Here is a 57,286-nt window from a genome sequence, read left to right on the forward strand (position 1 = left end):
ATTCCTTAAGAACCGCATTAATTTTGCTCTTGACGGGTATACTCGTAATAACTATGACCTTATTGGGCGTGTACCTACACAGGGATTAAATGGAACGGTAGTACGTGTAGGGAATGTAGCTCAGATGCATTCCTACGGAGTGGATCTCAGTCTCGAGACACAGAATATTAAGCTTAAGGATTTCTCTTGGACAACCACTTTTATTTACGCGAAGAATGAGAATAAAATCACCAAACTTTATGTAGATGCTTCTATTACTGATATGGTACGTGGTAGTGGTTTCTCTAAAGAAGGGTATCCTGTGAGTTCTATCTTCTCCATTCCCTTCAGGGGGCTTAATAGCGATGGTTTACCTACTTTTTCTGATTCTAATGGGAATACTACCATTGATGGTATTCGTTTTGACCAACGAGATCATCTAGATTTTTTGCAATATTCAGGAACTACCAAGCCTACCGATGTAGGGAGTTTCGGCAATCTCTTTAGGTACAAAGGACTATCCCTTAATATATTAGTTACCTATTCCTTTGGAAATGTATTGCGCTTGCCCACTGCTTTCAAGTCCAATTATGATAATGATGCTTTGGCGATGCCTAAGGAGTTTACCAATCGCTGGATGCAACCTGGCGATGAAAACCGTACCAATGTGCCTGTGATAGCTTCCTCCTATCAGCGTGATATGATGCCTAACCTACAATATGCCTATACTGCTTATAATTACTCGGATGTGCGTATCGCCAAAGGAGATTTTATTCGCCTGAAGGAAGTTTCTGTTGGGTATGATTTTGATAGAGATACTGTTAAAGCAATGAAAGTGAAACGATTGGGTATGAAATTACAAGCGACCAACCTCTTTCTACTTTATGCAGATAAAAAACTCAATGGAGCTGATCCTGAATTCTCAGGGGGGAGTACTTTTATTCCGAATCCTAAACAAATTACCTTTAGCTTACGTGTAGGTTTATAATCATTTTAAAATGACAGATATGAAAAAAAATAAAATATACTTCATTACTTTACTCCTCTTTTCTTTGGTGGGGTGTAATAAGTTTTTAGATAAAAATCCTGATAACCGAGTGGAACTTGATTCTGCTGATAAGATACAAAAATTCTTAGTAAGTGCTTATCCTAACCGTACTACAGCTTTGGTTACTGAATTTTCCTCTGATAACATTGATGATATAGGAGAGGGTAATAGGCGCACTCTACCTTTCATTAGTGAACTGGTGTACTGGGATAAGAATTTTCATGAATATGGAGCTCGTGATGGGCTTCGTAATATATGGAGTGATAACTATTCTATGATTTATCATGCCAATGTGGCTCTGGAAGCTATTGAGAACTTGGGAGAAAATACTCCTGAACTTAGAGCCTCTAAAGGCGAAGCTTTGGTCATACGTGCGTATGCTCATTTTGTTCTGGTGAATCTTTTTGGGAAGCACTATAATACACAAACTAGTAATACAGACTTAGGAGTTCCTTATTTGGAAGAAAGTATCAATGAATTCAAGGCTGAACGCTCCCGTAATACGGTGGCTGATGTATACCAACGTATTGAGAGAGACCTTATTCAGGGACTTGAACTTATCAATGATAGTTACTATAAGGTACCTAAACTACATTTTAATAAGCGAGCAGCACAAGCTTTTGCGGCACGCTTCTATCTCTATTATGAAAAATGGAATCAAGCAGAGGCAATGGCTACTCAAGCCTTAGGGGGTGTGGAGACTCCCACTACCTTACGTAATTGGGGAACTTTTCAGGCGCTATCCAGTGAGGATCCTCATGCTAAAGAATATACTCGAGATGACCTTGATGCCAATATCTTCTTAGCAACCGTGCATACCAACGCTACTTCCTATATAGACGGGACTGCCGTTGCTCGCTTTACTCATGGAGCTGCTATTTCTGTACGTGAGACATTCCGTGCAGAAAATAACCTTTGGCAGAATAACTACAAGGATAAAGCCTTTGAACGCTACCGCACAGAGATAAGTAAGTATACTTATACAAAATATCCTACTTATGTGAATAATCGCTCTCAGATTGTCCTCTTCTCCACTGATGAAACTCTTCTGGTACGTGCAGAGGCTCGTATATTACAGAAAAATTATGCGGGGGCTATAAGTGACCTTAATCTCTTTACCAAAGGATACCTTACAGCAGGTACTCAGTTTACTCAGAATGAGATTAATACAGGGTACCAACATATAGAGTATTCCAGCTATGACACCACTACCATGCTCAGCCATGCCACTCAAAAGAAACATCTCTATCCTGCTTTCTCAATTGATAGTGAGCAGGAGAATCTATTACATTTCCTCCTACAATGTCGCAGGTTATTAACTCTTGGAGAGGGATTACGATGGTATGATATTCGCCGTTATGGGATAGAGATATACCGCCATCAGTTGGATAATGAAGGCACTGCCTATGTAAAGGCTATTCTTTCCAAAGATGATAAGAGGCGTACCCTCCCCCTACCTGTAGATGTAGTAGCTGCAGGTATGCAACAGAATGAAAGATAAATTAAAATATAAGAAAATGAAAAAATTATATATACCTCTTATCATAGCCCTTTTCACATTGGCTTGTAGTAAGGACAAGCCTCAAAGTGATGAGAGTGTGGTACAACTTACCACTAAAGAAGAACTACAGAACCGTACAGAATTGGATAGGTATATCATTGAAAAATTTACCCAACCCTATAATGTACGTATTGTATACCGATTTTCAGAGAATGATGTCAGCCGAAATATGTTCCGTTATGTGGCACCTCCTTCTGCTCAGAAAGCCTTAGAAATGGCTAATTTCCTCAAATACATGTATTATGAGCCTTATACCATGCTTACTCCTAAGGGATTCTTACAGAATTATTCTCCTAAGGAATTAGTATTCATAGGTTCTCGTGCTTTCTCAGACGTAGGTACTGCTTATAATGGGCTGGCTACCAATGCTGTAAAAATAGAAATGCTGGGTGTTAATAATATTGACCCTACAACCTCCGATCCTACAGAAATTATGAATATTGATAACCGTGTACTACGGCTTATCTATCATGAATCCTCTCACTTATTGGAACAGGTTAAAATAGTCCCTAAAGAATTTGAAAAGTTATCCATTGCCGATTATAAAGGAGGCGCTTGGCAACGCTCTTGGGCAGGAAATACTTATCTTAAATCAGGATTTATCAGTGCGTATGCCAGTGATAATATCCATGAGGATTTTGTGGAGACTATAGCTCGCTATATCATCTACTATCAGAAAAATCAATGTGGGTGTGAAACCACGGATACTACTAAGGATACTGATGGAGATGGGTTGGATGATACTGCTTATAATACTTGGAGGACAGGAATACTTCGCAAAGGATATATCTGGGAAGAAGAACTTGCCAAAGCCGATGGGAAGAATAATACTTCTGCTCAGTATACAGGAAAGGAAATACTTCTGAAGAAGATAGGAATGGTTAGAGGCTATCTCAAGGGAGAATGGAGTATTGATATTGATGCCTTACGAGAGGAAATCCATAGGCGACATGCTAATTTGCAAAATAAAGATTTTACTCAATTTGAATGGTAATTTATGAAAAAATATGTATATATATTGGTCTCATGTGCTTTTTTTGCTGCTTGTGATCAAAAAGAAGAAGCCGTATATGGCAAAGGGAATAGTTATGTGAAGCGAACAGGAGAGACTATTACCAAATATACAAAGGCTTTAGAAGAAGCTCCTAATGGATGGTTGCTTACAGTATATGCTGGTGATAATCAGCAATATGGAGGGTATAATTTTCTTGTCTCTTTTGCCGGAGGAAAAGTAAAGGCTTCCTCTGAAGTGAATACAACAGAAACCACTTCCGATTATTCATTGAGCTTTAATGAAAAGGCTATTCTTTCCTTTGATACTTATAATGAAGTGCTACACTACTTTGTAGAGCCTTCATTTTTGAATCCTCATGGGAAGGTAGGGGATAATCAATATGAGATACAGTCTTACGAAAAAGAGGTATTTACCCTTAAGGGAAAACGCTCCAATAACCTAATGACACTTGTACGCTTTCAGGGAGATAAATCCTCTTATCTGAATAAAATACGTTCTCGAGCCTCCCAAATGAAAACAGTGGGAATTGCTCCTATTACCCTCAATGGAAAACAAGTGAACCTTGTCCTTCACCCTACTAATCATCAGTTTGTAATAAGTGAGGGAACTACTATCTATCAGAAGGCATTTGTATATACCGATAAGGGATTAAAGTTATATGAACCTATTGAGATTGGAGGGAAAACCTTTACAGAGTTCTATATCTCCGATGATAATCAGGAACTCTCTTCCTCTGACGGAAGTGTAAAAACAACCTTAGTATATACTTTACCATACAATTTCCAAACGAAGTCCTTAATTCTTAGTTTAGTGGATGATGGATGCAGTAGTAATACCGTTTTCAGTAAGCTCTATGAACGGTATAGGAACTTTACCTATAGTAGTGCCTCTTATAGTACTTCTCCTCAGATACGTTTGGGATCTGAGGCAAGAGAGGCAGGTATTACCTTTCGTTTTTATCAAGATGCAACTACCCGTTATACTTTGGATTTTCTTCCTGTAGCAGGCAAAGAAAACCAAGTGAATATAGTAGAGGGAATACGTAGCCTTAACTGGAATGTATTCAATAATCTCTATCCTATTGTAGAAGCACTTATACAGAATGCTCCTTATGAAATGACTGATATTAAAGGTGATGGTTCTCAGTATCGCTTAACAAGTACTAAGAATGCCCAGATCACTTTCGTAACTACCCCAGCCATCGCAATACTTCCTTATGACTTTACAAGGAATCGTACTATGATACAGTTCGCTACAGGATATGTATCAAATAGTGTTCTGACAGCTTATAATAGTGTAAGAAGTCGTACTCGAATAGTAAATGGTGCCAGAGTAAGGGATATATTAGGAAATACCATTTATTTTGGAAAGAATGGGAATAACATAGGCTTTCATTTCTATTTTACCCGAACACCAACCTTAGGAGGAAGTAGCAGTAATGTAAGTTCGGTATATAATATAGATTTCTTGCCTGTTCCTTGTAATATTGCACAAATGAACATGATAGATAAGGGGAAGCTTCCTCAGAATACCAATTGGACGGCATTTAGCTATTTGTCTTCATTGATAGATACCTTTACAAGGAATGCTCCTTATACGATGTATGATGATGGTTCAGGATATGTGCTCTGGACAAGTGTGAAAGATAGTAATATATGGTTCTATACTTACCAATAGATTTAGATATATAAAAAGGAAATAGCTCTCTTAAAGAAAAGGAGAGCTATTTTTCTATATATGATAAAGAATTTTTTAGAAGGAGAGTGCGAGAGGGCGGTCAGTGGAGAATACTTGAATACCTTTTTTGGCCCATTCATTATACAGATGATCTCCTTTGGCAGCTGCACGCTTATCTAAGTTACCTAATGTACCAAGTATGGCAGGTATTCTTAGCTCATTGAGGCGCTTATAAAGGCTATCCTCAGGCAGATGTATCCCTGTGAAAGCAAGTAGCTTCTCCTTAGGAATCCCTGTGGCAAGAATACGATTGAGCTCATCATCATTACGTACAGTTACAGAAAGGAGCATTTCAGGAGCTACCTTATAAAGTTCTTCTGCTTGAGCTACATTATAGCTGATGAGTACTACTTGTCCTTGCATTTGTTCAGCACGTACAAGATTGGCTACCTTCTGGTAAGAGATCCCCTTTTTGAAGTCCAACATAAGGTAAGCGCCATGTTTCTTACACCAAGCGAGTACTTCCTTAAGCATGGGAATTTGGTAAGAAGTGACTTTGCCAAAATCATCTTTGAGCCTTTCTTTGAGGAGTTCCTGGGTACTAAGTTGGGAGACAATTCCTTCCCCTGTGGCAGTACGTCCAAGTTTATCATCGTGCATGAGGAATAAGTCACCATCTGTGCTCTCAAAAATATCAATTTCAAAACTATGAATGCCTTTTTTGGATAGATATTCAATAGTTTGCAAGCAATTCTCAGGATAACCTGCTATGCCTTTACCTGCACGATGAGCGGAGACTATAGGCTTCTGTGCAAAATAAATTTCATTGGTGATTTCTTTTTGAGGGATGATCCTCCCAGTAGAGGAATTTTTACAAGAGACTACTCCTATAAGGAGCAGCAGTAATAGCAAAGCAATTTTTTTCATTTAATAGTTATTTAATTAGTTTCTGATTTTATTTATTGAAAAAAGCTCCCCCTTAAAGCCAAGAGAAGAGCTTTTAGAAAACTATGAAAACTTTTAAGATTATGCACTTAACAGATGTTCCGTAAAGCCAGACTTATTGAGCTTGTCCTCAGCGTAAGAGCGAGTAACTACCAGTGTTTTCTCATTGGTACTAGGAAGATTGAACATAGCATCTGTAAGGATACTCTCACATAAGGAGCGTAATCCACGAGCACCGAGCTTATACTCTAAGGCTTTTTCCACTATAAAATTCAGAGCATCTTCTTCAAAGGAAAGGGTTATGCCATCCATGGCAAAAAGCTTTATATATTGTTTTACAAGGGCATTCTTAGGCTGAGTGAGGATCATGCGTAGGGTCTCCTTATCCAAAGGATCCATATAAGTAAGTACAGGTAAGCGTCCAATAATTTCAGGAATAAGCCCATAATCTTTTAAATCCTTATGGGTAATATACTGCAAGAGATTCTTATCATCTACTTTTGTTTCCTTGGAGGAGTTATAGCCTACTGCTTGTCGGTTCATACGGCGGGCAATGATGCGTTCTATTCCATCAAAGGCTCCTCCTGCTATAAAGAGGATATGTTCGGTATTGACCTCAATATACTTTTGGTCAGGGTGCTTACGTCCTCCTTTTGGAGGGACATTCACTATGGAACCTTCTAAGAGTTTAAGGAGTGCATGCTGTACCCCTTCTCCTGAGACATCACGGGTAATAGAAGGATTATCACTTTTGCGGGAGATTTTATCTATTTCATCAATGAATACAATTCCTCGTTCGGCTTTCTCCACATTATAATCAGCGGCTTGGAGTAGGCGAGAGAGGATGCTTTCCACATCTTCTCCTACATAACCTGCTTCAGTGAATACAGTGGCATCTACAATGGCTAAGGGGACATTGAGCATTTGGGCTATGGTACGAGCCATAAGGGTTTTTCCAGTCCCAGTTTGACCGACCATGACAATGTTACTCTTCTGGATTTCTACCTCTTCTTGGTCTTTCTCCTGGAGCAAGCGCTTGTAATGGTTATATACAGCAACAGAGAGGACTTTCTTGGTCGCCTCTTGACCGATAACATATTGATCAAGGAAAGTCTTTATTTCGGTAGGCTTCTTTAGAAGAAGGTCTTGACTGAGTTCTGTAGTTGTTCTTTGTTTGTTATTTTCCTGCTCGGACATCCAAATGTTATATGCCTGTTCTACACAATAGTTACATATAAATACATTGGGCTCCACACCACTGGCGATAAGGAATATATCAGCACTAGCATGCCTTCCACAGAAGGAACAACTTTCACCTGTTTTACTCATATTATTAAAAAGGGAATTAAAGTAAGTTATTTTTGTCGTTCGAGGACTTCATCAATCATACCGAAGTCCTTAGCCTCGCTGGCAATCATCCAATAATCACGATCGGAGCTATGAATAACCTCCTGAAGAGTCTTTCCTGAATGTTTAGCGATAATAAGAGAGAGTTCTTCCTTTATTTTGAGAATCTCACGAGCATTAATTTCAATATCACTGGCTTGTCCTTGGGCGCCACCTAAGGGTTGGTGAATCATGATACGGGAGTGAGGAAGAGCAGAACGCTTGCCTTTAGCACCAGCACAGAGGAGCACGGCTGCCATAGAAGCTGCCAATCCTGTACAAATGGTTGCTACCTGAGGTTTAATGAACTGCATAGTATCATAAATACCTAGCCCAGAATATACTTCACCTCCAGGAGAATTGATATATATTTGGATATCTTTCTGGGCATCAAGACTCTCTAAGAAAAGGAGCTGTGCTTGTATGATATTGGCTACTTGGGAGTTAACATCTGTTCCTAAGAAAATAATCCTGTCCATCATAAGGCGAGAGAACACATCCATTTGAGTTACATTCAATTGTCTCTCTTCCATAATATAAGGGGTCATGCTATTGACAATGGCATCATAATAAGTACTACTGACCCCCTGATGCTCAATAGCAAATTTCTTAAATTCTTTTGAATAATTCATTTCTTTTTAATTAGTGTTGATGCTGATGGGTATAGAATTTTTCTATGAAAGAATCCACATCAATATCTATTTTATTAAGTTTTGCTTTTTCTTTGTAGAACTGAATGAGTTTACCTCCCACCAATTCCCTATGGATGCGATTCACTTCTGCTTCATTCTTAAGGGTATTATTTACAAAGGTATCTATCTGAGGTTGCTCTACATCAGTGAGTCCATAACGAGCGATTTGAGCACGAATAGCTCTCTCAGCAAAGGCACGGATTTCTGGATAAGAAACCTGCAAATGATTGTCTTTAAGTATTTTATCTTCAATAAGCTGGTAGCGTAATCCTCTTTCAGAGCGATTGTATTCTTTAGCAGCTTCTTCAGCAGTGATTTTCTTTTCACTGGTTACTTGAATCCATTTTTTAAGGAATTCTGCAGGTAGGTCAAAGGAAGTCTTCTCCAAAAGAACCTCTGTAGCATCATCTAATAGGCGTGAATCTGCATTTGTGGTGAATTCCTCTCGAATACCTTCTTCTACTTTTTTACGGAACTCCTCTTCGGTAGTAATGTTTTGATTGGGATAAAGTTGATTAAAGAAAGCTTCATCTAAGGTGGCTAATACTACTTCCTGAATATTTTCTATAGTGAGGGTAAGTTCCACATCCAGAGTATGTACTACGTCATGAGGTACCCCTAAGGCTTGCATGAGTACATGAGCATCCTTGAAAAGTTCCTTAGAGGAAAGCGTAATCTGATCACCTACTTTTTTGTCCTTCAATTTTTCAAATGCTTTATCTGTGAGGGATTCAGTAGTGAAAGTATATTCCTTATCTATATTTGCAGCCTCATTGAAGAAAGTACCACTTATTTCGGTGTTTTTAGCTACCTTTTCAGCAGGCACAAGTGTTCCGAAGCGAGTACGAAGGTGTTCTACTTGGGTATCTATTTCTTTATCAGTTACTTTTATTTCATAATAATTAATAGGAGTAGAAAGGTCAATAGAGAACTCAGGAGCTAAGCCTATTTCAAAAACAAAGGTGTGTGAATCACCATCCCAATCCACCTGTGGCGCATCCTCTTTAGGGATAGGTTGTCCTAACAATTGTAATTTTTCATCTTGGATAAACTTGTTAAGGGAATCACTAATGAGCTTATTGACTTCATCTACTTGGATGGCTCTTCCGTATTGTTTTTTAACTATTCCCATAGGGAGATGTCCCTTACGGAATCCTGGTACAGAAGCGTTTTTACGATAGTTATTAAGGGCATCGTCTACATTTTTTTGATAATCATTCTTATCAATGACTAAGGTAATTACGCCATTAAGAGCGTCTATTTGTTCTTTACTAATATTCATTAGGGTTGGTTTTAATTTATGAAAAATTCAGTTGGCAAAAGTACTACAAATTATCGGTTGTACAAAATTTTTTAGCTGTTTTCCTGTAAAATTCTTTTCCTAAGGAAGACAAACAAGGATACTTACGGCATTTCCACCAAAACCTGTAGCATTGATCAATATATTACGAAGAGGTTTTGTGGGTGTTTTAGGCAGATAAGGAATTTCTAAAAATGTTTGATGAATGAGCATGAGTATCGCCATTTCCAAGGCTAAAGCGCCGCTGGAGGCAAAGGTATGTCCTATCATCCATTTGTTGGAGGTGAGTAAGGGGAGATGTTCTCTGAATACTTGTTTTAGGGCATGATACTCGGCTTGATCTCCTTTAATTGTTCCTGTACAGTGAGGGATGACCACGTCCACCTGAGAAGGGGAGAATCCCTGTAAGGCTTGTTTCATACTCTTTTGCAAGGCTTGTGCATCGGGAGAGATTGCTACCGGATGGGTAATGGTTTCAGTAGCATAACCAATTCCTTTGATTATCGCTAAAGCATTTTGTTTATAGCCTTTTTCCACAGCAAAAACAGCACTTCCTTCTCCCAGCACCATTGTATTTTTTGGTTTATCTAAAAGCAATGGCTGGGACGGATAGGTATCGCCGAGGTTCCCATATATTTTAAGAGCCTTCATTTGGGAGAGGGTAAAGGGAGTTAGGGGAGCTTCACTACCTCCTACAAGAAACCCTTCTGCCATCTGGGCATGGAGCCACGCTACTGCATTGAGCAAAGCGTGTAGAGCGGTAGAGCAGGTGATAGAGTGGGAGAGAGCCACTCCCTGTCCTTGAGCGTCCTGCATTACCCAAGAGGAAATATTGCCTAAAGAAGTAGTAGGGGAGGCTAAAGGAGCACATTTACCTTGTTCCAAATAGTCTCGGTAGTATTGTTCAAAAAGGGTTGTAGCTCCCCGAGAGGAGCCTATGTTCACTCCGAAGGATTTTCCTTTGCTCCATCCTGCTTCCTTTAGGGCTTGTCGTGAAGCATAGAGGGCATAAAGTACGGTAGGGTCTAAGTTTTTGTATTTGGGATTCTCCTGTTGTAGTTGGGTGATATGGCTACGACTCTCCTTATTGAGTGCTCCTACAGGAAGAGCTTCTTTTCCCACTATTTGACCACTTAATAGGGGTTTGCCCCGGAGATAGTTCTCCCAAATAGCAGTTCTTTGAGCCCCTAATGGAGAAATGCTTCCCATTCCTGTAATAGAGATATTGGTTTGCATAGTTTGCTTTAAGAATTTCCTAAATACTTTTCATTTTTTACTAATTTATCCGCTATTTGTCGGTCATTAGATAAGTGTTGCACCTTGTTTTGTCCTCCTAATTTTCCTTGTGCTTTCATATATTCTGAAAAGCTTCCCTTAGGGATACAGGTAATCTTGAGTCGTTGGAGGATTTTTCCTTCTATGAGGTCTTTGTAATAGCTATTCTGTGCTTGTAGGGCAGTATCAAGGGTATGAGCAAAGGTTTCCATGTCCTTAGGGAGAACGGAAAACTCAATAAACCATTCATGGTAAGGCAATTCCCCCGCTGGTGGATTTACCTGGGGAGCTACGGTAAATTCACTGACCTCACCTCCTGCTGTAGTAAGTGTTTTGGTAAGAGCCTCTTCCACTTCCTTTCCGATAACATGCTCGCCAAAGGCAGAAATAAAGTGCTTGATACGTCCTGTTACTACAATGCGATAAGGCGTAAGAGAGGTGAACATCACAGTATCTCCCATATTATAAGCCCAAAGTCCAGCATTGGTGGATACAATTAACACATAATTCACTCCTAATTGTACATCTTTCAAGGGGATACGCTTAGGGGTTTCAGCAAAGAAAGTGTCTGCCTGTATAAATTCATAGAAAATTCCTGAATTGAGGAGCAAAAGCATGCCTTTTTCTGTTTGGGAATCCTCATAGGCAAAGAAGCCTTCACTGGCAGGGTAGAGTTCTATTGTATCTACTTTACGTCCAATAAGATGCTCAAATTTTTGTCGGTAAGGCTCATAGTTCACCCCTCCATAGATAAATAATTGGAAGTGAGGGAAGAGTTCTCCAATTGTTTTATGAGATTTCTCTTGCAAGCGCTCAAAATACATTTGTACCCAAGGAGGAATGCCACTGATAACAGTCATATCCTCCTTTATAGTTTCGGTAACAATGGCGTCTATCTTGGTCTCCCAATCCTCTATACAGTTAGTTTTCCATGAAGGCATACGGTTGGTTTGTAGGTATTTAGGTACATAGTGAGCAGAGATACCAGAAAGCCTTCCCTGTCGGATCCCATTTTTCTTTTCTAAAAGGGGACTTCCTTGTAGAAAAATCATTTTCCCATCTACAAATTCTGCATTACCTGTCTGTGCGATATAGCACATAATAGCATCACGAGCCGCTTGGATGTGATAAGGCATAGAGTCCCTCGTTATAGGAATATATTTTGCCCCACTGGTAGTACCTGAAGTCTTGGCAAAATAGAGGGGCTTCCCTTTCCAAAGGATATTGGATTCTCCATTTTTGACTCGCTCTATATAAGGAGTGAGAGCTTCATAGTCACGGATAGGTACTCGCGCTACAAAATCCTTGTAGGAATGTATCTCCTCAAAATGATGATCCTTTCCAAAGGCGGTATTTTTTGCTTTTCGGATAAGAGAAAGGAATACTTTCTCTTGGGTGGTTATAGGTTGTCCCGCCCATAAATCTATGTTTTTGCGTATGCGATAAGCCCATAATCGGGCGAGGAAACTTTTTAAACTCATGATGGATTGGAAATTAATAGTTTGAGGTGTCTATTTAGCTACATACTAATTGACTTTGGGAAACGGGAGGGCGCTCTACAATTCTTTTCATTAATTTGTTAAAGATAGTATCTTTATTTTGTGAGCGATTAATTCTAAAACTGTATTCCGCTAAATATCGGTCTATGTTAAATTCTGATACCCAAGAATATATACCTCGTATCCAAGACTTTACTTGATGTATTACCTTATGTAATGTAGGAAAATTCTTCCCATCATTACTAGAAATTTGAGTTATATTAAAGTCTTTTATAGGTTTATATCCTTTCCATTCGTCAGTAGTAACTTGTGCTGTTTTACTAATATGTTTGTCAAATATTGTTCGTAATGATTTTGAGGAAAAATCAGGTATTTTTAGTGCGTAAAAGCGCTTTACTTTGCCTTGGGTCAGTAAGTTCCATTGCACAAAGAACTTTCTTTTTCTTTGTGTCATAGCTTCAACTTTGTTTTCCTTCCTCTTTCCCCCCTATGGTAAATTCATCAACCTAAACGCTATCATTCATTTTGTGCGATTCACTGGATTTCATAGCTTCACGGACTTTTTGCATAAAATAATGTGCAGTCTGACGACTAATTTCATAACGACGAGCAACTTGTGAGGCTGATAACCCTTTAGTTGTAGTTGTCATTTCAAAACATATAAAAAATGCTTTACGTAACCCAAATTTTAGTCTATGAAATAGTGTTCCAGCAGTAGGACTTTCCGTATCTCCACAGATATTACAAGTGCGTGAAAAATCTTTGCGAACTTGGTATTTTTTATGACCACATTTGCGACAGCAATATCCATCTTCCCACTTTAAAGAAGCTAGCTATTCTTTGCAATCTAAGTCTGTTTTAAAGCGTTCAGTAAACTCTAAGAGGCTTTGTCCTTTGAATAATTCCATAATACATTAATTTTCAGAATGCAAATATATGAAATTATTTTGACATCTCAAAAATAAAATAAAAATGGCAAAAGGATACAAAGACTTAACTTTGGAGCAAAGGTACATAATAAAAGCACATCTTGACACAAATCAGTCAAATAAATTTATAGCTGAAAGTTTAGGAGTCTCAGAATCAACTATTAGCAGAGAGACTAAAAGATGTGGAGAACGTAAAAAATACACTCCTCTAAGAGCTCAAGAAATAGCTGATATGAAGAAAGAACAACTTTCTAAGAAGCGCAAATTTACTTCTGAAATAGAGAAAATAGTCAAAGATAAAATTTGTAATGAGCAGTGGTCGCCCAAACAAATTGTAGGTTATTACAAAAAACTAAAGGAAGAAGGTAAAACCGATGTAGAGATGGTTTCTCACGAACGTATCTATCAATTTGTACGTGAGGATAAGAAAAAAGGAGGTAAAATATACCTAAATACACGACATAAACTTAAGAATAGAGCTTCTACCTTCACTAATATCAAAATTTCTATCTTTAAAATATACAATATGATATTTTCTAATACCTATTTTAACTAAACTACAGTATAAATAACTAATACTTAATCCAAAATCTCTTTTCTTTCATACATTATCTCTTTTTTATTATATACAATAATTTTCTTAATATAATTTTTATTCTCATCTAATATGAACTCAACTAATGCGATTAAATCTCTATCGTAAATTAAACCATTATCGCTAATTTCTTCGGTATCATTCAAGTTAATTCTCCTATACCACCATCTTTTAGTATAAAAAAAGCAATATATCTCTGCTCTTTTATTTTTCGCAATAGATGAAATATAACTATTATCAACAAAATCTTCTATTTCATATGCTACCTTGCTATAATCCTTATGAGTATAGTTTTTTATTTCATAGTAGAAATAATTAAACTTGTAAGATGAGTTTTCATTCATAATCTGTAAAATTCTAGCATTGTAAGATTTATCCATTTCGGATATTTTGATATTTTTACTACAAGAAAAAAACAGAAAAGAAATAATAAAATATACAAGATAATTCATAGCAATATTTTTTCAGAGTTTTCAACTTTAGTAATAAAAGGTACATAACCTCTAAAATGTTGCAATACAAACCATTCCCAAAAAATATTGTGGTCCCAAGCAATCCAAGGACTTGGAGCTCTTTTTTTCTCTAAATCAGGGTAGTCTAAGCCAAAATGATCAAAGTAAATAAAATTTAAAGTTAAATAAGTGAACTTATGGTTTGGACTCCAAGGATAAATCACTTCTTTAATTTCTTTTATCCATATTTCATACGCCCAAATATCATTTAGCATAATTCCTAATCCACTCATTTTGTCTGGGAATCTAGGACTATCAATTTCTTTGTCAACCAGTTTTTTATATAATATTCCTTCGCCATCATTTGTTATTTTCATATTTGAAACAGCATAGTCAATTGTTAAAAACTTTTTTATTTCTTCTTTGACCTCATTTATTACAACATTTTTGAAATTAATATGATTTGAGTGTTTATTTACTTCTATATCTAATCGCTTATCTGAAAACTCATATGTGTTACTTTTGTTAGTTTTCATTGTATCAACCATTTTTTTGCAACATCTTCTAAAACTCCTTTAGAATAATATTCTATATCACTTTTAAAGTCCTCAAATAATTTTTTACTCGTTTTTTTACAAAATTCGCTTATTTTCCGAACTACTTTATTAGCTCTAGCCAAGGCAAAAGCCATATTTTGGGTATGATTAAAGTTTTCTATATAAATCTGTCTCCATAGTTTTTCAAACCCTTTTTCATCTTCAGTATAATCACCATACATCAAATCCAAGTGAGGCTTCCCCTCCATATTTTTTCCCTTTCTTCTTTTACCTCTAAGAATCAAAATATCTTTATACAGAACTTTTTCATTTATTTTTCCTCCTTCATAAGCCCCTACAATGGTTTGAGGGCTTGTTCATTCATTTTTACCACCTGCACTGAAAGTTAAATCACCTCCAAAGGTATGAAATTCTATATCTCCATCACTTGAGATGTTCATTGTTCCTTTTACAATTCTTGTTCTCATAGTATTATCTTTTAGCCTTGATTATTATATTCTCCACTCTTCTTTTTAAGAGAGGTAGCAGAATTTACTTTCATATTGTTAGAGCTATCTACAATAGTCTCTTTCGCTGTATATTGGCTTCCTCCTTTTGAATGGCTATGTAAATCCCCCTCAATCACCTCTGTTAAAGCACCATTTACATATACAAACATATCTCCACCAATATCACTTCTCTTAGCCTTTCCTGCTGTTTCAGCGATATTTACATTAGCATCAAAATCAATACTATCACTTGTCTTTAAATTGATGTTCTTAGCTGTGATATTAATAGTCTCAGGCGCAGAAATTTCTATATTCTTACCCTGAGTATCCAACTTAATTACATTGCCATTCTTATCAGTAAGCAAGATGCTCTCATCTTCAGTAAAGATGAGCTTATGTCCACTTGAAGCCTTGGGCTGAGGCATTTGGTGGAGAAGAAGTAATTACCACTTCTCAAGGATAAATACCCTATAGCTAAAACTGAATGAAACTTTTTCATCAATTTTCCTCCTTATCTTTCTCAATTCTTCTCGTATAAGATATATGACTATTATATTCTAGTAAGATCTTAATATTCTTATTTGTTTTAACTTCCTTTATTTCCCCAGTGTTACCATTAATCCAAATGCCAGATAAGTTATAGTTTCCTGTTTTCAAGCTATATGGTTCCCCCTTTGGCTTAAAAATATAATAATCTCCATATATAATATCCAATTCAAAAAAACCATCATTAGCTATTTCTTCTTTTAAAATATATTTTATACATTTTTGCCCTGCTTCATCCAATGAAAGTTTAAATGTTTTTCCTTTTTTTTGAATTCCTCTGTTCTATATAGAGATGTCTTTTTCTACTTTACAAGAAAAAATACTACTTAATATACCCATAATAATAACTATTTTAATAACTTTATACATATTTTTATTTCTAATTACTCAACTGTTGGTTATAACTTGATCTGAAATCACGAATTTCTATGTAAGGAATCTCTCTATACTCTTTATTTATGGTTAATTTATTCCCTTTTTTAGAACCATAAGTATGTTCACCTTCCTCTGTTAAAAGTTCCAAAAAACCTTGTGGTGATTGAGTTGTTGATGTTTTGCCTGCCCCTACCTCGTGGTCGCAGATAGCCCCACCATTTAGCTTTATCATCCAAATAGCATCTTTCTGACTTGGGTAGAGGTCTTTAATACCCAGAGCCTCGCGATGAAGTCCAGGGAAGTCCTGATGTGCGCCGTTGTACTGTGGACGGACAAAACAGTTAAAGGTTTCGTTATACCGCTTGGCAAGTCGCTCTTTAAACTCAGGGACTGCTCTAAGAGCCAACGGCTGAACTCCGTACGTATCTCGTCTATTTTGGTATTGGCGAGTTGGGTAGCTTCCATATCGCGCATTTTTACCTCTTTGCCATCTACAAGGATGGTTTTGGTGATGTCAGGGGTGGTATTAACCAGCACGTGGCGAAAGAGGGCAATACCATCATAAAGGCGGCTTTGAGACTTGACTATAAGTTTTATTTGTGTTAGGATATACGGACTTATTCATTGAAAAAAATGTCAATAATTTTATCATCTATTTGTATTTCTATAGGATATAATTCTTTTGTCTTTCCGCCCTGTTTGTATAAAATCAATGTCCAAGGATTGTCTTTGGATACCTGAATTATTTTTTTCCCTATTTTTAGGATTTCGCCTATTTTTATGTTTATTGTATCTATTCTTTTTTCTAATGCAAGATCGCTTGCCATTGTCATATAAAAAGTAGCATCGTCTACCGTTGTATAGAAATCATCATCTTTTGACACATTCTTTAGGCTATCAAGGTAAAATAAGGTTGGTTCCACAAAGATAACATAATTCTTATCCTTTATTTCCCTTGTAATCCTCTCATCGGTTATTTCTTGTACATAATCTGCTTCCTCAATGGTATCTATATCATTTTCAATATAGTTATTTTCTTGGGTATTGTTATTATTGCAAGAAAACAACAATAAACACGCTGAAATAAAATAATAAATCTTTACCATCTGAATATTTTAAAATATAATATCATCAATGATGTACCTGTCTTTCTTTTTAGCTACTTTTAATTGTATGCTATCATATCTGTTATCATAAAAGTCAAAAAGATACACATTATATCTTTTTGAATTTATCTTCTTTACCTTAATAGAGTCCAACCATTCTATGAAGATATCTTGGGCTTTTACAATAGGATCTGCACTTAATTCATCTGAATTTACTTTCCGTATTAATTTACTTGATAGAAACTCCCTTTCTATTTCCCTTAATTCTTCTTCGCAAAACTCCCTGTTATCAAGACAAGGCATTTTATCTTGCTGCCTGATATACTTGTCATAAAATTCTAAAATCATTTTTGTAGCTTCATCAGTTTCTTCTTTAGGCACTTGAATTGGTGCAATTGTATCTTTTTCTACTATGGTATCTCTTTTGATAGAGGAAATAGTAGCTGTACTATCATCGAAAGATGACACTTGGGTGTTGCTATTGTTACAAGAAAACAACAATAAACACGCTGAAATAAAATAATAAATCTTTACCATCTGAATATTTTAAAATATAATATCATCAATGATGTACCTGTCTTTCTTTTTAGCAACTTTTAATTGTATGCTATCATATCTGTTATCATAAAAGTCAAAAAGATACACATTATATCTTTTTGAATTTATTTTCTTTACTTTAAGAGAATCTAGCCATTTTATTGTATAGTCCTGTGCATTTACAATAAAATCCATATCTCTATCTTCAGTGGGCTGTATTTTTTTTATTAATTTATTTGATAAATATCTTTTCTTAATTCTTCTCAATTCATCTTCACAAAACTCCCCTTTACCATGACAAGGCATTTTATCTTGTTGCCTGATGTACTTATCATAAAATTCCAAAATCATTTTTGTAGCTTCATCAGTTTCTTCTTTAGGCACTTGAATTGGTGCAATTGTATCTTTTTCTACTATGGTATCTCTTTTGATAGAGGAAATAGTATCTCTAATATCATCAGAAGATGATACTTGGGTATTGTTATTGTTACAAGCAAACAACAATAAATACACTGAAATAAAATAATAAATCTTTACCATCTGAATATTTTAAAATATAATATCATCAATGATGTACCTGTCTTTCTTTTTAGCTACTTTTAATTGTATGCTATCATATCTGTTATCATAAAAGTTAAAAAGATACACATTATATCTTTTTGAATTTATCTTCTTTACCTTAATAGAGTCCAACCATTCTATGAAAATATCTTGGGCATCTACAATAAAATCCATATCTCTATCTTCAGTAGGCTCTATTTTTTTTATTAATTTATTTGATAAATATTTTTTCTTAATTCTTATCAATTCATCTTCACATTTTTTCTCTTCTTCATATAAATCAGAGCACGGTATTTTATCTTGTTGCCTGATGTACTTATCATAAAATTCCAAAATCATTTTTGTAGCTTCATCAGTTTCTTCTTTAGGCACTTGAATTGGTGCAATTGTATCTTTTTCTACTATGGTATCTCTTTTGATAGAGGAAATAGTAGCTGTACTATCATCGAAAGATGACACTTGGGTGTTGTTATTGTTACAAGAAAATAACAATAAACACGCTGAAATAAAATAATAAATCTTTACCATCTGAATATTTTAAAATTGAGGTTTCTATTTAGCTACATACTAATTGACTTTAGGATAATTCCTTTCATATTTTTTAATACATCTCCCCATTGCTCGCTTGATAACAATGTTGCTTGAACATTTCCAATCTATTATTCAGTTTGAACTTTAATAAAATAATAATCTAAATAATCTCTCATATAATCCTCTATCCATTCTTTTTGTAATCTATCATTAGATAGTAGGTTGTAATAGGCTTTCTTTAAATTTTTATTTGACACATTATATAATTTATAACATTTAGACACTATCAAATAACCATTATAATAACTATTCTGAACACCTTCAAATCTCTTTTTGTATTTGTTGTGATAAGTCTCTAACACCTTCTTTATTTCTTCTTTTTCGAAAAATCGGGGTAATGGTTCTAGATGATTAAATGTGGTTGTGTAGTTATCTTCAAATGTTTCTGTGTATAAATAAGTATCATTACAATTACAAAAACCATAAAAAACGAATTGTTCAAAAGATTTACTATCGTTTTGTAATTTTAAGTACGTCTTACTAATCAGTTCTTTGTTTTGAGCATTACAAAAAATGCTAAAAAAGACTATTATAATGTTTAACAATTTCATATTCAATTATTTTAATTGAGGTGTCTATTTAGCTACACACTAATTGACTTTGGGAAACGGGAGAACGCTCTACAATTCTTTTCATTAATTTGTTAAAGATAGTCTCTTTGCTTTGTGAGCGATTGATTCTAAAACTATACTCAGCTAAATAGCGGTCTATGTTAAATTCTGATACCCAAGAATATATACCTCGTAATTTGCGACAGCAATATCCATCTTCCCACTTTAAAGAAGCTAGATATTCTTCGCAATCTAAGTCTGTTTTAAAGCGTTCAGTAAACTCTAAGAGGCTTTGTCCCTTAAATAATTCCATAATACATTAATTTTCAGAGTGCAAATATATGAAATTATTTTAACACCTCAATTAAATAATTAACAAATTAATAAATTCCCCAGTGTTTACTTTGCAAAAGGCTTTTTACAACATCTGTTTGTTGGGCTGGGCTTAGTTTAATATTAGCCACAGCACCAACTTTATTTGTGGGTAAGGCTTTAATAAAGTCGAGAAGGGCAGTACCCATAAGCCCTTTACCATCTTTTGCAAGCTCAAGTAATACCCAATATAACTTAGTATTTTCTTGTATGTTTATGCTCGTAAGGGGAGCTTCTGAAGCGTGTAATATTGCAAGATTAGGTTGCTTAGAAAGGTCTAAAGTAGTGATATTGGTGTTGTTAATTTCTAAACGGACAAGTTGCGGGTTTTGGCTAAGGTCTAAGCTATGGATACTTTTACATCTGTTTATAAGTAATTCTTTAAGATTTGTAAATGCTTTAACATCGAAGACAGGAATAGCAGTGGTTTCGGTTATATCCAAAAAAGAAAGATTAGTAGGGAGAGTGCTATTGAGCATAGTATGACTATCCAAAGATAACGCTGTTATATGCTCTAAGTTTTTAATAGATGGAAGTTTATTATTTTCAACCAATAACTTCCTCAAAAAAGGGTTATGACTAATATTCAAGTCTGTAAGCTCTAGGTATTCGCAAAATAACTCAATAACTTTACCATATATTCTAAAAGTTTGAGATTTTAGGGTATAATTAAGATAACCTTCGAACTTTGGTAGAACATCTATCCCTTCGTCCCATTTACCATTGTTGTTGAAGTCAATCCAAAACCCTTTTTTGTCTATTTTATCACCATCAATAAAAAAGCTTATTATTTCTCCTACTTTTTTCTCGGTAGTAAGCTGTATATAGTTTGTTGTATCAAGTCCAGTAGGATTGATAGGCTTAGCAGGGGTAGTGAACTCCTGTGCGGGATACTCAGTAGTGTTACCTGCTTTGTCCCATACCTTTACCCATACGCGGTAAGTAGTTTTCTCGGTAAGCCCTGTAAGCTTATAAGTGCTGAAAAGAGCTTTTGGGGTACCGCTATTTTTCACCTCACTACTACCCCTCATCTGCCATAACAGCTGATAAGTGAGCTCTTCAGCATCAGTTTGCCCATCAGTAGTTAGATCCCACGTAATAGTAGTGGTATCAAAAGCAGTAGTTTCAATTTTGGTAATAGTAGCCAGTATAGGAGATTCAGTATCAATTGAGTTGTTATCATTTTTTGAGCAACTGATAACAACTAAGGCTACTATCATCAATAACAGATAAGTACCTTTTTGAAGGTCTTTTATTAGTTTCATATTATTTCATTTATTATAGCAAATACGATAGGTATCGTATTCATTTTTAGGCGACAAAGATAATAAATAATTACGAATTACGAATTACGAGTTACGAATTACGAAATTATTACGAATTATGAATTATGAAGAGAGGTATTAGCCCAAAGACGTTTGTTCTACTTAGAGAGGAGGATTTGTAAAAACGGTTTTTTATAAAATAAAATGTTTTTCTATGGAATTTAAGGATAAAAATATAAAAAAGGTTGCTCAGCGTTTGCTAAACAACCTTTGTAACTCATAACTCATTATTTGTAACTTGTTATTATTTTTTCTTTTTATTCTTCACTTAAGGATTGATAACCCGGACCACAACTGCCTTCATATTCACATTCTGATAAATAATATTCGGCATAAGCGGCTTTATCCCACCATTCTTTAAACTTTGGCAGACCGAAATACTGTTTTTCCTTTAACCAACGGTCATTTCCATTTAAAAAATAACGCAATCGCCCCATCGGAAAATAAATGAATAGAGGTGTCTATTTAGCTACATACTAATTGACTTTGGGAAACGGGAGAACCCTCTACAATTCTTTTCATTAATTTGTTAAAGATAGTATCTTTATTTTGTAAACGATTAATTCTAAAACTGTATTCCGCTAAATATAGGTCTATGTTAAATTCTGATACCCAAGAATATATACCTCGTAATTTGCGACAGCAATATCCATCTTCCCACTTTAAAGAAGCTAGATATTCTTCGCAATCTAAGTCTGTTTTAAAGCGTTCAGTAAACTCTAAGAGGCTTTGTCCCTTAAATAATTCCATAATACATTAATTTTCAGAGTGCAAATATATGAGATTATTTTGACGCCTCAAAAAATATTTTTCAAGGTATTTGGTAATGATTTAGAAACCTAATTTTGAAAAAGCCTGTCCAAATCATCTAAGACTCTGTCTTCTCTTATCTTCCTGTCAAAAAAATAATCCTCTTTGTATGAGCTAATTATATTATTTTTTGTAGTTTTGCATTTTAAATTCAACTTTGTCTCAAAGGATCCGCCTCACAAGGCACTTCGGTTGTTTTCTTGTAGGAAAAACCAATTCTGTTAAGTAAATCAGCCATTCCTTGTGGAGTATAGGTAACTTCAAAAGTGTCTTTAACCCATTGAGATACTTGTTTTGCATCTGTATAAAGATGTGTGCGTAACTCTTGTTTTAAGGATTCTATTTGAAAAATATTAAGCAGACCTTGATAACCTCTATAACGATTCTCAAGGAGTTTATCTAGTCCTCCTTCAAGATATAAGGAACGATAACAATAAATAGTAGAAATATCTATACCTAAGCAATCAGCAACAAAAATAGGAGTATTGCCCATAGAAAGCATCAAAATACAGGTAACTCGGGCATAATCCGAGCGACCTTGCAAGTTGCGTTGGAGCTTTCTAAGTTCCTCTATTTCTGTTGGTGACAGTGTTAGTTCCATAGACAGTGCAAAGATAATAAATCTTTTATTTATTCGCAATCTAAATTTGTTTGACTATAATAGATAATAGACACTAAAATGTACCATATAATGAAATACGTATTATATATAATAAGTGTATTTTTCCTAATCACGGCGTGTAAAATGGAAAAAACAGAGGTAAATCCTTCACAAGAGGAAGAAAAAAAAGAAATTATAAGTGAAGATTCTCTTATAGCGGCTGATCGTATTTTTTATAGAGATAGCTTAAAATTTGTAAATATATATCCTAATTCAGAAGAAGGGTATGGTTATTTAAATAGGAAACCAGCTAACTTGAAGGTTTATAAAGTAAATGAAGTTAGTGTTTTTCCAAAATTTGGATATTACGTAAATCTCTCTATACCTTATAGGCTTAGTCAAAAAGAACCACTCCTTACAAAGAAAGAGATAAATAAGCAAAAATATTATTTCTCCCTAACAGGAAAACGCAAAGAGCAAATATTAGAACAATTACACCTAAAACAAACTGATACAGTGTATGCTTATAGTATAAAAAAGGACAAACTGGATACGTATTTAATAAAAGATTTAGAAATGATCGCTTACAATCCTATTGAGATAATAGAAGGAAAAATAGAAGAGAAGTATTTTGATGTTGGTTTATTATTAAGTTATAGCGAAGAAGTAGATACCTCATATAAAGGAAAAGAATATGATTACGCATCTATTGAGGATGGAAATATATTCCAAACGGGAAAAATAAAAAGAATAGAAAGCGTGAAGATAAAAAATATAGATATTCCTTTTCCTATCAATTACAGTTTATTGGACAAATATGCTTACTATGAATATCCTATCTCTCTTCATATAGATAATACATATAAAGGAAAAATAAATAATGCTGACTTTTATATGCAAGCCTTTTCCAATTGGGATAAGCTCAATGAAAGATGGGATGAAAGAATGATTTACTTAATGATTGTTAAAGATAATAAGAAAGTAATAGAGCGTGTTTTTGGTGGAAATGGTATCGCAACCGTATGGATGTATAAAAATTTTTATATTGGTAATTTCATTAAGGGAAAACCAGATATTATAGAAAATATTGTATTTTACTCCTATGATCATTGGCTAACTTTCCTTTCAGAAAATGAGCCTCCCATATTTGTATTGAGTAGTTATGAGGAAGAATATAAAGATTTCTATCAGGGGTTAGAGTTTTTAAAATAAAATTATTGAGATGTCTATTTAGCTACATACTAATTGACTTTGGGAAACGGGAGAACGCTCAACAATTCTTTTCATTAATTTGTTAAAGATAGTATCTTTATTTTGTGAACGATTAATTCTAAAACTGTATTCCGCTAAATATCGGTCTATGTTAAATTCTGATACCCAAGAATATATACCTCGTAATTTGCGACAGCAATATCCATCTTCCCACTTTAAAGAAGCTAGATATTCTTCGCAATCTAAGTCTGTTTTAAAGCGTTCAGTAAACTCTAAGAGGCTTTGTCCCTTAAATAATTCCATAATACATTAATTTTCAGAGTGCAAATATATGAAATTATTTTGACACCTCAATTAATAGTTAATTAAAGTTCATATAGTTAAGGGGATCTACAGGATAGCCCTCATGCCAGAGTTCAAAATGTAGGTGGCTCCCAGTGGAGAATTCGCCGGTATTTCCTACTTTAGCAATTACCTCTCCAGAGCTTACCCTATCTCCTTGTTTCTTAGTAATGGAAGCGTTATGCTTATATATGGAAACGAAATTATTAGGATGTTCAATGATAATCACAAAGCCTGTTTGTGCAGACCATTCTGCAAAAACCACCGTACCATTACTTACCGCTTTGACAGGGGTTCCTTCAGAGGTGGCGATATCAATCCCATAATGGTGCTTATCGGTCTTGAATTTACTAGAGATAGTTCCCTGAGTGGGAGGGAAGAAGGTTTTGTTCTTAGAGGAAGAAGAGGCGGCGTCAAACACACTATAACGTTCTTCTTCTGCTACTTCTGCACGTAATTTCATTTCCTCTTCACTGGCTTGTAGGTCTGTCTCCACGGGAATCTGCTGTACGGAGTTCAGAACGGAGTCCTTGTTAATCTTATCAGGATGAATATCTCCTGTAAGAACTTTCTGTAAGGAAGCAAAATAAGCTTCATTGCTATTGATACGCTGTTGTAAGGAATCCGTATGAAAGGTAAGATCTACGATACGTTTCTTAAGGTCAGCCTCTGAGAACCCCAAGATATATTGTCTTAGAGGAGAGTAGATAATGACCAATGAAGTTAGTGTAATGAGTAATATAGCAAAAAGGCTACTATATACGAATACGTTCAACCGATTGAGACGAAAGGTAGCCACATCTTCTAAAGTGTTTTCGTTCATAATGGCTACTCTGTACTTGAAAAGCCACTTACCACGTAGGCTCTTACGTTTTTTCTTAACTTCCATTGAATGATATTTTTACTAAAAAATCTAATTTATTTGATTTAAGTTGGGGAGGATAATTCCCCCCTAATAAGTAAGCTGCCAAACAGCTCGGGAGTATCCCACTACACTATGTCAGGAGTAACTCTACTCCTAAAAACTATGAAAATACATTGTGTAGTTTTCTCCATAAGCAATCCTAAGCACTCATTAGGGTATTGAAATATTTTTTTGCAAAGGTACATCAAAAATATGAGTTTTTATTACAGATATAAAAAAAATCTCGTATCTTTGCCCTCAAAAAAAGTTATGTTAGCAAGCCATATTTTCTTAGGGATGATAGGTGCTCCCCAAGTAATCATTATTATAGCAATAGCCCTTTTGTTCTTTGGAGGTAAGAAGATTCCTGAGCTTATGCGTGGCTTAGGAGGGGGAATACGTGAGTTCAAGGATGCAATGAAAGATGAAGAGAAGCCTGCAGAAAACTCCTCAAAAAAAGAAGAACAAAAAAAATTGGAAGAGAAAAATAATTAATTCTAACCATTAAAAATTGACACTCAACATTACATCATGTTAGAAACTTTCGTTCACTCTTGTATAGGGCTGAAGGGAAGTTTTTGCAATTAATAGATTGATAATTAACTATTATTCATTATGACAATATTAAAATCTCAAGTTATAGAAGCTCTACGTAAGATTACTTCTCCTGGAGAGGGAGGAAACCTCATTGATACAGGAGTGGTTAAGAATATTGTTATCTTTGGTGATGAGGTCGTAGTGGATGTAACGATTTCTAATCCTACCCTACAGGCTAAGAAGAAGATAGAGGTTGAGATTATGAAGGCTATCCATGCAGAAGTACATGAAAAGGCGAAGGTAAAGGTAAATATTACTGTAGAAGCTGCTCCTACAGTAGAGAAGAATGAGATAAAGGGCAAGCCTATTGAGGGAATCAGGAATATTATTGCTGTTGCCTCTGGTAAGGGAGGCGTGGGAAAATCAACGATTACAGCCAACTTAGCCATTGCCTTGCGTAAAATGGGATTTAAAGTAGGACTTTTGGATGCGGATATCTATGGACCTTCTATTCCCATGATGTTTGATGTACAAGAACAACGTCCAGTTTCTGTGGATATAGAGGGACGTTCTAAGATGGAGCCGGTAGAGAATTGTGGGGTCAAAATCCTTTCTATAGGTTTTTTCACACATCCTGACCAGGCAGTGATTTGGAGAGGTCCTATGGCAAGTAAGGCGCTAAATCAAATGATCTTTGATGCCCACTGGGGCGAATTGGACTTCTTACTCATTGACCTACCTCCAGGTACAGGAGATATCCACCTTAGTATCATGCAAGCCTTGCCTATTACAGGAGCGATAGTAGTGAGCACTCCTCAGAATGTGGCTCTCGCAGATGCTCGTAAGGGGATTGCTATGTTCCGTCAGGAAACGATTAATGTACCCGTATTAGGGCTGGTAGAGAATATGGCTTATTTTACTCCTGCAGAATTACCTGAAAACAAATATTATATCTTTGGTAAGGAAGGAGTGAAATCCTTAGCAGAGCGTACGGATACCCCACTCCTTGGTGAAATTCCTTTGGTGCAGAGCCTTCGTGAGTCCGGTGATGTAGGACGTCCTGCTGCTTTGCAAGAGGGAACACCACTAGCGAAAGCCTTTGAAGAACTTGCCCGAAATACAGTGGCTGAAGTGGTAACTCGTAATCAATATCTTGCCCCTACAGAAGCGATTAAGATTACTACTATGGCTGGTTGTAGTCCTAAGAAAAAGTAATTTATCTAAATTTTTAAATATAAATGCACGAAGTAACCGCCTACTGGGAAGGAGATATGCAATTCACCTCCACCAATCCTAGTGGAAATTCTTTTTTTATTGATACTACTCCTGAAAATGGAGGTGGAAACAATGGAATGCACCCAAAAGCTCTTATGCTTTCCGCTCTTGCTGGATGTACAGGCTTGGATGTCCTCTCTTTGCTTAAGAAAAAACACATAGAGTTGGATAATTTCACCCTTGATGTGAAGGGGAAGCTCGCTAAAAATCATCCTCGAACGTATGAGGAAGTAACTGTATGTTACTTTTTTGAAGGAAAGGATTTGGATATAGAACAAATCACTCATGTAGTGGGCCTTTCTGTTGAGAAATATTGTGGGGTAATTGCTATGTTCCGCCAGTTTGCTACAGTTCATATTCAATTATTCTTTAACGGAGAAGAATATCCTTATAATGCCGAATAAGCTGGTTTGGGATTTCTTACCTATCCCCATGCAAGAGGAGATAGAAACTCTTTCCCAGACCCTTTTCTCAAGCACCCTCCCTTGGCAGAAAACCATTGCTTGCCTGCTCCTACAACGAGGTATTCATTCTTTTAAACAGGCAAAAGAATTCTTTAATCCTTCTTTAGAACAACTTCATAATCCTTTTGTAATGAAGGATATGGATAGGGCAGTGGAGCGCATTCTTCTGGCTATAAAGCATAAGGAGAATATTCTCATTTATGGTGATTATGATGTGGATGGTACTTGCTCAGTGTCTATATTATATCTATTTCTTTCTAAAGTTTATCCAAATGTAAGCACTTATGTTCCTGATAGATATAAGGAAGGATATGGCATATCCTTTCAAGGGATAGATTATGCAGTGGATAATGATGTAAGCCTTATTATCACCTTGGACTGTGGTATTAAGGGACATGAGAAAGTCCAATATGCTAAGGGAAAGGGGATAGAGATGATCATTACTGATCACCATACTCCCGCCGAAACTTTGCCTGAGGCAGTAGCTGTGCTCAATCCTAAGCGAGCGGATTGTACTTATCCCTATAAAGAACTTTGTGGTTGTGGGATAGGATTTAAGCTTATACAGGCACTCTGTAAGTCCTTACAACTTCCTTCCCATACTCCTTATGAATTTTTGGATTTGGTGGCCTTGGCTACCTGTGCAGATATAGTACCCATCACAGGGGAGAATCGTGTACTGGTTTATTTTGGCTTGCGCCAAATCAATGAGCAACCTTCCCAAGTGATGACATTGCTTTTGGCTTCCGTACCTCCTCCTATACAGGTAAGGGATTTGGTATTTGTAGCAGCTCCGCGTATTAATGCAGCAGGGCGTATGGCACACGCACAGAAGGCAGTGGATTTCCTTACCCAGAATGCTTTGGAGGAAGCCTCCTGCTTGGAATTCTTAAACCATAAGCGTAAGGGAGCTGATGAGCAAATTACTCAAGAAGCTCTTGAGCAAATTGTGAGCAATCATGAAGAAGAGGCTTCTGCTACAGTGGTCTTTTCCAAAGATTGGCATAAGGGCGTTATTGGTATTGTTGCTTCTCGACTTACTGAAACTTATTATCGCCCTACGATTGTCTTTACTCAAAGTGGAGATGTACTGACTGCTTCAGCTCGTTCAGTGAAGGGGTATAACTTATATGAGGCACTCTGCCAATGTAGAGATTATCTGCTCCAATTTGGTGGACATACGGCAGCAGCAGGGATGACTCTCTTGCCAGAGAACTACCTTCCTTTTAAAAAAAGGTTTCAAGAAATAGTCGCCCAAACGCTCCCTGAAGCACTTCGTAAGCCTGCAATTACCCTTAGTGTTGAGATGCCTTTGAAGGAAATAACTTTACCTTTCTATCGTTGTCTGCAGCGCTTTGCTCCCTTTGGACCTAAGAATATGACCCCCATCTTCTTGGCTTATGAGGTAATTGCTAAGAATGTTTTCCTTATGGGGAATGAAGGGAGTCACTTGCGCATGACTCTTACAGACTCCTCTCTAAGGCAGGAGTTTGAGGCTGTTGGCTTTGGGTTGGGGCATAAAAAATCTATTGTGGAAAAAGGACAGCCCTTTACCATCGCTTATGAACTTTCTCAAAATACGTGGAAGGGTACTACTTCCTTGCAATTGGTTATAAAGGATATAATGCCAATGATAAATATGGGTAATAATTAGAGTCTTAATCATTATAATACTAAAATAACAGAAAATTACACAAGGAGAGCTTCATGGTAGGTATTTGCACTATTTTTCTTGGGCTGAATAAGATTCCTACAAGAAGGAAAGAATCGTAAAAAAATGAAGTATAGATTTTTTCTATACTTTTATAGATTTTCTTTAAAAAATAGAATGGTTATAAATTTCTGTTTCATGGAAAAAAACACAGGAATAAAGCAAAAAATTCCAAAGAGAATAAGTATTTTTGCAAAAGTTTTTAACCTTTGTAGTCATGGAACAAGAAACTTTCCGCAATTCCATAGGAACCGTAGATGATAAAGGGAAACGCGTGTGGGTGTATCCTAAGAAGCCAAAAGGGCGCTATTATCGTTATCGCAAATATGTAAGCTATGTATTACTCACCATCTTTTTTGTATCTCCTTTTTTAAAAATAGATGGGAATCAGTTTCTTCTTTTTAATGTTTTGGAAAGGAGGTTTAATATCTTTGGATTTCCTTTCTGGCCTCAGGATTTCTACCTCTTTGTGCTTTCCATGATTATAGGCTTGGTTTTTGTGCTCCTTTTTACCGTAGCTTTTGGGCGAATTTTTTGTGGTTGGATCTGTCCACAGACGATTTTCTTAGAAATGGTTTTTCGCCGAATAGAATATGCTATTGAGGGAGATCGCAATGCGCAAATAAAGCTTGATAAGCAGGCTTGGAATGCTGAAAAAATACGTAAGAAGGGACTTAAATGGCTCATATTCTTCTTTATATCCTTTGTGTTTGCCAATGTTTTCTTAGCTTATCTCATTGGTAGTGATCAACTTTTGGTAGAGGTCAAGGAAGGACCGCTGAAACATTTTAATACCTTTATTGCATTATTAATATTCACAAGCGTCTTTTACTTTGTTTTTGCTTGGTTTCGTGAACAGGTATGTATTATTGCCTGTCCTTACGGACGCTTGCAAGGGGTGTTATTGGATAATAAGTCTATTGTAGTAGCATACGACTACAAGCGAGGAGAAGGTGAAAAAGGACGTAAAAAATTCCGTAAAGGAGAGGATAGAAAGGTACTTGGGAATGGAGATTGTATAGATTGTTTTCAGTGTGTACATGTGTGCCCTACCAATATAGATATCCGTAACGGAACGCAATTGGAATGTGTGAACTGTACTGCCTGTATAGATGCCTGTGATGAGGTTATGGAAAAGTCGGGGATGCCTAAGGGTCTCATACGCTTTGCCAGTGAAGAGGAGATTACTAAGAAAGAAAAATTTAAGTTCACTGCCCGTATGAAGGGGTATGCCTCAGTGCTAACGATCCTTGTAGGAATCCTAATAGGTTTATTATTCTTGCGTAGCGATGTGCAAGCTAATATATTACGTTTACCAGGACAGCTCTATCAGAAGGATGGAGATATGATCTCCAATGTATATACTTATAAGATTATCAATAAAACTACTCAAGATTTTGATCATATTTCGTTCAAGATAGTAGCCCCTAAAGAAGCTACTATAGAAGTGGTAGGTAATCAGGATATAGCCTTAAAAAAGCAGGGAATGGCAAGCGGTACTCTTTTTGTCAAGATACACCAAGCTTTTATTACAGAGAAGAAACTTAAACTTAAGATAGAAGTTTATAGCGGGGAGAATCGTATAGAAAGTACAACTACTACCTTTTCAGGACCTATTGTATTCTAAGGGGAGGAAGGGTTTGTAGGTAATATGTTTATTATGAGTAACTTAAAATTAACAATTCTGAAGAAATGGGAATTTGATAATGAATTCTTCTTTGTTTGTGCTTCAATTTTGCTACCCGATGGCACTGCGGTAATCCTAACTTCGGATCATACCAATTGGCATAAATATTACGCCCTTGTCCTTTCAACCGAAGGCGTCAAAAAGATTCCCATTGAATATACCCCGATGTCAAACAGAGATTATCCTGTCCTTTTCAGATATAAAGAAGGGTTCGGCATCATCATCTCGGCAAAAGAGGTGCGGTATTATTCAGATATGCATTCGTCACCGGAAATAATTCCGATAAAAAATAAATCATTGCTAAGATATAACATTGTACCGGAGAAGGCTCAGCAGAGGTATTTTCAAAATATATCCGATAGCCAAACGATTCCTGTTTGTTTTGAAAATGAAGTTTATTACGGCAATGCAAGAAGTTTCGCCCTTTTAGAATTCGATGATACAGCCAAAACTGCCAAATGGAAAACCTTTTCTTGCATAGATAAAAAAGCATTTACATATCGTGACAACAGAACCACCGACACTCCAAAAATAGACAGTCTTAAAATATTGGATAAAAGAATTTACGCCTTCATTCCGGGTGAGAGTTCATCATCGGTCAATAAATGGGGAATGGATTATTATGCTCTCGCACAAATTTCTGCCGAAGGGAAGGTAATCGAGAAAATTATCGAATCGGACAATCTGCATACCGATCATAAAAAACACGGTGTTAATGGGTGTTTTACAGACTCAGAGTATGTGATACTAACACCTCTCTTTAAAACAGATGATTGGAAGGGCAAACAAAAAGTCTTTTCGCTCACCACACGCGAATATTGCGATATTACTCTACCCAAAGGAATGGCAAAACACAAACTCGAAAATATCACTGGCGAACTTTGCTTGACCTCTCTTTTCGACAGCGGTTTAAAAGAAGTATCTTTGTGTAATTATATTAACATATAAGTTGCAGGAGGTGTTACGGTTTTGAAGGACAGAACTCTAAACATGGAACTCAATGAGTAAAATATGGAGAAACATCGTTGCTTGTACACAAGAAGAGGTAAAGGCAATCTTTAGAGAACTTTATGCTTCTGTAGATTTTGGAGCTTATATAGCCCCACAAGATTACTTTGTGTCTTACATCTTCAAGACAGAGGAAGAACTCAGCAAAGCAAAGGAAACGGGATTACTGCAAAAGATAAACGATTGTCATAAAAAACTGTTGCATGAGAAAGAATACCCAGGGGAAGGTATAAAGGACTGTACTTTTGCCTCTCAGGAGGATTGTGATAAGGAATGGAACGGAAATTGGTATCATTATTACAAGTAAAGAAACAGCACCACAACAAGCTATCAAAGGAATTTTCTATTGGAACCACACCAAAGTAGCAGATAGATACGATCTTTTTAATAGATTACAGAAATAATTATTATTTTTGTACTCGAATTAATTAAAAAGGAATGCTTAAAAAAATTCTTAAACGTATGTTATACACTATCCTTGTCTTCGTTGTTGTGATAGGTATAGGAGCGACTTCTGTACTGAACTTGCCCAGTTTTGGCAGAACTCCTTCAGGCGAACGCTTAGTGCGTATCCAGCAATCGCTTAACTACCGAGAGGGTAAATTTCAAAATTTAGAGCCTACTCCACATCTTACTCCTAACGGTAATATATTGAAGAACTTTTATCGCTACTTTTTTCCCGATGCACAAGACCTAAAGCCCAATACCGTACTTCCTGCCGTACAAACCAATTTGTACACCTTACCCAACAAACCAATGGTATGGTTTGGGCATTCTTCTTATTTGCTGAACGTAAACAATACCAGAGTTCTTATAGATCCTATATTTCACTCAGCCTCCCCTTTCTCTTTTATGGTGGAACCTTTTGAAGCAACTTACAACTATTTGTCTGCCGATATACCCGATACCATTGAGGTGCTTGTACTTACGCACGACCATTGGGATCACCTGGATTATACAGTGATGAAAGAACTAAAAGACCGTATTCAACATGTTGTTTGTCCGCTGGGGGTAGGGGCTCATTTAGAGTATTGGGGCTTCGCTCCTACTAAGATTACTGAATTGGATTGGCAAGATGAAACTGCTATTGAAAATCTCAAATTCTTCTGTTTACCTGCACGTCATTTCTCAGGACGTGGACTTAATAGAGATCAGTCATTGTGGGGTTCGTTTATACTCGAAACAGGTACTTACACTATCTATATAGGAGGAGATGGGGGATATGGCAAGCATATTGCTGAAATAGGTAAGCACTTTCCTCACATTGATTTAGCCCTAATGGAAAATGGACAGTATAACCAAAGTTGGCGCTATATACACCTTTTGCCCAAGGACTTGCGCAGAGCAATGAACGAAATAGGAGCAAAGCGTTATTTCACAGGGCATAACTCCAAATTTGCATTAGCAAAACACTCTTGGTACGAACCAATGCGCAACGTACAAGTTTACGCTAAAGAAGACGGGTTGAATGTCATCACTCCTAAAATAGGTGAAGTAGTACATATTGATCAACCTAATGAACAGTTTGAAGTGTGGTTTAATTAATAAAAACAGACCAATGAACAGACGAGAACTTTTAGAAAAAGCCCCTATTCCTATTGCATTTTTAAAATACGCCTTGCCAAGTATCATTACCATGTGTTTCTTTGGCTTACAAAACTTAGTAGATGGTTATGTGGTGGGCAATTACGTAAGTGAAAAAGCCTTAGGAGGAGTGAATATCATCACCCCTCTTTTCAGTTTTGTAATGGTGGTTGCGACGATTGTGAGTATTGGTTGCCAGACCTTAGTAAGCCAAGGGTTAGGGGCAGGTGATATTAAGAAAGCACAAACGGCTATGAGCACAGGCTTTTGGGGCTTGCTCATCAATAGTCTTGTGGTGATGTCTGTACTGCTGGTAGGGATGCAGTGGTTTATTAGTCTTTTGGGGGCTGATGAGGCGCTTTTCCCCTACGCATACAACTACTTGCGAGGAATGGTATGGTTTATCCCCACTATTTCTCTTTGCTTCTACTTTGATATGATGCTCAAGAGTCTTGGCAGGCCGATCACTTCTACGGTGATTATGAGTTTGTTAGTCTTGCTCAATATCGCTCTGAGTTTGTTGTTTGTATTGCAATTCAGATGGGGTGTTATGGGTACCAGTATTGCCACAGGTATTGCCTTTACGATAGCTGCTCTTATCTCGGGGACGATATTGCTTAAAGGGCGATATTCGGTACGCTTGCTCAAAGGACACTTTTCATTCTCCTTGCTGTGGCGTGCCAGTTACAATGGTTCTTCCGAAGGCGCTTCGGAACTCTCTTCGGCACTTAGCATTCTCATTATTAACAATGTAATTATACGGCTTATAGGAGCTGAAGGGGTATCGGCTTTTACAGTAATGAACCTCACCAATTTTATGGGTGTATTGCTTTTTTTGGGTATTTCGGATGGGATGATTCCTGTGATGGGCTATCTGTTTGGAGCGCAACAATTCGGTAGGCTCAAAGCTTTCTTTCACTTTATCGCCAGAACTAATTTTGTGATAGGAATTATCGTATTTGCTATCTTACAATGCTTTGGAGAGTCCATTATTGTACTATTCGTAAAAGATCCGCATTCACATGTAGCTGAAATTGCTCATCAGGGGCTGCATATCTTTTCGTATGCTTTTTTAATAAATGGATTTAACATCTTAGTTACCAGCTTCTTTACCTCTATAGGCAATGCCTTAGGATCTATCGTGATTGCTGTTTTGCGAGGGGTGGTATTCATCGGAATTGGGATGCTTATCTTGCCTGCCTTTTTAGGCGAACAAGGCATCTGGCTTACTCTTGTGCTTTCGGAAGTGCTCACTTTGGCAGTAAGTGTGTTCCTTGCCCGAAGGTCGGTAGTGTTTAACGAATGAGTTTTACTTGGTGAGCTATGAGTGTTTTCATTTGAGTAATAGCGGTTTTGTTGAGTTCTACTAAGCGTTCAGCTTGTGGGATACCTTGCCTAATAAGAAGGGCATTGATACTCTCTAAATTGCTCAATACTACCAACTGTTCTAAGGAGGCTTCATCACGAATATTACCTTCCTTATCAGGGTGTGCTTCCCGCCATTCTTTGGCAGTGATGCCGAATAGGGCAGTATTTAGTAAATCGGCTTCGTCTGCATAGATAAGTTGCATTTGCTTTTTGGTAACTTCTTTAGGAATAAGGTTTTCTTTGATCGCATCGGTATGGATATGATAATTGACCTTGGCAAGGGTACGTTGTAGGTTCCATTGGAGCTTTAAGCGGCTGTTTTCTTCTTCTTTAAGCCGCTGGAATTCTTTGATGACATACAGTTTGAATTCTATTGAAATCCAAGAGGCAAATTCCATAGCAATATCCCTATGAGCAAAAGTTCCTCCATAACGTCCTACCTTAGATACTATACCTATGGCATTAGTAGCTTCAATCCATCGTTTGGGGGTTAAGACAAAACTATTGAGTCCTGTTTGTCTTCTAAACCCCTCGAATTCGAGGGGGTTAAAATTAGGGTTATTGAGAATCTCCTAGAAACCTAGTAATTCAACTGTATTTCGGTTTCTTAGCCAATTCTGTATAACAGTATCAGTATGTTCAGTTTCTTTGTATCGTGCAATATCTGTTAGTGATATATAATGGATTTTCCCTAACTTTGTACTTTCAAAAACTTTTCTAATATGTCAAAAAGCAAAAAGCTCAATGTACAAGGTGTAGCTATTACCTTTTATGAAAATGAAAAAAATGATCAATTATCCTTATCTTTGCCACAAAAAAGAACATTATGAGTTTAGAATCGATCATTACCCATTACAGAAATTGCTTAGCTGCATTGCCTTACGCCATACTTATAGGCGAAATACCCGAAGGAGCTGAAAGTATTCCTCAAGAAGTATCGGATTGGGGAGTTCCTGCTTATAGTGCTTTTCTGAAGCTTTGTAATGGTGGGTCTTTTGGAGATGTCATTCTCTGGAGTACGAAGGAGTTGTTAGATAACCAATATCGCATTCCTTCTGACCAACCTTCATGGTGTGAGATCGGGCAGCTGCTGTATGCGCCTCTTTTCCTTGATAAGCATACCCAACACTTAATTTTTCCTGCCGATAGCTATGAAGGTATTGAGGAGATTGATGTTGATTTTGATACTTTTGTAAAGGAATACATCTTTGGTAGTAAGTACAAGGAAAAAATTATAGGTTATGACGAAGCCAATGATGATTGGTCAGATTTTTTAAATTAGAACATCTAACAACCCTTAATATTTGGGAGCAAACCAAAATTATTGATGGAAAGATTTCATTTTTAAATCAAATGCAAAATCTAAAGAAGATAGATATAAGAAAATATACACACTACCACTGAAGCTAATTGGCTAATTTTTACTATCTTTGCGAACAAATACTTTAGGACGATATGTTTAAAAACTTCACCCTTATCATTGCTTTGTTACTTACTTCTTTAGCGCAAGCACAAAAAGAAACTTCAATCCGTCATATCGATATCCTCGCTTATGACTCTGATGGGGAACTTTATTTTTATGCTCAAAAACAGAAAGACAAGTTTTTAGAGTTGGAATTTGATGCTCAAGAAGATGAAAATGTAGATAGAAATACCGAAGTCTATGACCTCAAATTGGTTCATTATAATGAGGAGAATTTAGAGACACTGGGCGAGATAAAAGAGGACGACAAGAAAATTATCTACCTCAAAGATATCCAACGCACTACCCCCAGCGATTTTGTAGGCAAAACCTTTAAAACACTTCCTCCTATCTATGACAAGGATACTCAAACAATTGTCAAGATACTTAACCCTCACTTGGCTCTGTTATGTGATATCGACACAGAAGAAGAAAATCCTTATCAAAGAAAAGATTATTATGCACTACACACTATCCATCTAAAAAAGGGGCGAAACATTTACCTCTTAAGTTATGGACGAAATATCGAGGATTTTATTGTACCCTTAAAAGATAAAACCTTGTTTTTAACTGGCAGAGAGACAACGGTACTTGCGCCAACTCAATACCCTTCGTCCTATAAAGATGACTTTATAAGCTATGAGCCAGAAGAGCATCTCATAGTTAGCCCCAAAGGCAAGCGTTATGAGCTTATTAATACCTATAAAGAAAAAGTGCTTTCTGGCAGATATGATACAATATATTATAGCAAATTTGGCATTATAGCCAGAAGAGGGAGCAAATTTGTACTCTATGATAGTTACTTACAAAAGAAAACATTTAAGCAGATGCGCAGTGCTTATTTCTACCGCAATGGTATTGAGATGCTTAACAACCAAGGAGCAGCATATTACACAATAGATGGCGAACGTATAGAGAAATTCCCAAAAATCAGTTACTCACTCTGCGGAACAGTATATGAAAGTCGTTATTCATTGAAAAAAGACCTTAATAAACCAGAATCTCCACATTATATGCTTTATGGTTTTGGAGGCTTTGCTTCAGATTTTGAAGCTGAAAAACGAAACTATCTTTCCGATAGAAGTGCCGACGAAACACTTTCTTTCATTGATGGTAGTAGGTATTTTGTATGGGATGATAATGACTTTTTTGTCGATAACATTTACCATCATCCCGAACTCATTCGCGTACAACGAGGGAACAAATACGGATTGTTCAAATATAATTATCAAAAGATTTCAAAAAAAGAATTATATATTGAAGGAATAGAGGAAGATAAAGAAAATGAAGAAGGAAATAGTTATAAACGCAATGTACGCAAATATGCTTCAGCTCATCTCACAGGAGAAGAACAGCTCCCTATCATCTACGATAATATTGAGCAACATAAGGATAGGCTTATCTACTTCTACAAAGATAATAAAATAGGAATTTACCCCCAACATAAAAAGGTTTTATACGAGAAAATAGAACCCCAAACCCGCTCTTTCTATCATATTGTAAAGAAAGGAAAAAAAGGTTATTTAGACATCAGAACAATGAAAGAGTATTTCTAAACCTTCACTACTTCTATACTTTTGAAATCACAAATTCCTCACTGTATTAGCAAATGAAAAAGAAAATGATTTATACCCTTATAGCCATAGTATTGTTCTTGCTTGGGAGAGGGGCTTACTATATATTCCGCCCAACGCTTTTTGCAAAGCCTATGGGTAAGTATGCTATTGGTACGGTGAGCTACTGGGTAACTGACCCCGATAGGGAAGAGATTTTTATCACAGATAAACACCAAGCCAGACAAATCCCCATACAAGTGTGGTACCCCGCCGAAAAAACCTCTCAGAGTGATTACGCTCCTTATATCCCTGAAGCTACAAAGGTGAGCGAGGCTATTTCGGAACTTTTGCATATTCCGAAGGCTTTGCTTTATCCCTTGCAATTCAAGCATTCTAATGCCTTAGAAAAAGTCCCTATAAGCGATGATAAAGCGCAATATCCTGTTCTCTTGTATCTTACAGGACTTTACGGCCACCGATGTATAAGCACTTTTCAGATACAAGAGTTAGTCTCTCAAGGGTATATAGTGGTAGGTATTGATTGCCCAATGGCGGTAGCCTTGGCAACGTTCTCTGATGGCAGCACACTCCAGAGCCAGCCGCGAAGTGTAATGGATCCCATGCTTAATGATAGCTTAACAGAAGAAAACCCTCTTTTGAGTTATAACGGAAAGACCTTTGAAGGGGGACTGATAGCCTACTTTGCCAAAGATGTATCGCGAGTAATAGATTTTCTCACCACACTCCATACAGATGACCCACATCACCTTCTTACCAATAGGCTCAATATGGATAAACTGGGAGCTTTTGGAGTCTCTCTCGGAGGAGTTATCGTATCGGAAGCCTCGTGGAAGGATAGACGTATTAAGGCAAGTTTGATTATGGAATCACCCATTCCTAAGAAGATAGCACAAACAGGTTTGCCTGTTCCTACCATGGTTATTACACGTCCGGCAGAAAGTATGCGTACTGAGCGAAAGAAATCGGGAGGATGGACAGAAAGTGACATAGAGCAGCATCTCAGTACAATGAGGGCTTTATTTGAGAATACAGCGGAGAGTGAATTTGTACAACTTCCTGATATGTTCCATGTGGATTTTACCGATGTACCTTTATGGATTCCTTTTGCTCAGCTATTAGGATTGAGTGGTAGCACCCCTATTGAGGAAACACATGATAAACTGAATAGCCTCACACTTAAATTTTTTGAAGAATACTTGCAATAATTATTAGCACATTATATGAAACTTCTTTTTACTTTTTTATTATTCCCACTCGGAGCGGCAGCACAACCTATTATAAGTTGTTGAGGCAGTAGGCGAAAGTATGTAGCCCCGCAACCGTGCTTATAGTAGGCAACCCTAAAGTAGGAACTGCCCTAATGCAGGAAAACCCTCGGTTGGCTATTGAACTCCCTTTGAAAATTCTCATCTGTCAAATTATTTGAAGAACGCAAGGTGCGTACCATTTGGGACGACTCAAAAAAGAGGGAAATGAAACAGTGTCAAATTGTCACCAGTTGAAATTAGAATCTGCTGATGGGAAAATACGCCTAACTGAAGTGGCTGAAAGAAGTGGATTTAATGATTACTCCAACTTTGTACGCGCTTTCAAAAATATAGGGGGAGTTACCCCAACCCAATACATAAAAATAGAATAGTCAGTGGCGCTTACTGTCTACTTTTGATAGAATCTGCCCCTAATTCATCTCCCCGCTTAGCGTATCTCGTCTTGGGGGAGCAGACAATCCATTAAATAACTCTCTGTAAGTCTTGGAGAATACAGTCACAACCTATCTTTTTTCGGCGCACGAAAATAAAATTATCTAAACAAATAATCAATGATCAATTAAAAAAGAATTCGTAAATTTGTCATCTGATTATACCTGTGATCTGTAATCTGAAAAATAATGTAATATGGTAAAAAGAATCCTCTTGATCTTTCTTTTAGTGCTTTCCGTAGGGGCAAATATAGTACTTATCAGAAAGATGTTTGTCGGCAACACCCAGCCTCTTCCCAATGATACCCGCGAGAGTATTCTCGTGAGTCAATCTAATAGGGACTTTGTCATGCATGAAATGCGCACTTTTGTAGAGGCGCTTCACCAAATCAATATAGGTATAGAACAGAATGACCCTGTGCTTATTGCCAAAGTGGCACGTGCTTCGGGTGGCTCTGTGAAGGATCATGCCCCTGCGGGGTTACTTGCCTCTATTCCTATAGGGTTTAAGAAGATAGGTTTTGATACCCATGATAGGTTTGATGCCATTGCCCAAGAAGCGGAAAAGAACTTTGACCCTAAGGTAACTCAACAACAGGTAACCGAACTTCTGGGGAATTGTGTAGCTTGCCATAAAATGTTTCGTATGGACGTAAGTTCAAGTAAAAAGTAAAGTTGCATTTAATTATCTTAAGTTAATTTCCTTTTACGAAAAAAATTCTATTTTTGTACCAGAATTTAATTTAATATTTTTATGAATTGTAAAATAATAAAAATTGTAAGTTACCTCTTGTCAGGATTAGTAACCCTCATTTTTGTTGGAACAGGGTGTATGAAATTCACAGGAGGAGAGCAAAGTGCCCAAATGGCAGCTTTGGTAGGGGGAGAGACCACCCTATATATTTTAGGAGGCTTGCAACTGCTCTTCGCCTTGCTTTTCTGGATTCCCCGCACGGCTATAGTAGGTTTTCTCCTAATGGCTTGTTATATGGCAGGGGCTATGGCAACACACTTGGTGATCAAGGAATCCTTTGTGCCACAAACCGCTATTGAGACCCTTATCTGGATCGCCGGTTTCGTTCGTTTCCCTGAGCTAAGCCAGCGATTCTGTAGCTGTAGTTGTAAGAAGTAAATGGTAACAACAAATAATTATAAATTCCTCATTGAAAAGTGAGGGATTTTTTTGTACATTTGCCTACGTATTTGTTTTGTATGGATTTTGATCGTATTAAAAAGAAACTCGCTATCTTGGCTGATGCGGCTAAGTATGATGTCTCCTGTTCCAGTAGTGGGAGTCATCGCAGGGGCAAGAAGGGCGAATTAGGTAATGCTGCCCCATGGGGGATCTGTCATTTCTTTACGGAGGACGGGCGGTGTATCTCCCTACTCAAAATCCTACTGACCAATTACTGCATCTACGACTGTGTGTATTGTGTCTCTCGTCGCAGTAATGAGATACCTCGTGCCGCTTTTAGCGTACAGGAGGTAGTGGACTTGACCCTTAACTTCTACCGAAGAAACTATATAGAAGGTCTCTTTCTAAGTTCTGGGGTATTCAAAGATGCGGATACAACTATGGAACGCCTTGTAAGAGTTGCCAAAAAACTACGAGAGGAGGAGCACTTCAACGGATACATCCACTTGAAGACCATTCCTGGGGCAAGTGAACTGCTTATCCATCAGGCGGGACTCTATGCCGATCGCCTCTCTATCAACTTGGAGATTCCTACCAAAGAGGGGCTCAAGTTATTGGCACCTGAGAAAGACCACAAGCAAATGGTTGCCCCTATGCAACAGGTGAAAAATGAGCTGGCAATCACTACTTTGGAACGAAAGAAATTCAAACATACCCCCAAGTTCGCCCCTGCAGGACAAACCACCCAGATGATTATCGGGGCTACCGAAGAGACCGACCAGAAAATCATTAAGGTAGCCAGCTATATGTATGATAAATTTCAACTTAAACGAGTGTATTACTCTGGTTATGTACCTGTATTACAGGATAGTCGCTTACCTTCTATCTATACCCAAGTACCCATCGTACGGGAGAATCGCCTCTATCAAGCCGACTGGCTGATACGCTACTATGGCTTTGCTCCTGAAGAAATCCTTGAAGGACAACCCTTTTTGGACTTAGAGATAGACCCTAAACTCGCTTGGGCATTGCGCAACCCGAACCTCTTCCCTGTGGATGTGAATACCGCTCCCCGCGAGATTCTCTTACGAATTCCTGGAGTGGGAGTACGCTCGGTGGAGAAGATACTCTCGGCACGTACTTTCCAAACGCTCACCTATTACTCCCTTAAACAAATAGGAGTTATCCTGAGCCGAGCGAAGTATTTTATCACTTGTAGTGGTGCAACCCCTTTGGCAGGAACGATGGAGAGTGCAAGGCTGCGCCGCCTTATCATCGCTAACAGCCAGAGCAAACAGAAAAATATTTATGACCCTATAATACCCTTCCCTAATTAAAAAATTGTTCTTATTTTTGCGCTCAAAATAGAACCTATTATAGAACACTTACACTGAAAATAAAACGTAAGATACTTTATATACCTCAAGCAGAGGTGATAGAAGATGAAAATCAAAACCTATAAAAAAATCAGCAAATTAGCTCATTACCTTGATATATTTACTCTATGATAGTTCCTTTGAGGGTTTCCTTACGGCAATCTTTACCACCTTTGAATATCGTTACTCTCAGGTATATATTGTAGCACAACATCACTATAGTCCCACACTCTTTGATGAGGAGCAAATTATATATACCAATAGTACTAAGGCTCAACGTGTGCTTACTAAGATAGAAAACTGTTGGGGAAAAGAAGGTGTATCGGTGGTGCTGAAGGCTTTCCTCTCGCAGGAGGAAAGAATAGAGAATGACCTTTTAGAGGCTATTTGTATGATGATTAGGCACCCTAAAGAGAAAGTATTAGATAATTTTGCTCATGGGGCTATTGTTCATATTCGAAAAGCCGCCAAGAGTGTAGGTCGTGAAGTGCATCGTCTTAAGGAGTTTGTTCGTTTTGAGAAGGTAGGAGAACTCTATTTTGCTAAGATTGCCCCTAAATATGATGTATTACCCTTAGTAGTACCTCACTTCAAGGTACGTTTTTCAGACCAGAAGTGGGTACTCTTTGATCCCGATCGGGCTTATGGTTTCTACTATGACCTCAAGGAAGTAATCTCCTTTACTCCATCTGACAAGGATTTTGGCAAACCCTCTCAACTCTCCGATGACTATCAGCGGCTTTGGAAAACCTATTTCCAGCATATTAACATTACAGAACGCAAAAATTCCCGTTATCAACTCAGTAGTATGCCTAAACGTTATTGGCAGTACTTACCAGAGGTAGAAGGATAGCCCTCTTTGCTATATCATATATGCTTTGGAGACTAAAACCTATAGGCAAACCCCATATTCATATAAAGAGGATACATGCTAAAGGTAATTGTTTTAAAATCCTTCTCAAAAAGATTATTAAGCCCATAAGAAAGATCCGCATATACACTTAGATGTTTGAAAGCGCGCCATGAAGCTCCTACCTGTTCACCCCAAAGCCAATATTGTAAGTGAGAGGAGAAATCATAGGAGGCACATTGTTCACCACTAAAACTTACTCGTTCTCCTATGGGGGAACCTTCCCGCAAACTACCATGACTCACAAAGCCTGAGAACTCTCCATCCATGCGATAGGAGAGATATATTCCTCCACGAATATCCCAACGTGAACTTAGCCGATAATTCACTCCTATAGGAAGTGTTATAAAAGCACTTTTGTAGTGAGTGCTTACCTCTCCTGTCCAATATCCTGCTACTCGACTTCCTTCATAGATGATTTCCGTACTGTAGTTCTTGACCATGGCTCCCGTATCCATCCCTTTTTCTTCAAGGCGCAGACCTAACCAGATACCTACATTAGGGTTACACGCAAGCCGCTTGGTTACAACCCCTTCTATGGATCCATTCAGCTTAGGGTTGTAGCTCAGTATCTTACGTATTTCTTTGGGCATAGGAAAAGGAGTTGCGCCTCCTATATTCACCCCTGCTCTTATCTGGTATTCCCAGCCTCTCTTCAGGGATTGTTTTAAGAACTTATTCTGTTCTTCTTGACCTGATAAGTTATAGAAGGTAAAAAGCAATAAAATAAAGAAGATATACTTTCTCATTTTTTCTATCTATTGGTAAAACAACTGCATTTCGTCCACGTAAAGAGTACTTCCTACAGCTCCGAGGAACTGAGCTCCCCCCTTACTGGAGGTCATCACAATAGCAAGATTATACTTGCCGGCTTGGAGCTTGGCAGGTTCTATCTTGCGTCCTTCTACAACAGAGAAAGGAAGGGAGAATCGCTTCCATTGTTCTGTTTGCTTGCCCTGGGGTAACTGTGCTATCATCACAATATTAGGATGAGTCTTTATATTAGTACCATCCAAGTAAGGTACTTCATGGGTAACTTCATATAACACAGCGTAAATATCACATTCATCCTTTTGATCAGGCACTTTTTGGCTGTTTTTATCGGTGAGCGTTTCTCCTGCAATGTATTTGTAATATCCTGTAAGAGCCAGGGGAGTCTTTCTAAAAGGAGTACCGAAGCGGGTGGATTTTGCCATATTTGCCATATTTATCTCAAAAGTACCGGTGAAGAGGTTGCCTGCTGCGAGAGGGGCTTTAAACATTTTCCCCAAGAAGCCGGTACTACGGGTAGTAAGTTTGGCACACTTCCCTTGATAGCCATTCTCACTTTGGCAAGTAGGATAATCCTCAGCGGGGGCTGTGCTATTGGTGATCAAAAAACCTGTGTTACCACTGCCCCAAGTCATTTCCTCTCCATCCACGGTATGATCATAGAAGATATGAAAGTATTGTCTCCCTCCATATTCATGAAAGCGGATATGCTCGAAATGATATTCTGTAGCTATATCACTGGTAATAAACTTTACGGTATAAGTTTTCTTCCATTGCCTATCCTCAGAGGTAACCGTATAGGTCTGTGGGGAGGAAAAGTCCCTTATGGTACCACTTTCAGGGACTATGGTTGCTCCTTGGGTAAGGGTGAAGCGAGGAGCAATAGCGGAGAGGTCATTCCAACTATTGGCATATAGCTTAACCTCATGGTTGGAGATGACAGGCTCGCGGATAAGTAAGTTACTTTCCACCTCACAGCTAAGGATATCTGCCTCAGCATTGGGAGCCTCTTCTTTGATACAGGAAGAGAGACCAAGCAGGATTCCCATAAAGGTAATAATATTCTTTAAGCTAAAGAATCTCATATTCATTCATTTTATTTTTTTGCTGTACTACCCAGTCATACTTATTCTTCATGATAAATAAATAGTCCCTTACAGGGAAAAACTATAAGGGACCATTTCTAAGTAAGGAGCTAACTAAAATTCAGGTTTTACGAGAATTTGATCTTTATAGTAGCTCCAGTTTTCAGCTGTCTTATAACTATTCTCAGTTCCTTTAGGAACGAAAATATTAGTTTTTATCTTAGAACCTGTATCAAGGGCATTAGCACTAACCAAAGTAGGTACCTCAGTAGCTTTCATGGTAAGTTGTTGGAAAACAAAACAAGCATAGAAAGCCATGTTATCAATTTTCTTTAAAGTGGCGGGTAAGGTTACTTTTTCTATATGTTCGCAACCTGAAAAGGCAGCCCTTCCTACTTCTTTAAGATCGGTACCATCTAAGTTGATTTCAGTAAGAGACAGACATCCTCGGAAAGCATCTTCTCCTATTTTGGTTATTTTTCCAAATTTTACTTCTTTTAGCTTACTACAACCTTGAAAGGCTCCTTTTGAGAGTTCTGTAAGATTGGGTAACCCCAAGGTAGTAATTCCTGTGCTGTTGAAGGCATCTTCTCCAATGGTTATTTTGGCAGAGGTGTTAAAAGTTACTCCTCCTTTAAGATTGGCACCATAGAAAGCACCTGTCCCTATTTCCTTTAAGTTCTTAGGCAATATGATGGATTCCAACTTAGCAGCTTGTCTGAAAGCATATTCTCCAATAGTGTTTACTTTTTGTAACTTACTATCGGACTCCATATCAATAGTTTTTGTATCAAGGTTCTTCCAACTTTTCAAGGTCAATCCATCTTCACTCAGTTCATAATCCTTAGCTGGGATATCATGATTATCATCGTCATTACTTTTACTACAGTTAGTAAAAGCTAAAGCCAAAGAGGCTAAAAATAGTATTTTTTTCATATCAATGTGAATTTAATTTGGTGCAAAGGTAAAAAATAATGTAATAGAGGAAGATTATTTAATGAAGTTTAACATTCAATATGGAGGCTTGACTAAGCCTAAGAATATCAAACAAATTATAATCTTTCATTGGCGGATTAATAAATTATCCTTAATTTTGCACACGTGTTTAGTAATATGTTTTTATCTTTGTGTAGAAAGTATACTTTTTCAGGTTTCATAAATATAGAAAAATATGTTAGTTAATTTCAATGACTTATCGGATACAGCACGAGTATGGATCTATCCTTGTAGTCGTCTTTTGAATCAAGAGGAAATCTCCCATATTACGGCGGATATTTCCCAATATCTTTCCTCTTGGGCATCTCATGGTAAGGGGGTTAAGTGTGGTTTTCAGTTGCGATATGACCGCTTTATTGTGATTGCTGCCGATGATAATCAGCATATTGGAGGCTGTTCCTTGGATGATTTGGCTCACTTTATCCAAGCCTTAGAGCAGAAATATCACCTACTTCTTCTGGATAAGATGAATGTAAGTTACCGTCGTGGGAATGAAATCTGTTATATCCCTCTAAGTGATTTTAAGAAGTTAGCTCAACAGAAAAAAGTGGATGAAGAGACTATTGTCTTCAATAATCTGGTTACTAACTTATACGAGTACCGGCATTTTTGGGAGACCCCAATGTCCAATAGTTGGCATAATAGGTTCCTTAAATGAGAAAAAGGTAATAGGTAACTGTGTTTGTTACTTATTACCTTTTTTATTCTTAAAAAGTAATTATTTTTTAGCTTTTACTTTTACGACTAACTCCACTTCATCATTGATGAATTTGTCCTTCAAATCTGCAAATACGGATTTAGATCCATAATTCACTCCAAAGTCTACACGATTGATATTAAAAGGTTGGCTCTCAAGAGTTACTTCACTATCGGTAATAGTTAGAGTAGCGGGGAAGGAAATAGTTTTTGTTTTTCCTTTGAGAGTAAGGTCTCCGCTTACATTAGTTCCGTCATAAGAGGTAAGCTTAAAGGATCCAGTAGGGTAGGTTTTTACATTGAAGAAATGATCCGCACCGTTCTCTTCTCCAGTTCCTTTTAGGTGCGCTTCAAGGTCAGCTTTACCTTCATCCTCAGTAAGGTCAGTTACTGAGATTGTGTTCATGTCCAAGGTGAAGTCACCACTTACCTTGCCATTATCTATAGTAAGGCTACCACTTTTCAGGTTAATAGTTCCTGTATGGCTCCCTGTGGGTTTTCTCCCTGTCCATTCTATGACAGAGGAAGGTTCAGCCATATAAGTACCCTCTCCCGCTACAGCAGCAGATTGCTCTGTAGGAGTCTGGGATGTTTGTTCTTGGTTATTAGCATTGTTTTTGCAACTTGCTACCGATAGAGCGAGAATAATCGCTCCTGAAAGTACCATCTTTTTCATTAAAAGATCTATTTATAATTAATAAGGGACAAAGATAACCTTTATTTATTTAGTATTTGCTAACAAAAAGTTAAAGTTAATGATTGGGATTTATCGTCCCATATAAATGAGCAAGATGCTAATATCGGCAGGAGATACTCCACTGATGCGTGATGCTTGAGAGAGGGAAGTAGGACGTATTTTCTTGAGTTTCTCTCGTGATTCGAAGGAAAGAGAAGTCAGTTTGTCATAATTAAAATTCTCAGGAATACGAATATCCTCCAAACGGTTGAGCTTATCGGCATTGTTCTTTTCCTTCTCTATGTAGCCTGCATACTTAATTTCTATTTCGGTACTTTCGAGCTCCTCTTTTCCAAGTTGTTTTCTTTGTACAAACTCCTTTACGGATGGGATTTCCATAAGGGAAGCTACTGTAATATTGGGGCGAGCCAGTACTTTTGCCATTTTATCTCCTTGTTTCATAGAGGAAGAATCATATTTTTCCAGAATAGGATTTGCTTGTTCAGGCGTGATACTTGTATCCTTAAAGAACTGTACAAAAGCCTGCGTTTTAGCTTGTTTTTCTTCTAATAGGCGCATACGTTCTTCACTGGCTAATCCTAAGGCATATCCCATAGGAGTAAGGCGTGCATCAGCATTATCCTGTCTTAGCAGGGTGCGGTATTCAGCACGAGAGGTGAACATACGGTAGGGTTCTTCAGTACCCTTGGTAATAAGGTCATCAATAAGAACACCTATGTAGGCTTCATTGCGCTTGAGGACAAAAGGTGACTGCTCCTGTACTTTCCTTGAAGCGTTAATTCCTGCCATAAGCCCCTGAGCTCCTGCTTCCTCATAACCTGTAGTACCATTAATCTGCCCGGCAAAAAAGAGGTTTTCCACAAGCTTAGTCTCTAGGGTATGCTTCAGCTGAGTAGGAGGGAAGTAGTCATATTCTATAGCATATCCTGGTCGGAAGAATTTCACATTTTCAAAGCCTGCCACCTTACGCAGAGCCTCATATTGTATCTCCTCTGGTAAAGAGGTAGAAAAGCCATTGACATACATCTCCACAGTATGCCATCCTTCAGGCTCTATAAAGAGCTGATGATGGTCTTTATCTGCAAAACGGTTAATCTTATCCTCAATAGAGGGACAATAACGAGGTCCTACGCCATGAATCAATCCTGTGAACATAGGAGAACGGTCAAAACCTGTCCGTAATATATCATGTACTTGCTCGCTGGTATAGGTCATGTAGCAGTCCAACTGATGTATAAGGGGCTTTGTGATGGGAAGGAAAGAGAATTTTTCAGGATTTTCATCTCCTGGTTGAGGAGTCATTTTGGAATAGTCCAAAGAACGACCATCTACCCTTGGGGGAGTCCCTGTTTTCATTCGTCCCGCCTCAAAGCCATGAGCTACGAGAGACTCAGTAATGCCTTTGGCAGCTTTCTCTCCAACCCGGCCACCGCTGAGGTGCTTGAGTCCAACGTGTATAACCCCATTGAGGAAAGTACCGTTGGTAAGCACTACGCTTTTGCTATGGATAATGCTTCCCAGAGAGGTTTTTACTCCTATTACTTTATTGTGCTCTATGAGTACTTCACAAACCATTTCCTGAAAAAAATCAAGGTTAGGCAGCTTCTCCAATTGTAATCTCCAAGCCTCAGAGAAGCGCATGCGATCACTCTGCGCTCTTGGGCTCCACATAGCAGGTCCTTTGGACTTGTTAAGCATCTTGAACTGAATGGCCGTTTGGTCCGTAATAATCCCCATGTAGCCTCCCAGCGCATCTATTTCACGGACTATTTGTCCTTTGGCAATCCCCCCCACAGCGGGATTACAGGACATCTGAGCCATGTTCTGGAGTTGCATGGAAATAAGCAGGGTCTTAGCCCCTGTATTGGCAGCGGCAGCGGCGGCTTCACAACCGGCATGACCTGCACCTACTACTATAACATCGTACATTAATTGCTATTTTATAATTCTCTCTGCAATCCATTTGGCAATGAAAGCAGGTTTTTGCCCTCCTTCCTTCTGAGCATAAAGGAAAGTTTCTACTAAGGTCTTTTCTGCATTGAGGTATCTACCTTTACTCTTAAAGCCTTGCATATTATCCCCTAAGAAAGTTTCACTAAGGAAGTTGATATCATATTCCTTAATAACCCATTCTCGGTGGTCTCGCTCTCTCATCATATCCAAAGCCCATTGTGTATATTTCACATTATTAACATGGGAGTTAACATCAAGGTCACTAATCCTTACCCTGAAATCATTCACCTGGTACATCCCTTGAGGAAGCAATACCTTATCGGTATGGAAAGAAAGTCCGCCCTCTTCTCTGGGCATAAAGATTTCTTTTTTCTCAGTCATATCAATAGGCTTACGGGAGTGAATATCTAAGGTAATCCAGGTACTAGCACATTGACCTATTTTGCGTTCTCCTACATAGAGTTCAAACTCACGAAAAGCATGTATTCCCTTAAGAGGAAGTGACCAAGTATGTATGGTAACTTTTTCATTCCACTGAGGCCAGTAATCCATCTTGAGTTTCTGTTGAATCAAAGCCCAGAAGAATCCTTTGGCAACTAAGTCCTTATAACCAAAACCCAACACAGAGGCATGCTCTGCAGCAATATCCTGTAGCATTCCCAATACTCCATAGAGCCCTAACTGATTGTTGAGATTCACTTGAGTGCTACGTACCTTATATGTTTCTGTAAAGATAATCATAAAGAATGATTAATTTAATTGCTTGTTATATAATTAATTAGAAAAATATATCAACTTTCTACGATAAACGGTTAGGAGTTTGGATTTGGAAATGAAGCCCTTATACTTTCCATCCTTTATCACAGGTAAGTTCCATGCTCCTGTATTTTGAAACTTATCCATTACCTGGGTCATATTATCCACTCCCATCTGAATAATGGCAGGAGGCTTTTGCATCATCTCAAGAACAGGAATTTTATCATATAATTCCTTTTCAAAGATGAGATGGCGAATATCATCTAATAGAATGATTCCCTCCAGACTTTTCTTTTCCCTATCCAAAACAGGAAAGATATTCCTGTTAGATTCTCGAATAGCCTCATAGACTACCCCTCTTAGAGTCATATCTGTGTATACAGGGACAAAATTTGTCTCTATTACGCTTTCCATATCCATTAAGGTAAGAATTGCTTGGTCTTTATCGTGGTTAACAAGCTCACCCTTACGTCCAAGCTCCATCGTATAAACAGAGTATTTATTAAAATATTTCGCTATAGAGAAAGAAACGACTGCTGTAATCATGCCTGGGACGAAAAGAGTATAACCTCCTGTAACTTCGGCTATTAGGAAAATAGCCGTTAAGGGAGCATGGAGTACTCCTGTCATAAGAGCCGTCATTCCCATTAGGGTGAAATTAGGTAAAGGGAGCTTTTCAGAAAATAGATCTAACTGATTGATAATACGTGCAAAACAATTACCCATCACCCCTCCCATAAAAAGCATAGGGGAAAAAATACCTCCTACACCACCTGCTCCAAAGGTAACCGAAGTAGCTACTACCTTGAAGAGTACCAACCCTCCTAAAAGGAGTATTACTATCCAAGGATTCTGTAAATCCCACCCAAAGATATTAGAACTAAGAGAGAGTTCTGGATGACCTGCCTTAAGGTGATTAATAATTTCATGACCTTCCCCGTACAAAGGAGGCATAAGAAAGACCAGCAGTCCTAAGGTAGCCCCTCCTATAGCGATGCGTATATAAGGAGAGGAGAACTTAGAAAAGAACTTATTCACCCTTTCATACACAAAAGTAAAATAGGCGGACATCACCCCTCCCACTAATCCTAAAAGGAGATAAAAAGGAATATTCCTCATTAGGAAAGTTCCATGAATATTCATGGGTAACAACACTGCATTTCCAAAAAAAATGTAAGAGGTAAGGACTCCCGATAAGGAAGCTATGAAAAGAGGCAATAGAGAGGATAAGGTTAAGTCCAATCCGAATACCTCAATGGCAAAAAGAATTCCTGCTAAAGGTACTTTAAAGATAGCTGCCAAAGCTGCCGCACAAGCGCAAGCCAAAAGGAGCATCCTGTCCGACTGATTGATATGGAAAAACCGAGCTATATTGGAACTGATCCCTGCCCCTGTAACCACCATAGGTCCTTCCAGCCCTACAGAGCCCCCAAAGCCAATAGTAATAGGTGCCGTTAGTAAACTTCCATAAGCTTGGAAACGCTTCATGATTCCCTTTTGTTTTGCCACGGCATATAGAATAGAGGGGATCCCATGGCTGACATCCTTACGAATAATATATTTTTTTACCCAATATACCAATAAAAACCCCATAGCAGGGAATATTACATAGAATCCGTAATTGATATACTGAATGATGTTGCCCACTAACACCTCCTCAATGAAATGCGTAAAAGAACGCATTGCCAAAGCGGCAAAGCCTGTAGCTATTCCCACAATACCACAAAGCAACAGGATGAACTGGCGATGGGTAAGGTATTGGGTCTTCCATTGTAGGAACTTAATATACCAACGGCGTGTAGTGGTGTTCATGAATTATTATTTGAATTCTCTTTCATGTCGTTTGCGCTCATTCTCATCCAGATAAATCTTTCTAAGGCGCATATTCTTAGGAGTTACCTCCACATATTCATCTTTTTGGATATATTCTAAAGCTTCTTCTAAGGAGAACTTAATAGGAGGGGCGAGTTTTACCTTTTCATCCGTTCCTGCTGCACGTACATTAGTGAGCTTCTTGGTTTTGGTAACATTCACTACGATATCTCCACTACGGGAATTTTCTCCAATTACCTGTCCAGTGTAGATTTCCTCACCTGGAAAGATAAAAAAACGTCCCCTGTCCTGTAGCTTATCCAAAGAATAAGGAATGGCTGTTCCCTGTTCCATGGAGATAAGAGAACCATTAATACGTCCTGCAATTTCTCCTTTGAAAGGTTGAAACTCTAAGAAACGATGGTGTATGATTGCCTCCCCTGCGGTGGCGGTAAGCAATTGATTACGTAAGCCTATGATCCCTCGTGAGGGAATAATAAACTTAATAACCATACGCTCTCCTTTGGGTTCCATACTAATCATCTCTCCCTTACGAAGGGTAACAAAATCTACCGCTTTACCACTTACGTTCTCTGGCAGGTCAATGGTGAGTTCTTCTACAGGTTCACATTTTACTCCATCTATTTCTTTGATGATAACTTGAGGTTGACCTATTTGCAATTCATATCCTTCACGGCGCATGGTTTCAATAAGGACAGAGAGATGTAATACACCGCGCCCGTATACAATGAACTTATCCGCACTATCGGTGGCTTCCACCCTAAGGGCAAGGTTTTTTTCTAATTCTCGCTCTAAGCGTTCTTTGATATGTCTGGAGGTAATGAACTTACCATCTTTGCCAAAAAAAGGAGAATCATTAATGGTAAAAAGCATGCTCATAGTAGGTTCATCTATAGCAATGGTAGGCAAAGCCTCAGGATTCTCATAATCGGCAATGGTATCTCCAATTTCAAAACCTTCTAAGCCCGCAATAGCACATATATCACCGGCTTGTACCTCCTCTACTTTCTTGCGTCCTAAGCCGTCAAAAGTATGTAGTTCACGTATTTTGGACTTTACAATGGTTCCATCACGCTTCACTAAGGAAATATTCATCCCTGTCTTGAGGGTACCCCGGTGTAGGCGACCAATAGCAATACGTCCGGTAAAGGTGGAATAATCCAAGGAAGTGATAAGCATTTGCAAGCTACCTTGTTCCACAACAGGAGCAGGGATATACTTTACGACCATGTCCAAGAGAGGTTCTATACTCTGAGTAGGTTTACGCCAGTCTTCGGACATCCAATTCTGTTTAGCAGAGCCATATACAGTAGGAAAGTCCAGTTGCCAATCCTCAGCACCAAGTTCAAACATCAGGTCAAATACAGCCTCATGAACTTCTTCTGGGGTACAGTTCTCTTTATCTACTTTGTTAATCACTACAATAGGTTTGAGTTTCATCTCAATGGCTTTTTGTAGGACAAAACGTGTCTGTGGCATAGGTCCCTCAAAAGCGTCCACAAGGAGGAGGACACCATCAGCCATATTCAGTACTCGCTCCACTTCCCCTCCGAAATCAGCGTGTCCTGGGGTATCTATAATATTGATTTTTACTCCCTTATAGTTCACAGAAACATTCTTGGAAAGAATAGTAATTCCGCGTTCGCGCTCTAAGTCATTGTTATCCAAAATGAGTTCGCCTGTTTCCTGATTATCGCGGAAGAGGGCACAATGGTGAAGGATTTTATCTACTAAAGTGGTTTTTCCGTGGTCAACGTGTGCAATAATAGCTATGTTTCTAATAGCAGTCATATCATTATTTTTAGGGCGCAAAATTACGACAAAAAGTGAAAAACGAAAAATGAAAAGTAAAAAAATATGAATACTTTTTCTCCCTTAACGATTAACTCTCAACTTTTTTGTATCTTTGCCTCAGCAAATCTTTGTTTATGATGAAGACGATTTCCATATTCCTTTTTCTATGCTTCTTCTCGGTGTTTTCTCAAGAGAAAGCAGCTCCTGATTATATTAAGACTATAGAGTTTCGTCCTGCAGAGGATAGTCAAATGCAGTTTCCTATAGTAACATTGGGTACTCCCTTCACCCTTTCTTTTGATGACCTACATGGGGATGAAGCGGATTATTATTATACTATTACTCATTGTAATTACAATTGGCAGCCTTCGGGATTGCTTAAAAGTGAATATATCAAAGGGTTGGACGATGTTCGCATTACCGATTATAAAAATTCCTATGGTACCCTACAGCCCTATACGCATTATAGGCTTACTTTGCCTAATCAGGATACAGAGTTCCTTATCACAGGGAATTATCTTCTGACAATTACCGATAGTGCACAGAACCCTATTTTTACTCGTCGCTTTATCCTATATAGTTCCACTGCGGTAGTACAGCTCTCTGTACAACAAAGCCGTGAGGTAAAGTATGCTGAAACAAAGCAGAGTGTCCAATTCAAGATCACTTCCAAAGAACTCCAATTTCAATCTCCTAATACCAGTGTGAAAGTAGCTGTTTTGCAAAATTATCGTTGGGATACGGCAAAGAAGAACCTTAAACCTCAATTTGTATTAGGAAATGACTTGGTATATAAGTATGATAGAGAAACTTCCTTTGAGGGAGGAAATGAATATCTTTATTTTGAGACCCGAGATCTACGTTCTCCAACTTCTGGAGTATATACTTCCCGTCGTGAAGGAGAAAGATATGTATGCCAACTCTTTACGCAGACCCCACGAGAGGGACTTCCATATACCTATAACCCTGATATTGATGGGAATTTTCGTATCGTAAGTGACCAAGGTCAAAATGCGACCATCGAAGGAGAATATGCCTTAGTTCAGTTCAGTCTTGCTCCTAAAGGAATCCAACCTAATGACCAACTCTATGTGTATGGGCTCTTCTCCGATAATGCACTGATACCTGCCTATGAGCTCCATTATAATGAGAAGCAAAAGGTATATATGGGAGAGGTATACCTAAAACAAGGATTCTATAATTATAAGTTTGCCCTAAAGCGCAATGGTAAAACTGATTATAATACTATTGGCGGAAACCATTATCAAACAGAGAACACCTATACTGTACTGGTATATTACCGCTCAGTGGGCGACTTATATGACCGTGTGATAGGGATGGGAAATCTTGAGAGTACTAAGGTAACACGATAATTAGGAGAAAGTCAAAAAGAGACCTCTTTTTATGATTCTTTGTACTTTTGTACTTGTAGCATAAGGGAAAAGCAGTAGCAATATTATAGTGATTGTTAAAATGTACCTCAGGAATAAGTTTATTTACTGTTTGGTGTAGCTTCCTTCAACACGACCATTATGAGTTACTTTTATTTTGTTCTCTCCTTCTTTTTCGAATACAAAAATCTGCTTATAGGAACCAATTGTATAGTTAACCTTATAAGTATTATTTGTTTTCTGGTCTTTTATATCAGTTACCGGCAGTTTCTTTTCCTTAAAACAGTTGGTATTACCTAAGGTTATTTGGCAAAAGTCATCGGTTTTGAAGGCATAACCGAACTTCTTGTCATTGGTCGTCCAAGAGCCTTGAATCCACTTAGGAGGCAAGAATTTCCCCGTAGAAGCACCCCCTCCTCCATTACCATTGTTGTCATCGCTTTTGCCGCAAGCCATTACAGTTAGCATAGTAAGGGCAGCTAATAGAAATGCTTTTTTCATCGTTTGTTGCTTTTAAATGTTAATAATTACGACAAATGTACTATTATTTTTCTAGATTACAAAGTTTTTAACTGTTTTTCTTTCATATAAATTGCTACTTCTTCAGTTGAAAGTCGGCGTAACTGTTCTGGGGAACAATCTTTATAGTGTGGTGTTGTAAACAAAGGTTGTAAGCTACAGTGTTTTTGCTTATTTTGCTGCAAATAATCATTTAGTGCTTCTACAGAAGGAAAGATTTTATATTGTTTTCTGCCTTTAGTATCTTCTATTTCGTAAATACCGCAAGCTTGTTCCCATATTACTTCAGCAGCACGCAAATATAAGATAGCAATAGCAAGAGTTTTAAAAGGAAAAAGCGCACGGAACTTCCCTTTATCATCTACATCAGCACAGATACATCTGCCACAAGTGCAGCAGATGTATTGGCGGTGATGTAACAAACACTCTTCGGGACGTAGTAATGGAGTGATGCGCTTATCTGCAGCATAACACTCCGGACAAATATGAGCGGTTTGCATAGTTTAAGGGGTCATTTGTAACAAACTATTAATCTCTTCGGCGTGTTTACGACAGTAGTACATCACAAAAGCAATATAAGGCACAAAAAGAGCAATACTCCACAGTAAGCCCTGTGTAAACGCTTTGTAATCACTAATGCGATAGAGGACATAGCCCGTCCAAATTAGGTTGAGTGTCATTGTAATATGTGACATTTGAGCAAAGATATTAGCACCACTCCACGTGAAGGTGAAGAGTCCCATTGTACCAAAGTAGTACATTGGCAGGAAGGCGAGCGGTAGCCAAACAGTCTTTTTCGTCAGCCAAAAGGCGATAAAGCAAGCTAAATACACCAAGCTACTGGGTGAACAAGCGTTGTAAGCTAACCATTGCACAAAGGTTACTTTCAGAGTAAAAAAGAAGTACCCACTCCCTGAAAGCGTAAGTAATAATAAGACAGTCGCTAAAGCGATCCCTGTGATTTTTTCGGTTTTTGTAAGATTCATAATGTTAGAAATTAGGAAATTACACGTGCAGTTTGCACTGGGATATATATCTCAGTTTTCAGTTTTTCTTCAGGGGTACGACGACAGTCGTTGAGGTATTTCTCGAACATAGGCTCATCGCGCACTTCGTATTCACTATCTACCACCCAGCGCATAGCAGCATCGTAGACGGCTGAGAGTTGACTGTAACTCCCTTGGTAGAAAAAGACCGCATATTTGCCTCCTGATAAGGTTTTGCAACTTACCTCCCCCGATGGTTTAGCCAGTTTGTGGATAGCCAAACACACATCGGTGCGTTGCAGATTCCCCTTTGTGATTTTAGGGTCGTCGTACGAAACACATATCGACTCAATGCCTTTGGTAAAGAGCTTTTGCGATTTCACAACACCCCACAACTGCTCGTAAGCTTTATTGTAATCAAGGGTACCGTATTCCCCTGTAAGGGCTACATAAATAAGATTTTTGGGCTCAAGCTCTACTATTTTTGGAGCTTTGAGTACTACTTCTGGATTGTTCATTTCTTTTTTCATAATATATATATCTCTGTTTGTTCTATACTGAGAAGGAGTAATGCCATATTGATTTTTAAACGCTTTGGAAAGAGAGGTAGGCGTTTCATACCCTATATTAAAAGCTATCTCTTCTACCGAAAGTGCCGAATAGCGCAATAGTTGAGCAGCCGTTTCTATGCGTAAGCGAGCAATAAAGGCAATGGGTGATTCTCCCTTAAGTGCTTTGAAAATGCGACAAAAGTGAAAATCAGATAAGTTAGCCACATTGGCAAG

The 57,286-nt window shown here is 37.7% G+C and carries 61 protein-coding genes and 3 pseudogenes (2 of these 64 cut by a window edge); 26 read left to right on the forward strand and 38 right to left on the reverse strand.

The genetic code is table 11. The features are described from left to right. The 4 genes in view from VJJ03_RS01175 to VJJ03_RS01190 are tightly spaced (at most 19 nt apart) and all read left to right on the forward strand, a layout consistent with a single transcriptional unit that may run on beyond the window. Positions 1–967: the 3' end of a SusC/RagA family TonB-linked outer membrane protein gene (locus tag VJJ03_RS01175; RefSeq protein WP_323973321.1), read on the forward strand. Its footprint begins 2,186 nt before the window's first position; 967 of the gene's 3,153 nt are visible here — the last part of the coding sequence; its start codon lies off the left edge, out of view; the stop codon is at positions 965–967. Between the two features lie 19 nt (positions 968–986). Then, positions 987–2,528, forward strand: a complete 1,542-nt coding sequence (locus VJJ03_RS01180) for a RagB/SusD family nutrient uptake outer membrane protein (RefSeq protein WP_323973323.1) — start codon at positions 987–989, stop codon at positions 2,526–2,528. A gap of 16 nt (positions 2,529–2,544) precedes the next feature. Continuing rightward, entirely contained in the window at positions 2,545–3,582 is a 1,038-nt protein-coding gene (locus VJJ03_RS01185; RefSeq protein WP_323973324.1) for a substrate import-associated zinc metallohydrolase lipoprotein, read from the forward strand. Positions 3,583–3,585: 3 nt separating this feature from the next. Beyond that, positions 3,586–5,280, forward strand: a complete 1,695-nt coding sequence (locus VJJ03_RS01190; protein ID WP_323973325.1) for a DUF4302 domain-containing protein — start codon at positions 3,586–3,588, stop codon at positions 5,278–5,280. A 75-nt stretch (positions 5,281–5,355) separates the two neighbouring features. On the opposite strand, the gene VJJ03_RS01195 is transcribed toward VJJ03_RS01190, so the two are convergent. The 7 genes from VJJ03_RS01195 to VJJ03_RS01225 all read right to left on the reverse strand — a co-directional run bounded on the left by VJJ03_RS01195 (position 5,356) and on the right by VJJ03_RS01225 (position 12,831). Further along, entirely contained in the window at positions 5,356–6,207 is an 852-nt protein-coding gene (locus tag VJJ03_RS01195; protein WP_009744892.1) for a glycerophosphodiester phosphodiesterase family protein, read from the reverse strand. Positions 6,208–6,306: 99 nt separating this feature from the next. Then, positions 6,307–7,554, reverse strand: a complete 1,248-nt coding sequence (gene clpX / locus VJJ03_RS01200; protein ID WP_323973327.1) for an ATP-dependent Clp protease ATP-binding subunit ClpX — start codon at positions 7,552–7,554, stop codon at positions 6,307–6,309. Positions 7,555–7,580: 26 nt separating this feature from the next. After that, positions 7,581–8,243 (reverse strand): ATP-dependent Clp protease proteolytic subunit, encoded by a 663-nt coding sequence (locus VJJ03_RS01205; protein ID WP_009744894.1) that lies wholly within the window; start codon positions 8,241–8,243, stop codon positions 7,581–7,583. Between the two features lie 10 nt (positions 8,244–8,253). Continuing rightward, entirely contained in the window at positions 8,254–9,585 is a 1,332-nt protein-coding gene (gene tig, locus VJJ03_RS01210) for a trigger factor (protein WP_323973329.1), read from the reverse strand. Between the two features lie 99 nt (positions 9,586–9,684). Next, entirely contained in the window at positions 9,685–10,839 is a 1,155-nt protein-coding gene (locus tag VJJ03_RS01215) for a beta-ketoacyl synthase N-terminal-like domain-containing protein (protein WP_323973331.1), read from the reverse strand. A gap of 8 nt (positions 10,840–10,847) precedes the next feature. After that, complete coding sequence (locus VJJ03_RS01220) at positions 10,848–12,359, reverse strand: GH3 auxin-responsive promoter family protein (protein WP_323973333.1); 1,512 nt, start codon at positions 12,357–12,359, stop codon at positions 10,848–10,850. Positions 12,360–12,393: 34 nt separating this feature from the next. Then, positions 12,394–12,831 (reverse strand): IS1595 family transposase, encoded by a 438-nt coding sequence (locus tag VJJ03_RS01225; protein ID WP_323973334.1) that lies wholly within the window; start codon positions 12,829–12,831, stop codon positions 12,394–12,396. Between the two features lie 518 nt (positions 12,832–13,349). Between VJJ03_RS01225 and VJJ03_RS01230 the strand changes: the two genes are divergently transcribed. Then, positions 13,350–13,862 carry a helix-turn-helix domain-containing protein gene (locus VJJ03_RS01230; RefSeq protein WP_323973336.1) on the forward strand — a complete coding sequence of 171 codons (513 nt, stop codon included), beginning with the start codon at positions 13,350–13,352 and terminating at the stop codon, positions 13,860–13,862. A gap of 23 nt (positions 13,863–13,885) precedes the next feature. Here VJJ03_RS01230 and VJJ03_RS01235 read toward each other — a convergent pair whose 3' ends face one another. The 16 genes and pseudogenes from VJJ03_RS01235 to VJJ03_RS01310 form a co-directional block, all read right to left on the reverse strand. After that, on the reverse strand, positions 13,886–14,353 hold the full coding sequence (locus VJJ03_RS01235) for a hypothetical protein (protein WP_106099091.1): 468 nt from the start codon (positions 14,351–14,353) through the stop codon (positions 13,886–13,888). Beyond that, entirely contained in the window at positions 14,350–14,889 is a 540-nt protein-coding gene (locus VJJ03_RS01240) for a DUF3289 family protein (protein WP_323973338.1), read from the reverse strand. The genes VJJ03_RS01235 and VJJ03_RS01240 overlap by 4 nt, the downstream gene beginning before the upstream one ends. Then, a complete protein-coding gene (locus tag VJJ03_RS01245) occupies positions 14,886–15,158 on the reverse strand; it encodes a hypothetical protein (RefSeq protein ID WP_323973340.1) in 273 nt (90 codons plus the stop codon). The genes VJJ03_RS01240 and VJJ03_RS01245 overlap by 4 nt, the downstream gene beginning before the upstream one ends. Before the next feature lie 230 nt (positions 15,159–15,388). Continuing rightward, positions 15,389–15,823 carry a hypothetical protein gene (locus tag VJJ03_RS01250; protein ID WP_323973342.1) on the reverse strand — a complete coding sequence of 145 codons (435 nt, stop codon included), beginning with the start codon at positions 15,821–15,823 and terminating at the stop codon, positions 15,389–15,391. 73 nt (positions 15,824–15,896) lie between these two features. Then, complete coding sequence (locus tag VJJ03_RS01255) at positions 15,897–16,184, reverse strand: hypothetical protein (RefSeq protein ID WP_323973343.1); 288 nt, start codon at positions 16,182–16,184, stop codon at positions 15,897–15,899. Positions 16,185–16,494: 310 nt separating this feature from the next. Further along, positions 16,495–16,913: pseudogene (locus tag VJJ03_RS01260) on the reverse strand (hypothetical protein); the annotation flags it as partial. Positions 16,914–16,936: 23 nt separating this feature from the next. After that, on the reverse strand, positions 16,937–17,425 hold the full coding sequence (locus VJJ03_RS01265; RefSeq protein WP_323973345.1) for a hypothetical protein: 489 nt from the start codon (positions 17,423–17,425) through the stop codon (positions 16,937–16,939). A gap of 9 nt (positions 17,426–17,434) precedes the next feature. Continuing rightward, the gene (locus VJJ03_RS01270) at positions 17,435–17,962 is read right to left on the reverse strand and encodes a helix-turn-helix domain-containing protein (RefSeq protein ID WP_323973347.1); all 528 of its coding nucleotides are present in this window, start codon (positions 17,960–17,962) and stop codon (positions 17,435–17,437) included. 9 nt (positions 17,963–17,971) lie between these two features. Then, positions 17,972–18,502 carry a DUF3828 domain-containing protein gene (locus VJJ03_RS01275; protein ID WP_323973349.1) on the reverse strand — a complete coding sequence of 177 codons (531 nt, stop codon included), beginning with the start codon at positions 18,500–18,502 and terminating at the stop codon, positions 17,972–17,974. A gap of 9 nt (positions 18,503–18,511) precedes the next feature. After that, positions 18,512–19,051 carry a DUF3828 domain-containing protein gene (locus tag VJJ03_RS01280; RefSeq protein WP_323973351.1) on the reverse strand — a complete coding sequence of 180 codons (540 nt, stop codon included), beginning with the start codon at positions 19,049–19,051 and terminating at the stop codon, positions 18,512–18,514. Positions 19,052–19,182: 131 nt separating this feature from the next. After that, positions 19,183–19,665: a hypothetical protein gene (locus VJJ03_RS01285; protein ID WP_002680302.1), complete on the reverse strand. Its 483-nt coding sequence runs from the start codon at positions 19,663–19,665 to the stop codon at positions 19,183–19,185. Between the two features lie 28 nt (positions 19,666–19,693). Continuing rightward, complete coding sequence (locus tag VJJ03_RS11480; RefSeq protein WP_416377836.1) at positions 19,694–19,978, reverse strand: hypothetical protein; 285 nt, start codon at positions 19,976–19,978, stop codon at positions 19,694–19,696. Between the two features lie 67 nt (positions 19,979–20,045). Beyond that, positions 20,046–21,302 carry a fibronectin type III domain-containing protein gene (locus tag VJJ03_RS01295; RefSeq protein ID WP_323973353.1) on the reverse strand — a complete coding sequence of 419 codons (1,257 nt, stop codon included), beginning with the start codon at positions 21,300–21,302 and terminating at the stop codon, positions 20,046–20,048. A gap of 317 nt (positions 21,303–21,619) precedes the next feature. Then, entirely contained in the window at positions 21,620–21,799 is a 180-nt protein-coding gene (locus VJJ03_RS01300) for a hypothetical protein (RefSeq protein WP_009744907.1), read from the reverse strand. 196 nt (positions 21,800–21,995) lie between these two features. Further along, a pseudogene (locus tag VJJ03_RS01305) lies at positions 21,996–22,112 on the reverse strand (IS1595 family transposase); the annotation flags it as partial. A 211-nt stretch (positions 22,113–22,323) separates the two neighbouring features. Continuing rightward, positions 22,324–22,773 carry a helix-turn-helix domain-containing protein gene (locus VJJ03_RS01310; RefSeq protein ID WP_236013446.1) on the reverse strand — a complete coding sequence of 150 codons (450 nt, stop codon included), beginning with the start codon at positions 22,771–22,773 and terminating at the stop codon, positions 22,324–22,326. Positions 22,774–22,917: 144 nt separating this feature from the next. Here VJJ03_RS01310 and VJJ03_RS01315 point away from each other — a divergent pair, with 144 nt between their 5' ends. Beyond that, a complete protein-coding gene (locus tag VJJ03_RS01315) occupies positions 22,918–23,985 on the forward strand; it encodes a hypothetical protein (RefSeq protein WP_323973355.1) in 1,068 nt (355 codons plus the stop codon). An 18-nt stretch (positions 23,986–24,003) separates the two neighbouring features. Here the strand turns inward: VJJ03_RS01315 and VJJ03_RS01320 are convergent, their stop codons facing one another. Both VJJ03_RS01320 and VJJ03_RS01325 read right to left on the reverse strand, forming a co-directional pair. Beyond that, positions 24,004–24,288 carry a hypothetical protein gene (locus VJJ03_RS01320; protein WP_304288141.1) on the reverse strand — a complete coding sequence of 95 codons (285 nt, stop codon included), beginning with the start codon at positions 24,286–24,288 and terminating at the stop codon, positions 24,004–24,006. Between the two features lie 58 nt (positions 24,289–24,346). After that, on the reverse strand, positions 24,347–25,216 hold the full coding sequence (locus tag VJJ03_RS01325) for a M23 family metallopeptidase (protein WP_009744916.1): 870 nt from the start codon (positions 25,214–25,216) through the stop codon (positions 24,347–24,349). A gap of 285 nt (positions 25,217–25,501) precedes the next feature. Between VJJ03_RS01325 and tatA the strand changes: the two genes are divergently transcribed. The 9 genes from tatA to VJJ03_RS01370 all read left to right on the forward strand — a co-directional run bounded on the left by tatA (position 25,502) and on the right by VJJ03_RS01370 (position 34,803). Continuing rightward, complete coding sequence (tatA, locus tag VJJ03_RS01330; protein ID WP_040357916.1) at positions 25,502–25,726, forward strand: twin-arginine translocase TatA/TatE family subunit; 225 nt, start codon at positions 25,502–25,504, stop codon at positions 25,724–25,726. A 120-nt stretch (positions 25,727–25,846) separates the two neighbouring features. Beyond that, positions 25,847–26,983, forward strand: a complete 1,137-nt coding sequence (locus VJJ03_RS01335; protein ID WP_323973358.1) for an Mrp/NBP35 family ATP-binding protein — start codon at positions 25,847–25,849, stop codon at positions 26,981–26,983. Positions 26,984–27,006: 23 nt separating this feature from the next. Further along, positions 27,007–27,447: an OsmC family protein gene (locus VJJ03_RS01340; protein ID WP_323973360.1), complete on the forward strand. Its 441-nt coding sequence runs from the start codon at positions 27,007–27,009 to the stop codon at positions 27,445–27,447. Then, positions 27,437–29,161: a single-stranded-DNA-specific exonuclease RecJ gene (recJ, locus tag VJJ03_RS01345; protein ID WP_323973362.1), complete on the forward strand. Its 1,725-nt coding sequence runs from the start codon at positions 27,437–27,439 to the stop codon at positions 29,159–29,161. Before VJJ03_RS01340 ends, recJ begins: the two co-directional genes overlap by 11 nt. Before the next feature lie 274 nt (positions 29,162–29,435). Continuing rightward, positions 29,436–30,845 carry a cytochrome c oxidase accessory protein CcoG gene (ccoG, locus tag VJJ03_RS01350; RefSeq protein WP_323973364.1) on the forward strand — a complete coding sequence of 470 codons (1,410 nt, stop codon included), beginning with the start codon at positions 29,436–29,438 and terminating at the stop codon, positions 30,843–30,845. A 33-nt stretch (positions 30,846–30,878) separates the two neighbouring features. Next, the gene (locus tag VJJ03_RS01355) at positions 30,879–31,853 is read left to right on the forward strand and encodes a hypothetical protein (protein ID WP_323973366.1); all 975 of its coding nucleotides are present in this window, start codon (positions 30,879–30,881) and stop codon (positions 31,851–31,853) included. Positions 31,854–31,905: 52 nt separating this feature from the next. Beyond that, a complete protein-coding gene (locus tag VJJ03_RS01360) occupies positions 31,906–32,220 on the forward strand; it encodes a hypothetical protein (protein WP_323973367.1) in 315 nt (104 codons plus the stop codon). Positions 32,221–32,351: 131 nt separating this feature from the next. Beyond that, positions 32,352–33,458 carry an MBL fold metallo-hydrolase gene (locus VJJ03_RS01365; RefSeq protein WP_323973368.1) on the forward strand — a complete coding sequence of 369 codons (1,107 nt, stop codon included), beginning with the start codon at positions 32,352–32,354 and terminating at the stop codon, positions 33,456–33,458. 13 nt (positions 33,459–33,471) lie between these two features. Further along, on the forward strand, positions 33,472–34,803 hold the full coding sequence (locus tag VJJ03_RS01370) for an MATE family efflux transporter (RefSeq protein ID WP_323973369.1): 1,332 nt from the start codon (positions 33,472–33,474) through the stop codon (positions 34,801–34,803). Here the strand turns inward: VJJ03_RS01370 and VJJ03_RS01375 are convergent. Next, positions 34,793–35,587: pseudogene (locus tag VJJ03_RS01375) on the reverse strand (KilA-N domain-containing protein). The gene VJJ03_RS01370 and the pseudogene VJJ03_RS01375 sit on opposite strands and share 11 nt — an antisense overlap. 104 nt (positions 35,588–35,691) lie before the next feature. On the opposite strand from VJJ03_RS01375, the gene VJJ03_RS01380 reads away from it, so the two are divergent. From VJJ03_RS01380 to VJJ03_RS01420, 9 genes are all read left to right on the forward strand, one after another. After that, complete coding sequence (locus tag VJJ03_RS01380; RefSeq protein ID WP_323973370.1) at positions 35,692–36,147, forward strand: hypothetical protein; 456 nt, start codon at positions 35,692–35,694, stop codon at positions 36,145–36,147. Between the two features lie 173 nt (positions 36,148–36,320). Further along, the gene (locus VJJ03_RS01385) at positions 36,321–37,883 is read left to right on the forward strand and encodes a hypothetical protein (RefSeq protein WP_323973372.1); all 1,563 of its coding nucleotides are present in this window, start codon (positions 36,321–36,323) and stop codon (positions 37,881–37,883) included. 53 nt (positions 37,884–37,936) lie between these two features. Beyond that, a complete protein-coding gene (locus VJJ03_RS01390) occupies positions 37,937–39,109 on the forward strand; it encodes an alpha/beta hydrolase (RefSeq protein ID WP_323973374.1) in 1,173 nt (390 codons plus the stop codon). Positions 39,110–39,264: 155 nt separating this feature from the next. Further along, on the forward strand, positions 39,265–39,330 hold the full coding sequence (locus VJJ03_RS01395; RefSeq protein WP_323973397.1) for a hypothetical protein: 66 nt from the start codon (positions 39,265–39,267) through the stop codon (positions 39,328–39,330). A 72-nt stretch (positions 39,331–39,402) separates the two neighbouring features. Then, positions 39,403–39,543 carry a helix-turn-helix domain-containing protein gene (locus VJJ03_RS01400; RefSeq protein WP_253908247.1) on the forward strand — a complete coding sequence of 47 codons (141 nt, stop codon included), beginning with the start codon at positions 39,403–39,405 and terminating at the stop codon, positions 39,541–39,543. A gap of 256 nt (positions 39,544–39,799) precedes the next feature. After that, entirely contained in the window at positions 39,800–40,276 is a 477-nt protein-coding gene (locus VJJ03_RS01405; RefSeq protein WP_323973375.1) for a hypothetical protein, read from the forward strand. Positions 40,277–40,357: 81 nt separating this feature from the next. Further along, positions 40,358–40,735 (forward strand): DoxX family protein, encoded by a 378-nt coding sequence (locus VJJ03_RS01410; RefSeq protein ID WP_323973376.1) that lies wholly within the window; start codon positions 40,358–40,360, stop codon positions 40,733–40,735. Between the two features lie 80 nt (positions 40,736–40,815). Beyond that, positions 40,816–42,075 carry a putative DNA modification/repair radical SAM protein gene (locus tag VJJ03_RS01415; RefSeq protein WP_323973377.1) on the forward strand — a complete coding sequence of 420 codons (1,260 nt, stop codon included), beginning with the start codon at positions 40,816–40,818 and terminating at the stop codon, positions 42,073–42,075. 151 nt (positions 42,076–42,226) lie between these two features. Next, complete coding sequence (locus tag VJJ03_RS01420) at positions 42,227–42,967, forward strand: TIGR03915 family putative DNA repair protein (protein WP_009744941.1); 741 nt, start codon at positions 42,227–42,229, stop codon at positions 42,965–42,967. 32 nt (positions 42,968–42,999) lie between these two features. Here VJJ03_RS01420 and VJJ03_RS01425 read toward each other — a convergent pair whose 3' ends face one another. The 3 genes from VJJ03_RS01425 to VJJ03_RS01435 form a co-directional block, all read right to left on the reverse strand. Then, on the reverse strand, positions 43,000–43,773 hold the full coding sequence (locus VJJ03_RS01425; protein ID WP_009744942.1) for a porin family protein: 774 nt from the start codon (positions 43,771–43,773) through the stop codon (positions 43,000–43,002). A 9-nt stretch (positions 43,774–43,782) separates the two neighbouring features. Continuing rightward, on the reverse strand, positions 43,783–44,886 hold the full coding sequence (locus VJJ03_RS01430; RefSeq protein WP_323973379.1) for a PCMD domain-containing protein: 1,104 nt from the start codon (positions 44,884–44,886) through the stop codon (positions 43,783–43,785). Between the two features lie 108 nt (positions 44,887–44,994). Continuing rightward, on the reverse strand, positions 44,995–45,816 hold the full coding sequence (locus VJJ03_RS01435) for a leucine-rich repeat domain-containing protein (RefSeq protein WP_323973381.1): 822 nt from the start codon (positions 45,814–45,816) through the stop codon (positions 44,995–44,997). A 235-nt stretch (positions 45,817–46,051) separates the two neighbouring features. Here VJJ03_RS01435 and VJJ03_RS01440 point away from each other — a divergent pair, with 235 nt between their 5' ends. After that, positions 46,052–46,534, forward strand: a complete 483-nt coding sequence (locus tag VJJ03_RS01440) for a hypothetical protein (protein ID WP_009744945.1) — start codon at positions 46,052–46,054, stop codon at positions 46,532–46,534. A 60-nt stretch (positions 46,535–46,594) separates the two neighbouring features. Here VJJ03_RS01440 and VJJ03_RS01445 read toward each other — a convergent pair whose 3' ends face one another. From VJJ03_RS01445 to typA, 5 genes are all read right to left on the reverse strand, one after another. Next, positions 46,595–47,248 carry a YceI family protein gene (locus tag VJJ03_RS01445; RefSeq protein WP_009744946.1) on the reverse strand — a complete coding sequence of 218 codons (654 nt, stop codon included), beginning with the start codon at positions 47,246–47,248 and terminating at the stop codon, positions 46,595–46,597. 90 nt (positions 47,249–47,338) lie between these two features. Then, entirely contained in the window at positions 47,339–49,198 is a 1,860-nt protein-coding gene (mnmG, locus tag VJJ03_RS01450) for a tRNA uridine-5-carboxymethylaminomethyl(34) synthesis enzyme MnmG (protein ID WP_009744947.1), read from the reverse strand. 6 nt (positions 49,199–49,204) lie between these two features. After that, entirely contained in the window at positions 49,205–49,963 is a 759-nt protein-coding gene (locus VJJ03_RS01455; RefSeq protein WP_009744948.1) for an acyl-[acyl-carrier-protein] thioesterase, read from the reverse strand. A 33-nt stretch (positions 49,964–49,996) separates the two neighbouring features. Beyond that, a complete protein-coding gene (locus tag VJJ03_RS01460; RefSeq protein WP_009744949.1) occupies positions 49,997–51,790 on the reverse strand; it encodes a chloride channel protein in 1,794 nt (597 codons plus the stop codon). A 6-nt stretch (positions 51,791–51,796) separates the two neighbouring features. Beyond that, the gene (gene typA / locus VJJ03_RS01465) at positions 51,797–53,602 is read right to left on the reverse strand and encodes a translational GTPase TypA (protein ID WP_009744950.1); all 1,806 of its coding nucleotides are present in this window, start codon (positions 53,600–53,602) and stop codon (positions 51,797–51,799) included. A 137-nt stretch (positions 53,603–53,739) separates the two neighbouring features. Here typA and VJJ03_RS01470 point away from each other — a divergent pair, with 137 nt between their 5' ends. Next, on the forward strand, positions 53,740–54,978 hold the full coding sequence (locus VJJ03_RS01470; RefSeq protein WP_416377837.1) for a DUF5103 domain-containing protein: 1,239 nt from the start codon (positions 53,740–53,742) through the stop codon (positions 54,976–54,978). Between the two features lie 123 nt (positions 54,979–55,101). Here the strand turns inward: VJJ03_RS01470 and VJJ03_RS01475 are convergent, their stop codons facing one another. The 4 genes in view from VJJ03_RS01475 to VJJ03_RS01490 are tightly spaced (at most 56 nt apart) and all read right to left on the reverse strand, a layout consistent with a single transcriptional unit that may run on beyond the window. Next, a complete protein-coding gene (locus tag VJJ03_RS01475) occupies positions 55,102–55,497 on the reverse strand; it encodes a hypothetical protein (protein WP_009744952.1) in 396 nt (131 codons plus the stop codon). Positions 55,498–55,553: 56 nt separating this feature from the next. After that, complete coding sequence (locus VJJ03_RS01480; protein WP_009744953.1) at positions 55,554–56,015, reverse strand: hypothetical protein; 462 nt, start codon at positions 56,013–56,015, stop codon at positions 55,554–55,556. Between the two features lie 3 nt (positions 56,016–56,018). Then, a complete protein-coding gene (locus VJJ03_RS01485; protein ID WP_323973385.1) occupies positions 56,019–56,501 on the reverse strand; it encodes a hypothetical protein in 483 nt (160 codons plus the stop codon). Positions 56,502–56,512: 11 nt separating this feature from the next. Then, a protein-coding gene (locus VJJ03_RS01490) for an AraC family transcriptional regulator (RefSeq protein ID WP_323973387.1) crosses the window boundary here: on the reverse strand, positions 56,513–57,286 show its 3' portion. The gene runs 96 nt beyond the window's last position; 774 of the gene's 870 nt are visible here — the last part of the coding sequence; the start codon falls outside the window, past its right edge; it ends in the stop codon at positions 56,513–56,515.

Source organism: Capnocytophaga sp. G2 (genome assembly GCF_035282625.1).
Taxonomy (GTDB): domain Bacteria; phylum Bacteroidota; class Bacteroidia; order Flavobacteriales; family Flavobacteriaceae; genus Capnocytophaga.

Bases quoted from the DNA above. Each gene is read 5' to 3' on its own strand.
- VJJ03_RS01320 (WP_304288141.1), bottom strand. From the start codon at position 24,288: ATGGAATTATTTAAGGGACAAAGCCTCTTAGAGTTTACTGAACGCTTT.
- VJJ03_RS01185 (WP_323973324.1), top strand. From the start codon at position 2,545: ATGAAAAAATTATATATACCTCTTATCATAGCCCTTTTCACATTGGCT.
- VJJ03_RS01245 (WP_323973340.1), bottom strand. From the start codon at position 15,158: ATGGAGGGGAAGCCTCACTTGGATTTGATGTATGGTGATTATACTGAA.
- VJJ03_RS01385 (WP_323973372.1), top strand. From the start codon at position 36,321: ATGTTTAAAAACTTCACCCTTATCATTGCTTTGTTACTTACTTCTTTA.
- VJJ03_RS01405 (WP_323973375.1), top strand. From the start codon at position 39,800: ATGGTAAAAAGAATCCTCTTGATCTTTCTTTTAGTGCTTTCCGTAGGG.
- VJJ03_RS01435 (WP_323973381.1), bottom strand. From the start codon at position 45,816: ATGAAAAAAATACTATTTTTAGCCTCTTTGGCTTTAGCTTTTACTAAC.
- VJJ03_RS01265 (WP_323973345.1), bottom strand. From the start codon at position 17,425: ATGGTAAAGATTTATTATTTTATTTCAGCGTGTTTATTGTTGTTTTCT.
- mnmG (WP_009744947.1), bottom strand. From the start codon at position 49,198: ATGTACGATGTTATAGTAGTAGGTGCAGGTCATGCCGGTTGTGAAGCC.
- VJJ03_RS01215 (WP_323973331.1), bottom strand. From the start codon at position 10,839: ATGCAAACCAATATCTCTATTACAGGAATGGGAAGCATTTCTCCATTA.
- VJJ03_RS01370 (WP_323973369.1), top strand. From the start codon at position 33,472: ATGAACAGACGAGAACTTTTAGAAAAAGCCCCTATTCCTATTGCATTT.
- typA (WP_009744950.1), bottom strand. From the start codon at position 53,602: ATGACTGCTATTAGAAACATAGCTATTATTGCACACGTTGACCACGGA.
- VJJ03_RS01425 (WP_009744942.1), bottom strand. From the start codon at position 43,773: ATGAGAAAGTATATCTTCTTTATTTTATTGCTTTTTACCTTCTATAAC.
- clpX (WP_323973327.1), bottom strand. From the start codon at position 7,554: ATGAGTAAAACAGGTGAAAGTTGTTCCTTCTGTGGAAGGCATGCTAGT.
- VJJ03_RS01205 (WP_009744894.1), bottom strand. From the start codon at position 8,243: ATGAATTATTCAAAAGAATTTAAGAAATTTGCTATTGAGCATCAGGGG.
- VJJ03_RS01295 (WP_323973353.1), bottom strand. From the start codon at position 21,302: ATGAAACTAATAAAAGACCTTCAAAAAGGTACTTATCTGTTATTGATG.
- VJJ03_RS11480 (WP_416377836.1), bottom strand. From the start codon at position 19,978: ATGGAATTATTTAAGGGACAAAGCCTCTTAGAGTTTACTGAACGCTTT.
- VJJ03_RS01480 (WP_009744953.1), bottom strand. From the start codon at position 56,015: ATGCAAACCGCTCATATTTGTCCGGAGTGTTATGCTGCAGATAAGCGC.
- VJJ03_RS01445 (WP_009744946.1), bottom strand. From the start codon at position 47,248: ATGAAAAAGATGGTACTTTCAGGAGCGATTATTCTCGCTCTATCGGTA.
- VJJ03_RS01315 (WP_323973355.1), top strand. From the start codon at position 22,918: ATGGAAAAAACAGAGGTAAATCCTTCACAAGAGGAAGAAAAAAAAGAA.
- VJJ03_RS01455 (WP_009744948.1), bottom strand. From the start codon at position 49,963: ATGATTATCTTTACAGAAACATATAAGGTACGTAGCACTCAAGTGAAT.
- VJJ03_RS01195 (WP_009744892.1), bottom strand. From the start codon at position 6,207: ATGAAAAAAATTGCTTTGCTATTACTGCTGCTCCTTATAGGAGTAGTC.
- VJJ03_RS01325 (WP_009744916.1), bottom strand. From the start codon at position 25,216: ATGGAAGTTAAGAAAAAACGTAAGAGCCTACGTGGTAAGTGGCTTTTC.
- VJJ03_RS01430 (WP_323973379.1), bottom strand. From the start codon at position 44,886: ATGAATATGAGATTCTTTAGCTTAAAGAATATTATTACCTTTATGGGA.
- VJJ03_RS01280 (WP_323973351.1), bottom strand. From the start codon at position 19,051: ATGGTAAAGATTTATTATTTTATTTCAGCGTGTTTATTGTTATTTTCT.
- VJJ03_RS01300 (WP_009744907.1), bottom strand. From the start codon at position 21,799: ATGGGGCGATTGCGTTATTTTTTAAATGGAAATGACCGTTGGTTAAAG.
- VJJ03_RS01285 (WP_002680302.1), bottom strand. From the start codon at position 19,665: ATGAAATTGTTAAACATTATAATAGTCTTTTTTAGCATTTTTTGTAAT.
- VJJ03_RS01380 (WP_323973370.1), top strand. From the start codon at position 35,692: ATGAGTTTAGAATCGATCATTACCCATTACAGAAATTGCTTAGCTGCA.
- VJJ03_RS01485 (WP_323973385.1), bottom strand. From the start codon at position 56,501: ATGAATCTTACAAAAACCGAAAAAATCACAGGGATCGCTTTAGCGACT.
- VJJ03_RS01235 (WP_106099091.1), bottom strand. From the start codon at position 14,353: ATGAATTATCTTGTATATTTTATTATTTCTTTTCTGTTTTTTTCTTGT.
- VJJ03_RS01250 (WP_323973342.1), bottom strand. From the start codon at position 15,823: ATGCCTCAGCCCAAGGCTTCAAGTGGACATAAGCTCATCTTTACTGAA.
- VJJ03_RS01225 (WP_323973334.1), bottom strand. From the start codon at position 12,831: ATGACACAAAGAAAAAGAAAGTTCTTTGTGCAATGGAACTTACTGACC.
- VJJ03_RS01240 (WP_323973338.1), bottom strand. From the start codon at position 14,889: ATGAAAACTAACAAAAGTAACACATATGAGTTTTCAGATAAGCGATTA.
- VJJ03_RS01410 (WP_323973376.1), top strand. From the start codon at position 40,358: ATGAATTGTAAAATAATAAAAATTGTAAGTTACCTCTTGTCAGGATTA.
- VJJ03_RS01415 (WP_323973377.1), top strand. From the start codon at position 40,816: ATGGATTTTGATCGTATTAAAAAGAAACTCGCTATCTTGGCTGATGCG.
- VJJ03_RS01220 (WP_323973333.1), bottom strand. From the start codon at position 12,359: ATGAGTTTAAAAAGTTTCCTCGCCCGATTATGGGCTTATCGCATACGC.
- VJJ03_RS01230 (WP_323973336.1), top strand. From the start codon at position 13,350: ATGGCAAAAGGATACAAAGACTTAACTTTGGAGCAAAGGTACATAATA.
- VJJ03_RS01340 (WP_323973360.1), top strand. From the start codon at position 27,007: ATGCACGAAGTAACCGCCTACTGGGAAGGAGATATGCAATTCACCTCC.
- VJJ03_RS01355 (WP_323973366.1), top strand. From the start codon at position 30,879: ATGAGTAACTTAAAATTAACAATTCTGAAGAAATGGGAATTTGATAAT.
- VJJ03_RS01180 (WP_323973323.1), top strand. From the start codon at position 987: ATGAAAAAAAATAAAATATACTTCATTACTTTACTCCTCTTTTCTTTG.
- VJJ03_RS01310 (WP_236013446.1), bottom strand. From the start codon at position 22,773: ATGGAACTAACACTGTCACCAACAGAAATAGAGGAACTTAGAAAGCTC.
- VJJ03_RS01440 (WP_009744945.1), top strand. From the start codon at position 46,052: ATGTTAGTTAATTTCAATGACTTATCGGATACAGCACGAGTATGGATC.
- tig (WP_323973329.1), bottom strand. From the start codon at position 9,585: ATGAATATTAGTAAAGAACAAATAGACGCTCTTAATGGCGTAATTACC.
- VJJ03_RS01470 (WP_416377837.1), top strand. From the start codon at position 53,740: ATGATGAAGACGATTTCCATATTCCTTTTTCTATGCTTCTTCTCGGTG.
- ccoG (WP_323973364.1), top strand. From the start codon at position 29,436: ATGGAACAAGAAACTTTCCGCAATTCCATAGGAACCGTAGATGATAAA.
- VJJ03_RS01390 (WP_323973374.1), top strand. From the start codon at position 37,937: ATGAAAAAGAAAATGATTTATACCCTTATAGCCATAGTATTGTTCTTG.
- VJJ03_RS01360 (WP_323973367.1), top strand. From the start codon at position 31,906: ATGAGTAAAATATGGAGAAACATCGTTGCTTGTACACAAGAAGAGGTA.
- VJJ03_RS01335 (WP_323973358.1), top strand. From the start codon at position 25,847: ATGACAATATTAAAATCTCAAGTTATAGAAGCTCTACGTAAGATTACT.
- VJJ03_RS01270 (WP_323973347.1), bottom strand. From the start codon at position 17,962: ATGGTAAAGATTTATTATTTTATTTCAGCGTGTTTATTGTTGTTTTCT.
- VJJ03_RS01365 (WP_323973368.1), top strand. From the start codon at position 32,352: ATGCTTAAAAAAATTCTTAAACGTATGTTATACACTATCCTTGTCTTC.
- VJJ03_RS01475 (WP_009744952.1), bottom strand. From the start codon at position 55,497: ATGAAAAAAGCATTTCTATTAGCTGCCCTTACTATGCTAACTGTAATG.
- VJJ03_RS01275 (WP_323973349.1), bottom strand. From the start codon at position 18,502: ATGGTAAAGATTTATTATTTTATTTCAGTGTATTTATTGTTGTTTGCT.
- VJJ03_RS01190 (WP_323973325.1), top strand. From the start codon at position 3,586: ATGAAAAAATATGTATATATATTGGTCTCATGTGCTTTTTTTGCTGCT.
- tatA (WP_040357916.1), top strand. From the start codon at position 25,502: ATGTTAGCAAGCCATATTTTCTTAGGGATGATAGGTGCTCCCCAAGTA.
- VJJ03_RS01460 (WP_009744949.1), bottom strand. From the start codon at position 51,790: ATGAACACCACTACACGCCGTTGGTATATTAAGTTCCTACAATGGAAG.
- recJ (WP_323973362.1), top strand. From the start codon at position 27,437: ATGCCGAATAAGCTGGTTTGGGATTTCTTACCTATCCCCATGCAAGAG.